The organism is Coleofasciculus sp., from assembly GCF_046565525.1.
In the GTDB taxonomy this organism is placed as follows: domain Bacteria; phylum Cyanobacteriota; class Cyanobacteriia; order Cyanobacteriales; family Coleofasciculaceae; genus Coleofasciculus.
In genome coordinates this window covers 1-49745 of the sequence record NZ_JBKHUP010000064.1, presented here as the reverse complement: position 1 = coordinate 49745, position 49745 = coordinate 1, and the positions used below count along the sequence as shown (strand labels likewise).

The window sequence follows — 49745 nt, the reverse complement described above, 5'->3', positions numbered from 1 at the left end:
GTACGCTTGACGGTTTTACCTCCAAAATCCTTGATCGACTTAGATTAGCACAAAAACTTATATGTTTTAGTGGTATACGCAAAGAAAATACATCGAGACTCACAAACACAGAGAGAGGCTAACTGTCACCCCGATAGATTATTGGCAGGCTCAGGGGTTCGATACCCCTGAGCCTGCCTCGCCTCTCATCCCCACCCACTTTTGGGATGGGGTTTTCCCTGCGAATTTTATAAATTATAACTTTAGACGGACATGATATTACATAGACGAATGACAAACTATCAGGAAACGACTCCGGCGCGGAAAACCCGACCGATGACTTCTTCAATGGGGGGGTCACTAACAGTTAAATCTATCACCTCTAACTCCGCCAAAATCCGAGCCACTGTACTTGTCAGCTTTTCACGCTGCACAAAGAAACGTACAGCTAACCCATCCACGGCTTCTATTTCTGCGTAACCCGATAACTCTTCTTTTGACAAGGGTTGAGCCAGTTCCACTTTCACCTCTCGATAGGGAGCAAAGCGATTGAGTAGTCCTTCTAAGCTGCCATCATAAATCATCTGCCCTTCATAAATTAGTAGCACTCGCTGACACAGTGCCGTAATATCTGCCATGTAGTGACTAGTCAATAAAACCGTTGCTCCCGTGCGCTGGTTGTACTCGCGTAAGAAATTCCGCACCCCTAATTGAGCATTAACATCCAATCCCAATGTGGGTTCATCTAAAAATAAGACTTGGGGTTGATGCAAAAGCGCCGCCAGCAATTCGGCTTTCATGCGTTCTCCGAGGGAGAGTTTCCGCACGGGTTGGGTTAGTTTGGCTTCTAAGGATAACATTTCTGCCAGTTCCCCGACGCGACGTTGAAACTGGTTGTGAGAAATTCCATAAACGGCGGCGTTGATTCTCAGGGAATCCCAGGCGGGTAAGTCCCAAATTAGTTGTTGCTTTTGACCCATGACTAGGGTAATCTGCTGCAAAAAGCTAGATTCTCGCTGAAATGGCACATAACCCGCCACTTTAACCTCACCCCCTGAAGGGTGAACGAGTCCGGTGAGCATTTTCAAGGTTGTGGTTTTACCTGCACCATTGGGACCGAGAAATCCCACCACTTCCCCCATGCCAATTTCAAAGGAAACATTTTGTACTGCAACGATTGAGCGGTACTTACGGCGCAAAAAGTGGTTTAGGGTTCCCTTAATACCAGGTTGTTTGACCGCTACGGGGTAGACTTTGCTCAGATTTTGAGCCACAACAATAGACATAATACTCTAGTCTACTTGAGTGTTGGTGGAGAGCGATCGCGCCTTTTGTAAATAACCCGCCTTAATGCAGTCTGCCACAATTTGCTCGACCAATGCCCAAAGCTGAGGTGTACCGTCTTGCACTGGCGTCATCCGTTGCATTACTTGATCTTGAGTAATACCATAAAGCTGCCAAGTTCCGCCCTGATTCTGTTGATTTAGCAGCAGAGGCTGCAAACGGTCTAGGGCGACGGCAAATTGGGCTGTCGGCGTGGCGGCGGCTTCAAATTCTGCCCAGATTTCTCGCAATGATTGTCCTTGGTCTTCGGGTAACATGCCAAAAATCCGGGTAGCCGCTTTTTCTTCCCGGATAGCTTTATCCTGATTTCCCTGTACGTCATAGCAGAAGGTATCTCCCGCGTCAATTTCAACTAAATCATGCAGGAGTACCATGATTATCGCTCGTCCCAGGTCAACCTGGGAGGGTGCATACTCGGCAAGAATAATCGCCATCAACGCCAAATGCCAAGAATGTTCGGCGCTGTTTTCCGGGCGAGAATCATCAATTAATCGTGTTTGGCGCAGAATCCCTTTGAGTTTGTCAATTTCAAGAATAAATTGAATTTGCTGGCTAAGTCGGCAGTTCATTTGTCATTCGTCATTCGTCATTCGTCATTTGTCATTTAGACAGGGCGGGTTTAGTGACATTAGGGTGGACAAAAAACGATAGTAGTGAAAGTGAGCCCCTACACATACAACTCTTTTCTAGTCATTGATCATTCACCTCCCCCATCTCCCTCAGCTCCCCCTGCTCCCCCTACTCCTGATAACTGATAACTGCTCACTGATAACTGATAACTGATAACTGCTCACTGATAACTGATAACTCCCCCTGCATTATTCCTCCTCTGCTGGATGCTGAATCAACCAATCCTCACCCACTCGAATGGTTAAATCTGATTCAATATCTCCTGTGGAAGAGGCTTCGATGTGACCGAGTTGCAAAATCCTTTTCAATGTCGCTGCGGCGTTCAAATCACCTTGTTGTACAATAATCTGAGTTTCGCGTACCTGATCGGGCCAATCCCTGATGATATAGACATTATAAAAGTCATTTTCCGCCAAATATCGAGCAAGTTTGTGAGCCAATTCCGGGTCATCTGTGGCATTTTGAATAGCAATTCGCAACCGTTGGGGAGAACGGCGGATATCTGAGGAACTCCAGTCAAAGGTTTGCTGAAAATATTGTTGCATGACGCGATCGCGTCCGGCAGAATCCATAATCCAATAGCTGGCGACATATTCCTCTGGATTGCTGAAGCGACCGGGTAAGAGTACCATCTGAAAATCATCTTTGTCTAAATCTAAGCCAAAGCCTACCAACGCCAACATTTCTTCTAAACTGAGATTGGTATCAACATATTGTTGCATCACCCGAATGATTTGGGGTAAACGCGGTAGCACCGTAGGGTTGAGTAACCGTTGACGCAGCGCCTTGAGCAGCGTCTGTTGGCGCTGGACTCGACCAATGTCGCCATAGTCGTCTTGGCGAAATCGAGCAAACTGTTCGGCTTGGTCTCCATTTAAGGTTTGCCACCCCGGTTCTAAATCAATGTACAAATCCTGGGTTACATCCTCATACTGCATCGGATAGGGAACAAACACCTCCACTCCCCCCACCAGGTCTACCAGTTCCCGAAACGCATCCGTAGTCACCCGCACATAGCGATCAACGGGTACATTATTCAGGGTACGGCTCACCACCCGTGCGGCTAACGCTGCACCCCCCTCCACATTGGCATCATTGATTTTGGCAAGTCCTACCCCAGGAAGTTCTACTTGGGTATCCCGAGGAATTGAAAGCATGGTGAGTGAATCTGCTGTTGGATCTAAGCCTAACAACAGCATGGTATCGCTGCGACCACTGAAAACGTCAGGCGAGTTTTTATCATTATCGGGAACCCGGTCAATCCCCATCACTAGGATGTTGACGGGTCTGGCTAAATCATAACGAAATGCTTGTCGCCAGGAATTTTCTTTCGCGCCAGGGATAAAATTTTGCGGCACGATTAAGGGGGACAGGGGTGTAATTAGGGCAACCGTTGCGCCCAAGGTAGCAGAAACTGTAGCGGTTAAGATAAACGCCGCACTCCACAGGAACCAGCGCATATAGCGACCACCATTGGATTTATCCGAATGATCATCGGAATGGGAATCTCCGCCGTCATTATCTGGCGGTGGAGGAGGCGGGGAACCCCCAGTAACATCTTCAGCGACATCAGAGTCGCCGTGCGATCGCGCATAACTTTTTGGATGGGAGACTTGAAAGCCCCAGCTAGTTTGGGAACTATTCGACACGTTTTTTTACCCTCACCACACACCAACTGTTCTCGAATCTTTTGACGTTCACCGAGTCTATTGCTGGATTATAGCGTTAGCCCGCCTCATCCCCATTAATCTTTGGTAAGGAAAAATCTACCGAGGTGGTCACAAGTATTGAGTGTTGACTCTGTATTCCCCCATCTCCCTCATCCTTGTGGGCTAGGATGTAGCAGAGATTTAGAATAGCACGGACGATGAGTCAATCCTTAATCCCCGTAATTTTAGCTGGTGGCAAAGGTGAACGGTTTTGGCCCCTCAGTCGCAAGCATCGACCCAAGCAGTTTTTAAGTTTAGATGGTAGTGGAAAGAGTTTATTACAAACCACGGCTGAACGTCTCAGTCAATTGGCGGGAGATTCAGCCAACGTCTGGGTGATCACATCGGCTCAATTAGCTGACGGGGTGCGAGAACAGTTACCCCAACTCGATCATGAGCATATATTAGCCGAACCTGAAGGGCGAGACACAGCACCTGCTGTGGCTTGGGCAACATTAGAAATTGCGCGTCACTATGGAGAAGATGCGGTGGTCGGCTTTTTTCCAGCAGACCATTGGATTGCAGATCAGCAGGCGTTCCAACAGACGATTGAGGCGGCGACTCAGTTAGCGGCGACTGAAGCGGCGATTGTCACCTTGGGAATTACCCCCAACTACCCCTCTACGGGTTACGGTTATATCGAACAAGGAGAACCCGCCGGAACCTTTAATGACTTACCAGTATATCGGGTGGCTCGATTCACAGAAAAGCCTGACCAAGAAACAGCCGAAAAATTTCTGGCGACGGGGAAATTTAGCTGGAATGGTGGTATGTTTATTTTCCGGGCTGGTGTGGTATTAGCGGAACTTAAAACCTACGCGGCTGATATTATCAATCCGTTGCAACAACAGGGTATTGCTGCTTATTCTAAACTACCTAAAACGAGTATTGACTATGCCTTAATGGAAAAAACCCAACTAACTTATGTTCTCCCGGTTACGTTTGGCTGGGATGACTTGGGAGATTGGAATGCCTTAGAACGGTTGCACAAGGGGGAGGCGGCTAATGTGGAACTGGCAACTCATGTTGGGAAAGATACCCAAGGGGCAATTCTTTATGCTAGTGATCCGGGTGAGGTGATTGTGACGATTGGCTTAGACGATGTGGTGGTTGTGCGGGATGGTGGGGTGACATTAATTGTCAAAAAAGACCGCACTCAGGAGATTAAACAGGTACTGAAAACTCTACAAGCAGATTCCAGGTTTAGCCAATTACTTTGATAGCTCTGCCTAGCCTCGCCTCATCGCCTCGTTCCCAGGCTCTGCCTGGGAATGCCCCCCTGGAGGCTCTGCCTCCCGGAAACTGTTTAATCGCCTGCTTTATAGTAAACCCCATGCAAGAGGAGGCGACTGTAAGTCGCTGCTACACAAACAAAGTCCGCCTGCGCGGACTAGCATTATAAAGGGGGTGGCTAACCCGGATTTGCTATTAATTGGTATTTTCCTGTTGTACAAAGGAAATAGGGCGCACGTCGGTGCGCCCCTACGCTGCTGCAAAGGTTGCTTAATATAAATGAATCTGAGATAAATCACGCAGGAAATAGAAGCGATCGCGATTTGACTCATTATCCCTACTCCGCCCTAAGTAGCCTGTTAGGGGAGAGGACAATTCAATGAGAATATCACGCAATTCGTTCGGCATTAAAGGTTTGGGGGGACTTGAACCCATATACGCGCCATAAATCGCATCAACTCCGGCTTCGTCTAAGCTTGTATTTTCCTGGAAGGATTTAACGGATTGGATAATGTGCGATCGCACGGCGATGTCTTGACGCACTTCTACCAGGTATTGCTCAATTTTATCATCGGCTAACCCATAAGCATCTTGCAAGCAGGCTTTGAGTTTCAGCAAGTCGATAGCACCCTTATGCTGGGCTTGCAATTCCACAAGATGTTGGAGAGTTTCTGGACGAATCACGCTAATCTGATTATTTAAAGTTGTTCGTAAAGCATCTGAGGTTAATTCACCGGCGGCGACAATGAGTTTGATACAAGGATTGTAGTCTTGTTGCAGGTGATTTTTACCAAGTTGAATTAATTGTCCTGGAGTTCTGCTGGGTACTTTTTCACTTTTGGTTGCTTTGCATTCGCCAACGATGGGATAAGGTACATCCGCATAAAAATCAATACCGCCAGCACCGCCAGTTGCTTCGGGATTGAGACTCGCTTTTGGGTCATTTCTAGAGTTGGTAAATCCTAGCTTCAGTAAGCTTTTTCGTACCAGTTTTTCAAAGTGATGACCATCGCTAGAGTTACCGACTTCGGCGATTGTTTTAATCCAAAGGAAATCAGAGTCAAATGTCCCGATTGATTGGCTACTCCAACCTAAGAATTGTTTGATATCTTGGTCGAGTTCTTTAGCCGCTAGATTATTGTTTGATAATGACGCGATCGCACTCTGTAATTCCTCTAATTCTGGATGCTGGGGAGGCTGTCGTTCTTCCATCTGGCGACAGCGCTGTTCAAAGAAGGTTTGACTCAAAACAGGTGTGTCTTGAGTAACGGTTAAAGGTTGGGGGAGAGGAATAAATCGGGGACTCGGATGTACGGGTATTTCAATCGGTTGCGGGAGTCGATAAACCCGCAGGTAAGCTAAAAAAATATGACCCCGTTTTACACGAGTTTCCTCTAATCCGGCTTTTGTCCATACGGTTAAGTGAGATAAGAAATCAAGGGACTCTGAATCATCCAAAACTTGACAACGTTCGCATTTTGCCCAGGCTTTAATTAGAACTGTCTCAGAACCGAGTTCAGCCAGACTTTTTTGGGCGGTGGAGATGAAATTAGAGCGATAATATTGTTCGATAGGCAGAGCGTTACTAGATGTATCTGAGGGATAGAGAGCAAATTGTCGTCCCGGATTGACAAATATTCGAGGAATAGCGGTGATCATTCGCCCTTCGATCAAGGCTTCGATATCCGGGGTAGGTAGACAAAATGCGGTTTGAAGTAAAACCTGCTGGTTCATTTTTATAGCGTTATACGTTCAATTCGATGTTATCTTCTACATCAACAACAGTCTGAGGAACTCTCATTGGTAAATCGTCATCGGTTAGATTATCAGGTTCTTGACCCGACGGATCACTTAAAATTTCTCGAATTAGGGGGTTATCAATGGCTAACCGATTCTGCTTGATAAATTCAAATATTTGCTCCTTGCTGAGTTCGTAACTTTCCCGATTGTCATAGACGAATAGAATAGCGAGAAGTGGAGTTATATCTTTCGCTTGCAAAAGCACCCATTCTCCGCCTTTCTCTTGCAAAAGCTTCCTGACATTATTTTGAGCTAATTTAGCTCCAGAATTAATTTTCTTAGAACGAACTAAGCAACCGCGAGTTAAGTCAAATTTTTTATAGTCAATCAACCGCTTTAAGGCAGCCCCCTGATATTTACCTCCCGATTGCTCAAGAACAGCTACTCCAATTTTTACCTCTTGCTCATTTTCTCTGCCAACGATTTTGAAGTGAATATATCCTTGATCCACACTGCTACATGGGATTTCTTCTACTCTATCAATAGTTACTCCCTCTATTGTTTGCTGGCAGAGAGTTGATAAAGCTAATTCTAAAGCATCAGAAATGTCATTATTGTACTCTTCTGATAATATATCTATATTTCGCTGAATATCATCTAATTGTGTTTGATAACACAGCTCAACGATATTTTTGGTTTCGCCATTTCCTGAAAGCTTAAAGTTTTCTGCACACCACCGAATCACTGCCCTCACCGTAGGTTTTTGCTTGCCAAGCTCCCTTAATTTGTTTTCATCAAATGGATAAATCGGATCAGGTGGTGTTTGTTGATTTTCACTATAGAATTCTTTGAGCCAATAAGAAACAAGTTCAACGACCTTATCTGAGTTTAAATAGTCAAGTTTTAGCGGTTGCATATCTGCCCTTTCACTAGCCAAACGAGCCATGACCGCCTCAGCTTGAGGTAAACTTCTAACTTGATAACTCCAGGTGTCAGCATACATGGCTAGCAAAAAAGCACCCCGTTTAAGAGTGTTATACAAATCCTTGGTTAAACTAGCAATAAGTTGGGCTACGGTAAAGCCATTGTCATCAACATCTACGATATCTAACTCATCAAAGCAAATCACGGGTACTCGATAATCACTGGTGATGTCGAGAATTTGGCGAGCATTATTTAAAGCGTCAGCTTCTCTGTCTTGTTGTTTAGGATTGGGTAGCCCCATTGTCTCAGCTTGTATCTGACTTAACTCGCCACCAGACAGCCAATGAATTGCATATCGAGCATGAGCAGAAGAAAGCGTCCACAAAATTGCTGTTACAATATAAGGATTATCAATATCTGCTTTAATCTGAAGCACAGGATTGGCGAGCATATCAATGGTTTGGTTTGAGTATTTGCTCAACCACTTGGGGAAAATTGCTATATATTGTCGAGGAGTGTAATTCCAGTTTTTGGCTTCATTAATCAAAGCAGTCGCCAGTTCTTGCCACTGCATGACACCTTGGCTACCAAATGCTTTAAGGCTAGTTGCTACATTGTGGTTAAATAGAGTCTTTATCTTATTTAAGTTGTCATATTTATTCATGTATATAAACAACGCATCACTATTAGATTGGTAGTGATGGCGAATCCGACTGATAATATGGCTTTTGCCTAACCCTTTTTCAGCCGTAATCGTAATTCCTATGGTTTGACGTTCCCCGCGACGCACTTTAGCCACCGCATCAAATACAGCATCAGATGCATGAGCATTTATTGAGGGAACATCAGGAAAGCTTTTTCCCCAGATTTGTAGGGGTGTAACAACAGTATGTCCAGCAAAGGGGTTTTTATTTCTGATTAATTCTTCAATGGAAGACATTGAGCTAATCCTTGTTGTGTGAAGTGAATAAGTAGTACACCCAAGATGAGACAGAAAGATTGTAGAATTTATGATGGTAAACGTCGGGCATAGCAGCGCAATCCATCTAGCTCTGTTGTAATCGAATCTTCAATCTTGTCCGGTGCGCTATCTTCTACGCTGCCGCCTTGAAGCTGTAAGATATCGTTAGCCTGCATTTCCAGCATCCAGTCGTTGAACTGGGAACGAGAGACGCGATCGCTGATTGTCCGCCGTATCCGATAAATCGGTACTAAGTCATCCAAGTTATAGTCGCGGTTAAGCTGATCGTAGACATCCAGCGCCACCTGCTTAAACTGATCATAAGACGCGATCGCCTTTGGCGCTGAGCTTTGCTCAATCGCACTCTCCCCAGTCTTCCCGGCTGCAACAGCGCCATCACCAACGCTACCCGCCGATATACCTTGTTCTCGAATCCATTTAAGTAACGCATTCGCGGTTTTCGCGCCAATCTGACTCTCAAACTCAAACGCCTCATTCTTCAACCCCTCTGCTAACATCTGAAGTCCTGTGGGTTCTACAAGAGAGACTTTATACCGAGAAAGCGCGATCGCACCCTTATCTTCTAACTGCTGATAACTATCCTGGTAATGGGCGGCTGTCTCCTTCTTCCGTTTCAGTCGTTTAGTCAATTCACCCCTCTTAACATCCGAACCCCCCAGATCCCACAAGTAAAGCAGTAGGCGGATTTCCTTCGCCTTCGCCTCAACATCGTTCGACATCGTTGTTACCCTATCTATCATGTAAATTAACTTTTGTAAAAATCTCCTCTTGTTATCCTAACCCCATCCTCTAGCCACTTGCCAATGCAGGGGGGATCGGTATATGAGTACAGCCTAATGAACATCCGGATAAATCCCTTCTACTATCTCTCTTGGAACCTTCTGCCTTTGTTCGATCAGATGCTGGGCAAAACGCTTCTAAGTATTTTCGCTTAATCCAAAGACTCAACGGCTCAAATTAATCCTCTTTTAACTTTGTCCCGGATGATTGCCTCCTCTCAATCGCCGCCCATAATCGTAACCTAAGTTAATATTTTCCGGAGAAATGTTAACTTACATATCATTCCCTGGTTTTTCAATTTGAGAGTGCTAAAGTAAAAATATGAAGCAAATAAAGCTTCACCGGACAGATAGAAAAGCAACGTTTAGATTGAAATTAAGAGGTAAAAACGCTGGCGAAATCAACTGATCTGTCTCATCTAAAAACAGCAGCAGCACACCATTTAGACGCTGATATTTCCTAAGATAGTGAATGGGGAGCAAGGCAACTGAAACTTGAATTCAGTGCAACTCCACAGAGAATCATCAAGATGAGGAAATCGCTCAGCTAGTCAATCGGAAGTGCTGCTGTTGTTTTAGCATTTTCAGCCAAGACTAATAGAGAAAACGCTCCAAGTGCATTTCATTTTTGGTAGGGGCGACTCTCTGGCATTAATTAACAATTCTCATCCATTCAATTTGATCGTGTCGCCCTCTGCTTTGTGTGTGCGATCGCTAGAAGGAAAACTATGATCCTAGATTAAATTAAAGGATATCTGAATCGTGAACACAGTAATCTAAATTAACATTTCTTCCCATAAAAGTAAACTTACGTATCATTCCCTTGTCCTTTAAATCAAAAGTGCTAAAGTAGAACTATGAAGCAAATAAAGCTTCACCGGACAGATAGAAAAGCAACGTTTAGATTGAAATCAAGAGGTAAAAACGCTGGCTAAATCAACTGATCTGTCTCATTTAAAAACAGCAGCAGCACACCATTTAGACGCTGATATTTCCTAAGATAGTGAATGGGGAGCAAGGCAACTGAAACTTGAATTCAGTGCAACTCCACAGAGAATCATCAAGATGAGGAAATCGCTCAGCCAGTCAATCGGAAGTGCTGCTGTTGTTTTAGCATTTCCAGCAAAATTAATAAATTTATAGTAGACACATCGATTAGGACAAAGGCATCCTTGTAGAGACGTTGCATGCAACGTCTCTACATAAATGATGTGTCCTAACCGCTATGGCGATTGCTATACTTCAGGTTTTTCTCTCTTATACGAAATCCGGGTTAGCCACCCCCTTTATAAGCTAGTCCGCGCAGGCGGACTTTGTTTGTGTAGCTGCGACTTCTAGTCGCCAGGGCAAAAAAGGGGTTCCAAAGGCGGATTTGGTATAAGAGGTAGAAAACAGCGATCGCACCAGCTTCTTCAATCTTGGCGGAAAACTGTTTCCTGTTTCCTAATTGAGGTTACAACGCTTCATCCAATGCTTCAGCTTCTTCCTCCGAACCGGATAGAGGAACTAACGCCACCGCTGCGATCGCATCCTCCTCATCTAAGCGTTGTACTCGTATCCCTGTCGCCATTCGGGATTGAGGGGAAATGGCATCAATGGCTTGGCGAATAATAATGCCTCGCATCGTCACCACCATCAATTCATCCCCTTCATTCACCACCCGCAACGCAGCGAGTTTATCTTTGCTATGGCGGAACTTAATCGTCACTAATCCCATTCCGGCGCGATTTTGCAGTCGGAATTGAGACACTGGCACTCGCTTGCCTAAACCGCCGGTGGTAACCACCAAAACCCAGGGTCCTTGACCGGCGGTTTCGTGAATCTCTTCCCCATTGAGTTCATCACTGCTGCTGGTATCGTCTTCCCCATTGAGTTCCTCACTGCTGCTGGTATCGTCTTCCCCATTGAGTTCCTCACTGCTGCTGGTATCGTCTTCCATTTCCGCCTCTTCATCGGCTGTAGCAATCAGTCTCTCCACAACTTGAGCCGGGATAATATCCATACTGATCAACTCATCCTTAGAACGCAGCTTCATCGCCTTAACCCCCCGTGTAGCCCGACCCAGGGGACGGAGTTGGTCATGATCGGCTTTAAAATGAATTGCCATGCCCTTACTCGAACCAATGATAATACTATCTTCAGCTCGGCATAGACGCACCCAGCGCAGTTGATCGCCCTCACCTAGAGAAATGGCAATTAAACCATTTGCCCGGATATTACTAAAGGCATCCAACGCCGTTTTTTTGATATACCCTTTGCGGGTTAACATCACCAAATACACATCATCGGTGAACTCACTAACCGGTACAACCGAGGTAATTTTTTCATTGTGGGGAATCGGCAGCATTTGCACGATCGGTACCCCTCTGGCGGTACGAGATGTGGCGGGGATTTGGTAAGCGCGTAGGGAGTAAACCACACCGCGATCGCTAAAGAATAGTAGGGTGTCGTGATCACAGCAACTCAGGAAATGCTCAACCCCGTCATCCTCCTTAATCCGGGCGGCGGCTTTGCCCCGGGTTGCCCGAGCTTGGGCAGCAAAGGAGTGAATGGGCATCCGTTTGATATACCCTTGTTCCGTGACTAAAATTATCGCTTTTTCATTGGCGATTAGGTCAATATCATCTAGTTCCCCTTCCACCTCTTGAATCACCGTGCGGCGAGGTGTACCGTGGGTGGTTTTGATCTGAAGCGCTTCGGTTTCGATAATTTCTAGGATGCGCTGTCGATTCGCCAGAATATCTTGCAGATCCGTAATGCGAACTTGTAACTCTTCATGTTCCGCTTGAATTTTCTGGGCTTCTAATGCTGTCAAGCGTCGCAGTTGCATTTGCAAAATGGCATCAGCTTGAGCTTCAGAAAGTCCAAATTGGTCAATTAATTGACTCTTGGCTATCGCCGTATCGGCAGCTGCCCGAATTACAGCAATTACCGCATCCAAGTTATCCAGGGCAATGAGTAACCCTTGCAACAGATGATCCCGTTCCTCGGCTTTGCGAAGTTCGTATTGGGTGCGCCGGGTAATTGTTTCGATGCGGAACTCGAGGAAGACTTCGAGGAACTGTTTGATGGTCAATAGTTGGGGTTCATTCCCGACTAATGCCAGCATGTTGGCACCAAAATTGCTTTGGATGGGAGTTTGCTTGTAGAGATTATTGAGAACCACACGGGGATAGGCATCCCGTTTCAGTTCAATCACTATCCGCATTCCCCGGCGATCGCTTTCATCCCGAATATCCGAAATGCCTTCAATGCGCTTATCATTAACCAGTTCGGCAATTTTTTCAATCAGTGCCGCTTTATTGGTTTGGTAGGGCAATTCGGTGACAATAATCGCTTCTTTATCAGGGCGTCCCCGGTGTTCTATGGTTTCAACTTGCGCCACACCCCGCATGGTGATTGAGCCGCGCCCGGTGGTGTAGGCGTCTTTGATGCCAGATCTGCCCAGGATTTGACCGCCGGTGGGAAAATCAGGGGCGGGAATATACCGCATCAATTCTTTTTCAGTGATTTCTGGGTTATGGATGAGGGCGACTAAGCCATCCACCAATTCACCCAAATTATGGGGAGGGATATTGGTTGCCATACCAACGGCAATACCCGATGATCCATTCAGGAGTATCTGGGGAACCCGTGCGGGGAGGACGATGGGTTCTTGTTGTGATCCATCGAAGTTATCCAGGAAATCGACGGTTTCTGACTCAATATCCCGGAGGAGGGAGTCTGTGGCTAAGGATTGCAAGCGGCATTCTGTGTAACGCATTGCCGCTGGTGGGTCATTATCCACCGAGCCAAAGTTACCATGTCCGTTAATTAGGGGCGATCGCATGGAGAAATCCTGTGCCATGCGAACTAAGGCATCGTAAACCGCTGTATCGCCGTGGGGGTGATATTTCCCTAAGACTTCACCCACAACACGGGCGCATTTCCGGAAGGGGCGATCTGGGCTGAGTCCCAGTTCATGCATTGCATAGAGAATCCGCCGGTGTACTGGCTTGAGTCCATCCCTCGCATCGGGTAGCGCCCGACCCACGATGACGCTCATGGCATATTCTAGGTATGACCTAGACATTTCGCTGCGAAGATTTGTCGGGACAATCCGCTCCTGGGAGATACTCATAGAACGAAAAACTCCATAAAAATTCAGGATTTAGGCAAAAAAAGCGCAAAAAGTGAGCTAAACCGCTATGTTTAACCCAAATACTTGCTAAAATGTGCTACTTTCTTTTAATATTTTAACACAAGTTTACCCGGACTCGGAGTCAGGGAAAGCCTTATTGGGATAGGGGATAGACGTGTTTTCGGGGGTTCGCGATCGCGTAAAGTCAAGATGAGCAGTTACTCACTACTGACTTATGAGCGGTTTTGAGATAGTTTAGAGTTACGTTAACTCGTATAACTCGTACCCTGTGGCGTACAGGGAGATCTGTACACAAGCCAGCCCGACAGAAACAGGCAGGACTTGTCCATGAGGAATCGGGTCACAGGTAACGGCTGATTGATAGTAGGCGATCGGTTGGGCTTTCTGCCTTGCTAAACGCCCTGTAATTACCCGAAACAAGGAAACAGGAATCATGGAAGTAGCCATTGCTATAATCGCGTTTTGCATCATTGCAACCCTAGTAGCGCCCGGACTGATGTCTCGGAATCTGACAATTGGGTTGCTTGCCTTTGCTGTCTTGTATCTGGTAAGACCCAATCTACTGACCACAGAACAAGCTATTGCGGTTATTGTGTTCGGTATTCTTTTTATGTTAGTTATTCCTGATCTAGCCAAAAAATAGTGAGCATTATAAACATGATTCGTAGGGGCGCACCGACGTGCGCCCATGAATATTTTATATATAATTAAGCAGATTCAACGTGAAGGTAGACTATAAAATTATATTTTATGGCAATTTTTACTTCTGAAAACGCTGATAGACAGCAATTAATTTTGGTCTTTTTGCTTCTACCGTGGAAGAATTTTCCCTCGTAAAAGCTGTTTCACCGACAAATGACACCTCAGTTTGAGCTGGAATAGGAATCCTTATAACAGAATGTCCCTTATATAGTATGGCGTCAATCTTCATTAAAACTTGAGTTTTCAGAGGTTCAGTCAGTTCAGAATTACGCAGCGCACTCACCAATATCTCAACAGTCAGCGTCAGGTTGGGTAAGGTGGGTGAGATTAGGCGATCGCTTCAAGATTCAGGTACATTCAAAACATTTGCTTGTGACAGCAACTTCCGTTCCTCCACCCGCTCAGGACGATTCATCTGTAACAAGCGTACTGTCACCAATTTCAGGCATTAAGCAATACTCACAAGCATGGTTAGCACGTTCATAGACTAAGCGTCTGACTGCCGCAGAAACATAAGTCTTGCTCATCCTTTATATTGCCTTAAGCTTCAGCAATGCCTTCGCCTTAGCTATCCGTACCAAATGTTCAACATATTCATACTGCTGCCACAATCGCTCCTCTTGGGCTGTTAACCCGATTGTCCGATTCTTTTCTAGCAGGTGTTCAATGTGCTGCTGCAACACCGGAGATGGCTTCAGTGCCAAAATTTCCTCTGGAGTTGGCAGATTCGCCAAAAACTCCAAAACGTCTGTCAGTCCAGAAAATCCAGATTGAGCATCCCCATTCCATTCCCGCAACCCTAGTTCTAAAATCTGCGGCAACTGATCTTGCAGTGGACTCAATCGGAGTGCCAACTCATCTGAGACTTCAACGCTAATCTGCATTCTCTGAATTTAAATATTTGCCAAAGTATTCAGCCTCATTTTAACTTATCGCACTAATTGGGTTGGGCAGATTTGGTGTGGCGAACGCTGTTGGCAATTCCGGGTGATGAGTCGGAATTGGTTTGGGTGGGGACAACTTAGGGGTTCTATTTAGGTACGTCTGACAAGTGGGAGATAGTGTCTGAGGTTGAGCATCGCCCGATTACAGCCTTTTGCCCAAAGTCCAATTAACTTTCCAGGATACCAGCAATTGAACATAAACAATTTCCAACAGCATCAACACAGAAATTCCAGCCAGCTCTTGGCGTTTCGGGAATTGTTGACGCTCCCATTAATTGAAAAATAGGCTCCAGTTCAGGATTACCGATGTGTGCTGAACCTATGCGGAGTTCATTTAAACCGACAAGAGGAGCCGTCATTGATTGAGCTTGTGGCTCGTCCAATCCCTTAGCCATCAAAATCTTCTCTAAAAGCTTTATCTGCCTTAGCTTTTTGTCTACTACAAAAATTAACTAATTCCTGGGAATTAATCCCTACATCAATCGGACCCCTATCACCAGGTAAGGAAGCTACTCCCCAGTTCCGCATATGAAAAAATACGCTGTATCCAGGAACTTGCAGATACTTTTGCAGAACCTCTGGACGGAAATATAAATATCCTAACCATCCAATCTCGCTGCTAGAATTTACCAAATAAGTGTTTTTTTGCAAAGCTTGTCTCTTCCCCTCATCATTCACTATAAAGCTTGGCAACTCTGATTCTTGTATCGGTTCTTCTCCAAAAAAATACCAAGGACTACGCTCAAAGTTCGGTCTATCATAAGGTTCGATTATGAAATTCCGGCGCAAAATAGAGCGTCCGCGAAAAGAACTATGCTTAGTGAAATCAGGAGTATGTATATTTGTTGAAATCCAAGTAAGCTCATCAATTTGCTTGTTTTCACTTGGCTCAATCTCAAGCTCCTCTTCTGTTGCTGCATTTGCAAAACGATCAGCAGTTACAGAAATTAGTAACCCCATGCCCAAGGCTGATAAGAAATCACGTAAATAGTCCCGATGAATGATTACCCGAGCTGTAGGATCGTAAGTTTTATGAGAATCCAGGTTAGTCTCAGCAACTAGGATATTATCTATTGGATGGTAATGCTGAGACTGATTTCTTTTGTGCAAAGCATGATAAGTGATAAACTTATGACTTAACTCAACAGAGAAATCCTGACTAACTGGATGCTTAACTAATCGAGCTAAAGCATATAGCTTAATATCTCTATATTGGGAATAGTCTCCAAAGCTAAATTGATCATCGGAGTTCCAGCCTACTTCAAAAGTTAACCTATAAGGCGACGTAATCTTAGTAGCAGCCATCTTGAGCTGCTCGACTGGAACAAGAGCAGAGTGAATCAGCCATTCTTCGCGCCGCCAATCTGGATCTTCAAATTTACTTGATTCATCTCGCCAAAAACTTTCAACAGTTATTGAAGTACCAGCCGTAGGATTGTAAGGAGGCTTTTCCCTGTCTGAATATTTAAACCAATCACGCAGCTTCATAGAAGATAACCTTAAAACTTTAACTTTACCAAACTAAACAATCAATCCCGATTTCTTGTATGAGATGTTAGCAATTCTTCTTTAGTAATCGGGGTTCTTCTCAGCGTATCTAAAGGAATTAAAAACTCCCCGTTTTGAATTTTAATATCTAGGGCATCAATCACAAATCTGACATTCAGGAAACTGGCATCTTCGTAATCATTACCTTCATAGCGTTTGATTTGCTCTTCCGTCAGTCCAGCTAAGTTCGCTAGTTCTTGATGGCTGAGTTTAGCCGCCATACGCGCTTTAATTAAAATTTGCGGTAAATAGTCAAGATCGTCGAGCTTCAGTACGATAGGGCTGTGGCGATCATGGGATGTAAGTCTTTCATATTCAGCGATTTCTGCTTTTAATTTATCGAGATGAGATTGTAATGAACTTCTCATCAGCTCCCAGCCGTCAGGGTCATTTGTTTTCCTGGCTTCATCCCTCTCTGTTGCGGCTATAGATTTTTCAAATTCTCCGATAAGCCCCTGAGTAACTGTATACTCTTTTTCATCTTTAATCATAAGTTACACCTCACTAAATCTATGGCAATAATCCCTTTTTTATTGTACTTTCTATCTTGCTGAAATAATTCAAAAGAATCCATTCCGTAATTGCCGATGGGTTGGTCGGATGGAAAGATTTCACCTCCATATTTAGCTTTCTGTCCAGCACGGTCATAATGATTCAGTAATCGAGGAGCATGAATTCTGAGATAGTCTATATCTACCTCTTCTCTATCCCAACAGGCATCGAAATCCCCTGGGTCTGCTTTGATGGTAACAAAGCTGCCATTGATATACATTGTCCGGCAACCTGCTGCTTTTAGCTGCTCCATTGCCATTTGCAGTCCCCGTATTAAACGCAACCTAAGCGCATTGGTTCCAAATCGTTCTACAAATTCCTCCCATTCGCAAAAATGCACTCCTGGTGGTAGATTGCCGTTTTCGTCGAAGTCTGGAATCACTCCCTTACGCCTGTTCCACAAATTAATTGTCCAGCTTTTGAGCGTACCATTTAAGGTGGAGGCTTAGACCAGGTGCATGGCGGTTTGGCGGGTTCCCCAGATTGTGAATGAGCGTGTGGCTTTCCAGGCGAGCTGGCTCGGATACATAGAATTGTCTCCAATTTCCTAGACAAAGCCAAGGAATTATTCTATACTGATCAATTGTGACCAAATTGCCAGTTGCGCGATCGCGAACTTACTCGATCGCAACTTAGGTCAACAGAAGCTGTGGTCTTGGATTTATCAAGTCAAAACCACCAAGTTGAGGTCTGCTAGTTCTACAGTAGAACTAGAGTGAACTCAGATAAAAAAGCCAGATAGCTCTTGTAGTGGCAGCTTCTGACCTTTGGCACTTGCACTGCGCCTCGTGGGGATACTAAGGAGATAACACCTTAAGTCCCAGCGTTCAAAGGCGACGCGGTTAGTCAGTACTAACCCAAATTTCCACAACTAACCAGGCAAGAATGAACCTCAATCGAGGCAATCCCTGTCGATTAGTCAGGAAGATAACCTGCTGAGGCACTAGCGGATTCACAAGTGAATCCACGCCAAATTTGCCTCGCTGTACCGTCTAGAAAGGAGAAGCCAGTGTCTGTCGGTATCCTCGGCACGAAACTCGGCATGACCCAAGTCTTTGACGAGGAAGGACGCGCCCTTCCTGTCACAGTCGTTCAAGCGGGTCCTTGTCGGGTGACTCAAATCAAAACCAAGCAAACGGATGGCTACATTGCTGTGCAACTGGGCTATCACGAAGTTAAAGAAAAGGCAGTTAATAAGCCAGAAAAGGGGCATTTAGCCAAGTCCGAGGCTCCCCCCTTACGTCACCTGCGTGAATATCGCCTAGATAGCACCGACGAATTCCAACTTGGTCAAGTTGTGAACGTAGAAATATTTAGTGCGGGTCAACTGGTCGATATCTCTGGAAAGACCATTGGTCGTGGTTTTGCTGGCTATCAAAAACGCCATAACTTTAAGCGCGGACCAATGGCGCATGGTTCCAAAAACCACCGCCTACCCGGTTCCACTGGCGCCGGAACAACGCCCGGTCGTACCTTCCCTGGCAAGAAAATGGCAGGTCGTTATGGCGGTAAACGTCAGACCATTCGCAAATTACAGGTGGTGCGCGTAGACGTAGAGCGAAACCTGCTGATTATTAAAGGGGCAGTTCCCGGTAAGCCAGGAGCGCTTTTAAACATTGCACCCACAAATAAAGTCGGGAAATAGTTATTCAGGGTTCATGGCTCATTTTTGATGCCCACCGATGAATCTTGAACAACCAGAATAAAGACTAAGGACTAAAAACTATGGTCGATTGTATAGTACGAAACTGGCAAGGGGAAGAAGTGGGACAAGCAACCCTGGAGCTGAAAGTTGCTAAAGAAGATAGTGCGTCTCACATTGTTCATCGAGCATTAGTTAGACAAATGGCTAATGCTCGTCAAGGAACAGCATCAACGAAAACCCGCGCTGAAGTTAGAGGTGGCGGACGTAAACCGTGGCGGCAAAAAGGCACCGGTCGCGCTCGGGCTGGCTCAAACCGCTCACCCTTGTGGCGAGGCGGGGGCGTCATCTTTGGTCCTAAGCCCAGAGACTATAGCCTGAAGATGAACCGCAAAGAGCGGCGCTTGGCACTGCGAACAGCATTGCAGAGTCGATCTGAGGATCTGATTGTCGTCGAAGATTTTGCCGATCAATTGACCCGTCCTAAAACCAAAGACTTGCTAGAGGCGATCGCGCGTTGGGGAATTGATCCAAATCAAAAAGTCCTGTTAATTCTACCCCAACCGGAACAGCAGGTTTATTTGTCAGCGCGTAATGTACCAAGCCTTAAGCTAATTTATGCAAACAGCTTAAATATCTACGACGTATTAGAAGCGGACAAAATCGTCACCACCAATACAGCCCTTGCCACAATCCAGGAGGTTTACAGTGATTAAATCCAACCCCGGCGAATTGGCAGACATGGTGATTCGCCCAATTGTTACTGAAAAAGCCACGTTGCTCTTAGAAGATAACAAATACGTCTTTGATGTTGTTCCCAAAGCCACTAAACCTGAAATCAAAGCGGCAATAGAAAGCCTTTTTGATGTCAAAGTTACTGGTGTCAACACCTTAATGCCACCTCGCAGAAAGCGTCGCGTCGGCAAATTTGTCGGCTACAAGCCCCAGTACAAACGGGCAATTGTCACCTTAGCTTCTGGAGACTCGATTACGCTGTTCCCAGAAGTATAAAACAAGGTTGACCCAACGCCCTTGCTCAAGGGATCTGGTTTTATGTAGGGGCGGGTTTGATTACTATCGTTTCTTACCTAACCCAGATGTAAGTAAACCCGCCCTGAGCGAGTGAAAGAGTTTTCAATAACGAAAGACAAATAAAGGATAGTTTTATGGGAACTCGTAGTTATAGACCCTACACACCTAGTACCCGCCAGGTGACCATCTCAGACTTTGCTGAGATTACCCGCAGTGAACCCGAAAAATCACTAACTACATCCAATCACCGTCCCAAAGGTCGCAATAATAGGGGCGTGATTACCAGTCGGCGCCGTGGTGGTGGACACAAGCGCCTCTACCGCATCATCGACTTTCACCGGAGCAAGCACAATATTCCGGCTAAAGTAGCAGCCATTGAATATGACCCCAACCGGAATGCCCGGATTGCCCTGCTTTACTATCAGGATGGCGAAAAACGCTATATTCTGCATCCGGCTGGTTTAGAAGTGGGGGCGTCCGTAATTTCTGGACCCGATGCTCCCATTGAAGTTGGCAACGCTTTACCTCTGAGCAATATCCCTCTAGGAACCAGCGTCCATAACGTGGAACTGGTGCCTGGAAAAGGCGGTCAAATCGTCCGCGCGGCTGGAGTTAGCGCCCAAGTCGTCGCCAAAGAAGGGAACTATGTCACCCTGAAGTTACCCTCCACGGAGGTTCGCCTGGTGCGGCGGAACTGCTATGCCACTATTGGCCAGGTCGGGAATAGCGAGGCTCGTAACCTAAGTTTAGGTAAAGCCGGTCGTAGCCGTCGCTTAGGACGCCGTCCCAAAGTGAGAGGAAGTGTCATGAACCCGGTGGATCACCCCCACGGTGGTGGTGAAGGCAGAGCGCCTATTGGTAGATCCGGTCCAGTCACACCATGGGGTAAACCGACTTTGGGAGCTAAAACTCGCAAACCGAAAAAACAAAGTACATCTTTAATTGTCCGCCGTCGGCGCAAATCCTCGAAGCGAGGACGGGGTGGACGTCAGGCTTAACGCTTGCATTCAATTATTGACCATTAACCACGTTTAGATTATGGGTCGTTCTTTAAAAAAAGGTCCATTTATAGCCGACAGTCTTCTGAGTAAGATTGAAGCTTTAAACAGTAAAGGCGAAAAGCAGGTGATTAAAACCTGGTCACGCGCCTCAACCATTTTGCCGCAAATGGTGGGTCACACCATCGCCGTTCATAACGGGAGAACCCATGTGCCGGTTTTTATCAATGAGCAGATGGTGGGGCATAAACTGGGCGAATTTGCCCCAACTCGCACCTTTCGCGGTCATTCCAAGGGCGATCGCCGGGCGCGTTAATCGGTAAAATGCCGTTTGAGGAGTTGGCAGGTTGACTCTCGCTCTTGCCCATTAGAGATCACAAAAACTATGGCGACAATAGATACAACAGCAGAAACCAAAGCGATCGCACGTTATATTCGCATGTCCCCCTTTAAAGTTAGGCGGGTTCTCGATCAGATTCGTGGGCGTTCCTACCGTGAAGCCCTGATTATTCTGGAATTTATGCCTTACCGGGCGTGCGAACCTGTGCTGAAAGTCCTACGATCCGCCGTGGCGAATGCCGAACATAATGCGGGTCTAGATCCGGCAAACTTAGTGATCACCCATGCCTCTGCCGATATGGGACCAAGCTTTAGGCGCTATCGCCCCAGAGCCCAAGGTCGAGCTTATCAGATTCGCAAGCCAACCTGTCATATCACGGTGGCGGTTTCACCTCAAGTTGAGGACTAGTCAATCATCATCAATGATCACGATTGACAACGGACAAATACAAACTAAAGGAAGGATTCGTGGGACAAAAAATTCATCCAATTGGTTTTCGCTTAGGTATCACTCAAGAGCATCGCTCCTGTTGGTTTGCTGATACCAAGCGTTACCCAGAAGTCCTGCAAGAGGACTACATCATCCGACAATACGTCGAAAAGAACCTGAGTAACGCCGGAATTTCTACAATTCGGATCGAACGCAAAGCCGATCAAATTGATTTAGAAGTCCATACAGCTCGACCCGGTGTCGTGGTTGGTCGTGGCGGGAGTGGCATTGAATCCTTGCGTACAGGTCTACAAGACCTTTTGGGGAGTAATCGTCAAATTCGCATCAATGTCATTGAAGTCGCCCGGGTGGATGCCGATGCGGAACTAATTGCTGAGTACATTGCCCAACAGTTAGAACGCCGTGTGTCCTTCCGTCGAGTTGTCCGTCAAGCCATTCAACGGGCGCAACGGGCAGATGTCCAAGGGATCAAAGTGCAAGTCAGTGGTCGCCTAAATGGCGCTGAAATTGCGAGGACGGAGTGGACTCGTGAAGGTCGAGTTCCCTTGCATACCCTACGAGCGGATATTGATTACTCCTACCGTACCGCTAGTACCATCTATGGGATTCTGGGTGTGAAAGTCTGGATTTTCAAAGGTGAAATCATTCCGTCTACAGAAGAAGTCGCCCCACCAGCGACAGCGCAACCCCGTCGCCGCCAACAACGGCGTCGCCAGCAATTTGAAGATCGTTCCAATGAGTAGTTATTTGTCCAAAGTCCAAAGGTGAGGTGACAACGGGCAAACGATAAACAACCACGACTAACTGATAACGGACCAAAATAACTATGTTAAGTCCTAAGCGAACAAAATTCCGCAAACAGCAGCGTGGGCGGATGAGAGGTCAAGCGACTCGCGGTAACTCCCTCAATTTTGGGGATTTTGGATTGCAAGCGATCGAACCTTCCTGGATTACTGCCCGTCAAATTGAAGCCGGTCGTCGAGCGATGACTCGCTACATTCGTCGGGGTGGAAAAATCTGGATTCGAGTATTTCCAGATAAACCTGTGACCATGCGCCCCGCTGAAACTCGTATGGGTTCGGGGAAAGGGTCACCTGAATATTGGGTGGCTGTGGTTAAGCCAGGTCGAGTTTTGTATGAAATCGCTGGTGTGTCCGAACCCCTTGCCCGCGAAGCCATGCGTCTAGCGGCGAACAAATTTCCCATTAAAACGAAGTTCATTACCCGTGAAGGGGAATAAGTAGTATACGTTATGCCTTTGTCCAAAATAGACGACGCCAGAACGTTAAGCGATCAAGAATTAGCGGATGGAATTGTAGTTGCCAAGCGTGAGCTATTTCAACTGCGGTTGCAACAAGCAACCCGCCGCTTAGAAAAACCCCATCAGTTTAAGCATCTGAAACATCGTATTGCTCAGATGATGACGGTGGCGCAAGAACGGCAATTGGCAGCAGTTTCTGAAGAGACAACCCCACCAATGGTGAGCGATTCAGCCCCTGTAGCGACAACCGCTACAGCCACGACTCAACCCCCTCAAGCCGAGGTAGAAGAGTCGGTTAGTGAACCCGAGGCGACTGAAGTCACCCCTGAATCCTCACCATCTGAGTCTGAGGCAAAAGAAGAGGAGTAAACCGCGATGGCAGTTAAAGAACGAGTTGGTTTGGTGGTGAGCAACAAAATGGATAAAACCGTAGTTGTTGCTGTCGAAAATCGATCGCCCCACCCGAAATACGGCAAAATCGTTGTCAATACCAAGCGATACAAGGCACACGATGAAGAAAATCGCTGCCAAGAAGGCGATCGCGTCCGCATTCAAGAAACACGACCTCTGAGTCGCACGAAACGCTGGCAGGTTACGGAAATTCTTAATAGTGCCTCAACTTAAGGAGTGTTGACCCAACGCGACCTCGAGGGAACCGGGTTTTGGGTTTGGAATTCTCTCGAATGCTGGCATACTCGATCGGGGGCACGAGTCCAATCTGGGTCAGGTGAGAAACGATCATAGTGAAAAGAGCCCCTACGTGCCTCACAACTCATAACTCTTAAAGAGTAGAAATCCCATGATTCAACAACAAACGTATTTAAATGTGGCTGATAATAGCGGTGCGCGTAAAGTGATGTGCATCCGCGTTCTCGGTTCTGGAAATCGGCGTTACGGCAGTGTTGGTGACGTGATCATTGCTGTGGTTAAGGATGCGATTCCTAACATGGCAATCAAAAAGTCCGACGTAGTTCGGGCAGTTATTGTCCGCACTCGCAAAGGATTGCGTCGGGAAAGCGGGATGAGTATTCGCTTTGACGATAACGCTGCTGTGATTATTAACGCCGATGGCAATCCTAGAGGAACTCGTGTATTTGGTCCTGTGGCGCGAGAACTGCGGGACAGAAATTACACAAAAATTGTGTCCTTGGCTCCGGAGGTACTCTAATGGCTCAAAAGACAAAAAATGCGCCTGTGCGTTACAAAATGCACATCAAAAAAGGTGACACAGTGCAAGTGATTAGTGGTCACGATAAAGGTAAGGTAGGAGAAATTCTGCAAATATTACCTAAAATTAGCAAGGTGATCGTCAAAGGCGTGAATGTCAAAACCAAACACGTCAAGCCTCAGCAAGAAGGGGAAACGGGTCAAATTGTGACCGTTGAATCTCCGATTCACAGTTCCAATGTCATGCTTTATTCTAATAAGCAAAAGGTGGCAAGTCGGCTCTGTTACACCTTGACTGAGGATGGACGAAAGGTACGAATGCTGAAGAAAACAGGTGAAATTATTGACTAAATTTCTTGGTCAATCGTCTTCTGTGGTAATGACAAAAAGAAAAGGACAAAGGATCAATAAAAATAGCCCCTGACCAAGCCCAGGGAAAGAAGAATAACCCCCATGTCTGACCAATTGAAAACACTCTATCAAGAAACAATTGTTCCCAAACTTAAAGAACAGTTTGGGTATACAAATATCCATCAAGTCCCCCGTGTGATCAAAATAACCGTCAACCGGGGATTAGGAGAGGCATCTCAAAATGCTAAAGCACTCGAATCATCATTGAGTGAACTGGCGACCATTACAGGTCAAAAACCCGTGGTTACCCGTGCCAAAAAAGCGATCGCGGGATTTAAAATCCGCCAAGGAATGCCTGTGGGGATAATGGTAACCCTGCGATCGCAACGGATGTACTCGTTCTTGAATCGCTTAATTAACTTAGCCTTGCCACGAATTCGCGATTTTCGCGGGATCAGCCCCCGCAGTTTCGACGGTCGCGGTAACTATACCTTAGGCATCCGAGAACAACTGATTTTCCCGGAAATAGACTACGACCGTATCGATCAAATTCGTGGCATGGATATTTCAATTATCACAACCGCGAACACCGATGAAGAGGGTCGTGCTTTACTCAAAGAGATGGGAATGCCTTTCCGGGAGAAATAAGCCTGTAAGTATAGGAAGGAAATAATGGCGGCAAACGACACAATTGCAGATATGCTGACCCGCATTCGGAATGCGTGCTTGGTGCGGCATCAAACCACAAATGTCCCAGCAACAAAAATGACACGGGCGATTGCCCATGTCTTAAAAGAAGAAGGCTTTATTGCCGATTTTGAAGAAGCTGGGGAAGGGGTAAAAAAATACATAGTCATTTCGTTGAAATACAAAGGAAAAACTCGCCAACCCATTATCAGAGCGCTGAAAAGGGTGAGTAAACCTGGTCTCAGGGTTTACAAAAACCGCAAGGAATTACCGCGAGTTCTCGGTGGTATTGGAATTGCGATTATTTCCACGTCCAGTGGCATCATGACAGACCGGGAAGCCCGACGACAGGGAATCGGTGGGGAAGTGCTGTGTTACATCTGGTAGCGCTGTTTAAATCAGCCTCTTAAACCTGAAAATTCTTTTGCCTGGTAAGGAGGATAAAATTATGTCGCGTATTGGCAAGCGCCCGATAACAATTCCGAATAAAGTGACCGTGACCATTGACGGTCAACAGGTTACTGTAAAAGGACCCAAAGGAGAACTCCAACGAGTTCTGCCCAAACAAGTCACAGTTGAACAAGAAGGAGAAACAATTGAAGTGCGACGACGGGATGAATCCCGACTTGCCCGTCAGCGCCACGGATTATCTCGCACCCTAGTTGCCAATATGGTAGAAGGGGTTTCCCAAGGTTTTCAGAAGCGTCTAGAAATCCAAGGGGTCGGTTATCGCGCCCAAGTTCAAGGGCGTAACCTGATTCTGAATGTGGGGTACAGTAAACCCGTGGAAATTGTCCCTCCCCAAGACGTGCAGCTAGCGGTTGAAGGGAATACTAACGTAATTGTTAGCGGGATAAATAAAGAAATCGTCGGCAACACAGCGGCTAAAATTCGGGCGGTGCGTCCCCCTGAAGTTTATAAAGGGAAAGGCATTCGCTATGCCGGTGAAATAGTTAGACGTAAAGCTGGTAAAGCAGGTAAGAAGTAACAATGAAACTTACTCGTAAACAATCAGTCCGACGTAGACATCGGCGCGTTCGCCGGACAGTCCAAGGTAGTTCTGAACGTCCTAGATTGGCGGTTTTTCGATCAAATCAGCACATTTATGTGCAGATTATTGACGATGATCAGCAACATACCCTAGTGGCGGCTTCTACTCTAGAACCTGGACTGAAGTCAGAGTTGCAATCAGGTGCCACCTGTGACGCCTCGACTAAAGTGGGTCAGTTAATTGCCCAGCGAGCGCTGGAAAAAGGCATATCTCAGGTTGTTTTTGACCGGGGAGGAAACCTTTATCATGGTCGTGTGAAAGCTTTGGCAGAAGCGGCGCGTGAAGCTGGGTTAGACTTCTAGAATAAGTAGATCAAAATTTAAATTATGGCAAATCGTCGCAAAAGTAGCCGCGCTAAAGAAAAAGAAAGCACCTGGCAAGAACGGGTTATTCAAATCCGTCGAGTTAGCAAGGTGGTTAAAGGCGGTAAAAAATTAAGTTTCCGTGCCATTGTTGTGGTTGGCAACGAGCGCGGTCAAGTGGGCGTTGGTGTGGGCAAAGCCAGTGATGTAATTGGCGCTGTTCGTAAAGGGGTTGTCGATGCCAAAAAGCAAATCATCGATGTTCCCTTAACCAAGTCTAATTCCATTCCTCACCCCTCTAATGGGGCGGCTGTCGGTGCTAAGGTGATGATGCGACCCGCTGCACCCGGTACAGGGGTAATTGCTGGGGGTGCAGTGCGGACGGTTTTGGAATTGGCAGGGGTTCGTAATATTTTAGCCAAGCAATTGGGTTCTAATAATCCCTTGAATAATGCTAGAGCTGCCATTAACGCCCTAGATTCTCTGCGAACTTTTGCCGAAGTGGCTCAAGAACGCGGGGTTGATGTTGAGAAGCTCTATGTCTAAAGGTAGAGTGTTGAGTGTTGAGTTTTAAATGTAGAGACGTGCCATGGCACGTCTGAGTTTTGAGTTTCACGAGCTAGATTATGAGAATCCATACTGTAGCACCCCAAGAAGGTGCAAAGAAACGTCGTCGTCGTGTTGGTCGCGGGATTAGCGCAGGGCAAGGGGCTAGCTGTGGCTTTGGCATGCGGGGTCAAAAGTCGCGATCGGGTCGGGGTACAAGACCGGGCTTTGAAGGGGGTCAGATGCCCTTGTATCGCCGCCTACCCAAGTTAAAACACTTTACGGTAATTAACCCAAAACATTACACTACGATAAATGTAGGTAAGTTAGCATCGCTCCCTGCCAGTACAGAGGTGACTTTACCGTCACTGATGGAAGCGGGTATCGTCACCACTAACGACGGACCGTTGAAAATTCTGGGTGACGGGGAGTTGCATGTATCGCTAAACGTTAAAGCCGCTGCTTTCACGACTGGCGCCCGCCAAAAAATTGAGGCGGCTGGTGGGAGTTGTGAAGTGATTGAGGCGTAACTTTTTAGCGTTGGCGGGTAATGGTGCTGCTAATAGGTTGAGAAAAGTAGAGATACAGTTAGGTCTTGATCTAACCAAGGTCTGTAGGGCGTTTTTGACCGCGCCATCCAGGTTATTGATCTGGAACTCTAATTAAGATACGAAGGGATGCGATTTTAATTGACCCCGAAGTATCCTATTAGAATCCCTGTTTATTTATAACAGGGAGAGGTCAACACTGTGTCATCTGGAGGTATCCCTTTATGGTCGTCAGTCGAGACAAAACTCCAACGGCTCAAGAAACATTTATGCAGATGGCACAAGCTGCCGGTCTTAGAGGTCGGTTGCTTTTGACCATCGGTTTGTTGATCCTAGCCCGGTTTGGTGTATTTTTACCTGTACCGGGAATTGATCGGGAACAACTTTCAACAGCTATCCAAAGTGGAAACGTTCCCATCGCTGGCATTTTAGATTTTTTCTCTGGGGGAGGATTCTCGGCTTTGGGAATTTTTGCCCTGGGAATCTTGCCCTATATTAATGCGTCAATTATCTTACAGTTGCTGACGGCAGCTATCCCCACGCTGGAAAATTTACAGAAGAATGAAGGGGAAGCAGGACGCCGAAAAATTTCTCAGATTACCCGTTATGTTGCCCTGGTTTGGGCAATATTGCAAAGTGTGGGTCTGGCACTATTTGCCAGCCAGTTTGCTACAAATCCGGGAACTCTCTTCTTTGTGGAAACTGTGCTGGCAATTACGGCTGGCTCAATGTTTGTCATGTGGATTTCGGAAGTGATTACCGAACGCGGGATTGGCAATGGTGCATCTTTGTTGATTTTTGTCAATATTGTGGCAGTTCTGCCCCGGACATTAGGTCAAACAATTGAGTTGGCACAGACAGGGGGGCGAGAAATGGCAGGTAAGGTAGTCATTTTGCTCCTGGTTTTCTTGGTGATGATTGTCGGGATTGTCTTCGTTCAGGAGGGAACGCGCCGGATTCCGATTATTTCGGCAAGACGACAAGTTGGGCGTCGCCTCTATCGGGAACGGACGAGCTATCTGCCGCTAAGACTGAACCAAGGTGGGGTAATGCCGATCATCTTTGCCTCAGCGGTTTTGATTCTACCCACTTCCCTAGCTGGCTTTGCTCGCGGTGGTAATAGTGAAGGAGTTTTGGGCTCAATTCTCCAAGCTGTCAATCAGGTGGCAGTATATATCAGTCCGAATGGTCCGACGCCGTGGCTGTATGTACTGGTTTATCTGGTGTTAATTCTCTTTTTCAGCTATTTCTATGCGTCGTTGATCGTGAATCCGGTTGATATGTCGCAGAATTTGAAGAAAATGGGAGCGAGTATTCCGGGAATTCGCCCCGGTAAAGCCACAAGTGACTATGTTGAGCGAGTGCTGAATCGGTTGACGTTTTTGGGTGCAATCTTTCTGGGACTGGTAGCGGTTGTGCCAACGGCTGTAGAAAGTGCCACTGGAGTGACTACGTTTAGAGGGCTGGGGGCTACCTCGTTACTGATTTTGGTCGGTGTGGCAATTGACACGGCAAAACAGGTTCAAACATACGTGATTTCACAGCGTTACGAGGGTATGGTTAAGCAGTAAAATTGCTGCTATGTCATTGGTGACTTTTCCTTTGTTCATTGTTGATTGAACCTAAATTGGGGGGGTACAAGAGAATTCACAGCTAACTTGAGAACCCCCTTGATCCCATCAAATTGACAAAGGACGAATGACATAAGACATAAGACATAAGGCATAAGACAAATAACCAATGACACGATTAGTTTTTTTAGGACCACCAGGGGCAGGAAAAGGAACACAAGCTCAGCTAATTGCTCAGCTTTATCAGATTCCTCACATATCTACGGGGGAGATTCTACGGAGTGCGATCGCGCAATTAACACCACTCGGACAAAAGGCGCAGTCTTATATGGATCGAGGGGAGTTGGTGCCAGATGAATTGATTCTGGATCTAATTCGCGATCGCCTCGATCAACTTGATACTCAAGCGGGTTGGATTTTGGATGGGTTTCCGCGCAATGTCAGCCAAGGGGCTTTTCTGGAAAATCTGCTTCAGGAGCTTGATCAGCGGTGCGATTATGCTATTTATTTGGATGTCCCCGATGAATCAATCCTGAAACGTTTACTCTCACGGGGACGCCAAGATGATAATGAGCAGACGATTCGGCGACGCCTAGAAGTCTACCGCCAACAGACGGCACCGGTGATTGAGTTTTACCGCGATCGCTCAATCTTACGCGAGATTGATGGGGATAGACCTATGGACGAGGTTACGGGCTCTCTCAAGCAGGTGATGTCCTGAAATCTGGAGGAGTTAAGCCCCCAATGCCAAAGCCGGAAAAGGAACCCCGTCTCACTTTTGACGGATGTTCTCCTCTCGCTGAAGTCGTTACTATTTCTAAGGCTTCCATTAATTTGGACAGCTTCCCCAGTTAGGTGGGGAAAACATCTGGACGGGTAAGTGCCGTCACTGCCAGAATGAAACTCCAAAGTAAGCTGCCGGTTTCTAGCTATAAGTAGACACGAGCAATTTCTGACCCTTACTGGCTTAGGTCTTATGTAATGGCAACTCTTCTAGGGAGCCGCTCATGGTGTTTCAACTTTTCTTAACACTAACCAAGCAAAAAAGCCGTTTGAGGGAGGATTTTGATAAAATATGTTAACACTCCCTGGACAAATCTGTATCTGTGTGGAGGGAAACTTAGTGACCCATAGTATTGAGGAACGACAAAATTGGCTAAGCAAGACTTAATTGAAATGGAAGGGACGGTAACCGAATCCTTACCGAACGCCATGTTTCGGGTAGACTTGGACAACGGCTTCAACGTCCTTGCCCATATCTCTGGCAAAATCCGCCGCAACTACATCAAAATCTTACCGGGCGATCGGGTCAAAGTTGAATTGACCCCTTATGACTTGAGCAAAGGTCGAATCACCTACCGCCTTCGCAAAAAATAACAATCGTTATGGCTAATTTCAGCGAAAATTTGACTTTAGCCCAAAAAAATGATATGATAATATGCTTGCGTTGTAACTAAAAAAGCCAATGAAGGTTAGAGCATCAGTCCGCAAAATGTGTGAAAAATGTCGCGTTATTCGACGCCGTGGTCGAGTAATGGTTATTTGTCAAAACCCCAAACATAAGCAACGTCAGGGGTAATCTACAGACTCTATAAGACTTATTTGTAGCACAAAACCAACAAAAGGGAGAAAAATACCGTGGCAAGAATTGCCAGTGTAGACCTACCTCGCGATAAACGAATAGAAATTGGTCTAACCTACATCTACGGAATTGGGCTATCTCGCTCCAAAGAAATTCTCAGTAAAACGGACATTAATCCGGATACCCGAGTCAAGGATTTAAGCGATGCTGAGGTAGCCAGCCTGCGATCAGTGGTAGAGGGCGACTATCAAGTCGAGGGAGACTTAAGGCGCTGGGAATCGATGAATATCAAGCGTCTCGTCGATATTGGCACCTATCGTGGGCGTCGCCATCGCCAAGGCTTACCGGTGCGCGGTCAACGAACCCGCACTAATGCCCGTACCCGTCGTGGTAGACGTATTGCCGTTGCTGGGAAGAAAAAAGCACCGGCGAAGAAGTAACACAATTATTCAGTTCACACCCATCACTAAGATAGCCAAATAAAGCGATATGGCGCGACCAACTAAAAAAACTGGTACAAAAAAGCAGAAACGAAACGTTCCCAACGGAATGGCATTCATCCAGTCTACCTTCAACAATACCATCGTCACTATTTCTGACACTCGAGGCGATGTGGTTTCGTGGGCGTCAGCGGGATCAAGTGGCTTTAAGGGCGCTAAGAAAGGCACCCCCTTTGCGGCTCAAACCGCTGCTGATAATGCCGCCCGCCGAGCCATTGACCAAGGAATGCGGCAAATTGAGGTAATGGTCAGTGGTCCTGGTGCAGGTCGAGAAACGGCTATTCGCGCACTGCAAGGGGCAGGACTAGAAATTACCCTGATTCGGGATGTCACGCCAATTCCTCATAATGGTTGCCGTCCTCCTAAACGACGTCGTGTCTAGGAACGGGAAATCGGGATAGGAAATTGGGTAAGCAAAACCAAGGGTTGAATTCAGTTTGTATCTCAATGAAACCTTCAAGTCGGCTTACCCCTTATCGGTCTAGACTCGACAACAGAATCAAGTGTCAGCATTGAGGAAGTTATGCCGACCAACCACTGATACTTTGCTTATTGCCACTTGTACCAAATTGTGGGTTAGGCGCAACAGAATTTCAAAAGTACTAGCAAGAGTGCTTTTGATGGGGTCCTATGAATTAAAGGAGGGAGGTCACTCCGTGGCGCAGTTTCAGATTGAGTGCGTAGAATCCAAAACACTAAAGAATCAAAGTCAATATAGCAAATTTGTCCTAGAACCTCTCGAACGCGGTCAAGGTACAACAGTTGGCAACGCCCTGAGAAGGGTTCTCCTGTCTAACCTGGAAGGTACAGCGATTACCGCTGTGCGGATTGCTGGAGTCAATCATGAGTTTGCCACCATTGAGGGAATCAGAGAGGATGTTCTAGAAATTCTCCTGAATATGAAGGAAGTCGTCCTCAAAAGCTATACACCTGGACCCCATATTGGTCGAGTCATGATCACTGGACCCTCAACCGTGCGATCGGCTCAGTTTGATTTACCGTCGGACGTAGAATTTGTTGATCCGGGTCAGTATATTGCGACTCTAGCCGACGGAGCCAAACTGGAAATGGAGTTCCGTATCGAAAGAGGAAAAGGATATCGCTCTGTAGAACGGGGTCGTGATGAAACATCCTCGGTTGATTTCCTGCAACTTGACGCCGTATTCATGCCGGTGACCAAGGTTAACTACAGCGTTGAGGATACTCGTGTTGACGGTTCCCTGGAAAAAGACCGTTTAATTTTAGATGTTTGGACCAATGGCAGCGTGTCACCCCAGGAAGCACTGAGTCAAGCCGCTAGCCTTCTTGTGGATTTGTTCAATCCCCTGAAAGATATCGAGCTGAAGCCAGAGCCAGTGGGAGGTCCGGTCGATGAAGATCCAACCAGCCAAATTCCGATTGAAGAACTACAACTGTCGGTGCGGGCGTATAACTGCCTCAAGCGAGCGCAAATTAACTCCGTTGCTGACTTATTAGATTATAGCCAGGAGGATCTCCTAGAAATCAAGAACTTTGGTCAAAAGTCTGCCGAAGAAGTCATAGACGCCTTGCAAAAACGCTTGGGGATTACATTGCCCCATGAAAAATCGGCTAAACCAACTTAAGCATTGAGAATAAATGGCTAATCGTCAACTCGATTAGCCATTGGATTGAGAAATTGTTCATTGTTGTGGGATTGTAGAGGAATAAAAGAAAATGCGTCATCGTCGTCGAGTACCCAAACTGGGAAAACCAGCCGACCAGCGCCGAGCGCTGCTCAGAAGCCTCGCTACGGAGTTGATTCGTCATGGTCGAATCACTACTACCAAAGTACGGGCAAAAGCCGTGCGCTCCCAAGTGGAAAAAATGATTACCTTGGCAAAAGATGGCTCCCTAGCATCTCGCCGTCAAGCCTTGGGTTATATTTACGACAAGCAGTTAGTTCATGCCTTGTTTGAAGGGGTGAATGATCGCTATGGCAATCGTAATGGTGGGTATACTCGCGTACTCAGAACCCTGCGCCGTCGTGGGGATAATGCGGAAATGGCAATTATCGAGCTAGTTTGAACTCAAGTTATGTCCGATCGCGAGGCTAAGCCAACTCAACGCATTGCCCTAGTGATTCAATACCTAGGGACAAAGTTCTATGGTTGGCAACGACAGCCTCACCATCGCACGGTGCAAGGGGACATTGAGCAAGTTCTGTCCACCGTCGAAGGAAAACCTGTAACCTTACACGCTGCAGGGCGTACTGATACAGGCGTTCATGCCGCTGCCCAAGTGGCACATTTTAACAGTACTCGTCCGATTCCCGGTGAGCGATGGATGCCCCTGCTGAATAGCCGACTACCGGAGGATATCCTGATTCGGACATCAGTCCCCGTACCCGCGAATTGGCATGCTCGCTTTTCGGCAATTTGGCGTCGGTATCGGTACAGTATCTATACAGACGCTTGTCCTAACCTTTTTGTGCGACCGTTTAGTTGGCATTACTATCAGGCTCCCTTAGATGAACATCGGATTCAGGAGGCGCTTAATCCGCTAGTGGGCAAACACCACCTGGCAGCATTCCACCGGGCTAACTCCGGACGCAAGCATTCCTGGGTCACAGTTCAGGACACCCAATGTTACCGAAATGGTTCATTTATTCATATTGAAATTCAGGCGGATGGATTTTTATACGGCATGGTGCGGCTACTCGTCGGCATGCTGGTAGAGGTAGGGCGGGGCAAACTTCATCCCCAAGAGTTTACTCAACTGTGGGTGAATCAACAGCGGGAGCAAATCAAATATGCGGCGCCAGCAAAGGGTCTGTGCTTGTTACGAGTGGGTTACCCAAACTCGCCGTTTCCGCCAAAAACTTGGTTTGATACTCAGCCGAAGTTTATGTTGCCGACCCAGATGCCCACTCAATTGTGTTTAGGTTAACTGTTTACGTAATCAAAAAAACTCATGCAAAAAACTTACCTGCCGACTCACGATTCCCTAGAACAAAATTGGTACGTTATTGATGCCGAAGGTCAACGTCTGGGACGATTGGCAACTGGAATTGCCATGATTCTTAGAGGGAAAAATAAGCCGACCTATTCTCCCCACATGGATACGGGGGACTTCGTTATCGTCGTCAATGCCGAGAAAGTCGTCGTTACGGGAAAAAAAAGCAGTCAGAAGCTCTATCGCCGCCACTCCGGTCGTCCAGGCGGGATGAAGACTGAAACCTTTGAGCATTTACAAGGGCGCATACCGGAACGGATTATCGAAAAGGCGGTTAAAGGGATGCTGCCCAAAAATTCCCTAGGTCGCAAACTTTTTACTAAGCTAAAAGTCTATGCGGGTGAAACTCATCCCCATGACGCTCAAAAACCTCAAACCTTAACCATTAACACCATTCCAGGAGAACAAGACTAATGCAAGCAACAGAACCGATGGAAAATCGTGCGGTTTACTGGGGAACCGGTCGCCGTAAATCCTCAGTCGCCCGGGTACGCCTAGTTCCGGGTACGGGTCAACTTATTGTTAATGGTCGTCCCGGCGATGTCTACTTTAATCTCAATCCAGCTTATTTAATGGTGACCAAAGCGCCATTGGAAACTTTGGGTTTAGAGAATGATTACGACATCTTAGTCAATGCTCATGGTGGTGGATTGACGGGACAATCGGATGCCGTTCGCTTAGGCGTGGCGCGGGCGCTTTGTGAACTTGATCCGGACAATCGCTCTCCGTTGAAGAGTGAAGGGTACTTAACTCGCGATCCCCGTGCCAAAGAACGGAAGAAATATGGCTTACATAAAGCCCGCAAAGCTCCCCAATACTCGAAGCGTTAAAATTTGGGTAATACAATAAGGATAAATTGGGGTGAGTTCGCCCCAAACTACAGAATAAAGAAACGCTTGCTCGACTAGAGGACAGTAACAATGCCAAAATCTGATATTCATCCCCAGTGGTATCCAGACGCCAAAGTCTATTGCAACGGAGAAGTTGTGATGACTGTTGGCTCAACCCAGCCGGAACTTCATGTTGATGTGTGGTCGGGGAATCATCCCTTTTTCACGGGAACCCAAAAAATTATTGATACGGAAGGTCGTGTGGAGCGCTTTATGCGGAAATACGGCATGTTAGAAGGGAATGCCTCAGAGCAGCAATCGTCTAAAGAGAAATAGCTAGGTAGGTTGAAGTGTGGAGAGACGTTAGCGAAGCCTAACTCTTAATAGTTAGACTTCGCACTTCAATGCTTATTTGAGCTATTTCAATGGAGCGATCGCTTGAACCATGGCGGAAACTTACCTACTTGATAAATTAAAATCGGTTGAACAAACCTTTCACGAATTAACGCGCCGTTTGGCTGACCCCGATATTGCCACTGATCCGGTGGAAGTGCAACGGGTGGCAAAAGCGCGTTCTTCCTTAGAGGATGTGGTTAACACCTACGAACTCTGGAAAACAGCTCAGGAAGAACTGGTTGGCGCTCGGCAAATCCTCAAGGAAGCCAATGGGGGTGGTGAAATGTATGAAATGGCATCTCTGGAAGTTGAGGAACTGCAAACCAAGCTCAGTCAACTGGAAACGCGCCTAAAAATCTTACTCTTACCTCGTGATCCTAATGATGATAAGAACATCATGTTGGAAATCCGAGCCGGAACTGGGGGCGACGAAGCCAGTATTTGGGCAGGGGATTTAGTCCGAATGTACTCACGCTATGCCGAAACTCAGAACTGGCGGGTGAAGCTATTGAGCGAGTCCACGGCTGATATGGGTGGATTTAAAGAGGCAATTCTGGAAATCCAAGGGGAACAGGTTTACAGCAAGCTGAAGTTTGAAGCCGGCGTTCATCGGGTGCAACGAGTCCCGGTGACGGAAGCGGGGGGACGAGTCCATACCTCAACCGCGACTGTCGCTGTAATGCCAGAAGTGGATGATGTGGAAATTGAGATTGATCCGAAGGATTTGGAGGTTTCCACAGCCCGTTCTGGTGGCGCGGGTGGACAGAATGTGAATAAGGTGGAAACAGCGGTTGATCTGTTCCACAAGCCAACTGGGATTCGCATCTTCTGTACTGAGGAGCGTTCTCAACTGCAAAACAGAGAGCGGGCGTTGCAAATTCTCCGGGCTAAACTGTATGAAATGAAGCTGCGGGAGCAACAGGAAGCTGTCACCTCGATGCGGCGATCGCAGGTGGGTACGGGTTCGCGATCGGAGAAGATTCGCACCTATAACTATAAGGACAATCGCGTTACTGATCATCGCTTGGGTCAAAACTATTCTCTGAATAACTTGCTGGAAGGGGATTTGGAGTCTGTGATTCAATCTTGCATTACCCAAGATCAACAGGAACGTTTAGAAGAGTTGGCAACTTCGGATGAACAAGGGGAATCGCTTTTGGCTTAACTGTTATTGGTCATTTGTCCTTTGTTTTCTGTCAATAACTTAGGATGGTATTTTGGGGTGCAAGCAAGTTACCCCCTTTTTACCACGGCGATTGAAATCGCTGCTAGACAAACAAAGTCCGCCTACGCGGACTGCCTTGAAGCCTTCTGCCTTGAAGCCATCTGTCTTGACAACCATGTTAAATAATAAACTTGAACAACTCACAAGCTTATTTGCTCAAATGGATCGGGCATTGATTGCCTATTCTGGAGGAGTGGATAGCACTTTAGTTGCCAAGATTGCTTATGATGTTTTAGGCGATCGCGCTTTAGCTGTAACCGCCGAATCCCCGTCTCTGTTACCCGAAGAATTGGAAGACGCCCGAATTCAAGCGGCGGTGATTGGCATTCCTCATGAATTGGTGCAAACCGATGAAATGAATAATCCCAATTATACGGCGAATCCGGTTAACCGTTGCTATTTTTGCAAAAGTGAACTTCACGACACACTGAAACCCTTGGCGCTACAACGGGGTTATCCTTATGTCGTGGATGGCGTGAATGCTGATGACTTGGGGGACTATCGCCCTGGGATTCAAGCGGCGCAAGAACGAGGGGCGCGATCGCCTTTAGCGGAAGTGGGCGTAACAAAAGCGGAAGTGCGCCAACTGTCGCAACAGTTAGGGCTTCCGTGGTGGGATAAACCCGCCCAACCTTGTCTAAGTTCTCGCTTTCCTTATGGCGAAGAAATTACAATTGCTAAACTGCAACGGGTAGGGCGGGCGGAAGTTTATTTACGGAAATTAGGGTGGAAAAATTTGCGGGTGCGTTCTCAAGGGGATACTGCACGAATTGAATTGTCGCCGGAACAAATTAAAGAATTTGTTTTGACCACGGATTTACCGACTCTGGTATCAGCGTTTCAAGATTTAGGATTTTTGTATGTAACCCTCGATTTAGAAGGGTATCACAGTGGCAAGTTAAATCGGGTCGTGAATCAAGACGATAAAGTCATAGCGTAGGGGCGGGTTTAGCCACAATTGTAGGGGCGCAAGGCTTTGCGCCCTATTCAATGGTAAGATCTATTCCACCGCCAAGGAGGTTAGGACACATAGGACTCTCCGGAGACGTAAGGTGTGGACAAATCGACTAATACAGCACAATAATTTCCTTACCCTTTAATTAATCCAATTTCATCTATCCCCAAGTTTTTTAGCCCATTCGGTTGGCTTTTTATTAACTCCTCTCCAACGTCTCTTATCCCTTAGTGTATTGGCTCCACTCTTTAACAATAAATGAATAATTTGCCCCCATTTTCACATAATAAAGCGCATCAAAGCCTTCATCCCAACTCGGTAAAACCAGCTTTTTATGCGTTGCTAAAATCCCCGGTACAGGAATCACCTGTTTCCCTTGGCGTTGAGCATTCCGTCGCTTACAATCCTCTACAACCGATTGAAAATAATACCCCACCACACTAAATCTCTTTTCCTTCGCGGGTACAATATAACGCGCCCTATCTTCCGGCGTTGGATTCGTATTATCCACAACAAAACGCTGTTGAGCATCGAGACAGGCTTGAACCAGAATCGCTTCCCGATGTCGAGTTTTGAGCATATCCAAGTTAATCCGGATATGAGTATTATAAAAGCGATCGCGGCAAAATGAAGATTTACCCGACGCCTGAATTCCGATTAAGATAACCGCTTCCATTGTGGTTTTGCTTTATTGCTGCGACAACTCCATAACCCTTAAATTGAAGGGTACTGAAATTTGGGCTGGTAGGCAATGCCCACCCTACGGTCTATCAAGGATTTCGGTGATATAAAATTATTGAGCGTGCCATTGTCTTTAAATTAGGATGAGAGTGACTGCGGTGATTTTTTACGGTGTTGGTGATAATGTCGGTAAACTTCAAGGTTTAATAAACAAGCCATCAGCCAGGTTAATCCCGCCCCTTGTCCGGCTACAATGTCCGTGGGCCAATGAATACCCAAATAAACCCGACTGAAACCAATTAGGACAATCAACCCGATAATTAGGCTGACAATCCACCACCGCCAACGGCGAAAGTGACGGGCGAGTAAATAGCCAATAAAACCATAGATAACCAGTGATAACATGGCATGACCACTGGGGAAACTGGAGGTATTCGGTTCAGCCGTGGTAAGTTGCCAGAGTTGGGGGCGCTGGCGGTCAAATAATTGTTTAATTAACAGGTTTAATCCGGTTCCACCCATAGCCGTAATCGCTAACGCGGTAAAATAAACACGCTGTTGTCGCGCCCAAAATATTGCCCCTAAAATTAGACAAATTAGGGTAACAAATATGGTGCCGCCAATAATCGAAGCACTCCGCATTACCCAATCCAGCAGAGGTGAATGAAGTTGTTTAACCAGCAACATGAGCATTTTGTCAATTGCCTGAGTTTGCTTTTCTAACACCTCGTCAGCAATTCCTAGAAAAACCCAAAGCCCTACAACTGTGAGGATTACTCCTGAAATGGGGAGAATAGAAAGCTTCCAGAACAGAGGCTTGTTGGTTTGCGATCGCCAAATCTGGATGATGGCTTCAATAATGTGGCTTATTTTTTCCTTGAACATCTTTATACTGGCATGACATGGCTAAAATTGTGGAATAGATTTTATAGCTTTAATGGGCGCATGTCGATCCATGGTATAATTCCCAACATGCTTCACTAACGCTACTACGAACTCTTGCGTCAGTTCAAGGACAGCGATCGCAACAAGTCAAAAGCAAGCTCTAAGTAGGGCTTGCTGAATAAGTCTTGCGGTGGGGGTAGGTGTTAGGTTAATGGCGTTAAGTGTTAGGTGGCAATTGGACGGCTGTCATTTGTCATTGGGAAATTAAACTATTAGGAAAAAGTAGCAAAAGGCAGACAGGGCAGAAGGTATTGATTAAACTAGGAATATCCTAATGTTGCCCAACAGGCAAATTAACTTCTGTAAAAACCTCTCAAAGCATAAAAATTAAATCAATATGAATGATTCCCAGGATGCCTTTATATCCTATGGACGGGCAGATAGTAAAAATTTTGCAACAAAACTTTATTCTAGACTCCTAGAACAAGGATTAAAGGTGTGGTTTGATCAGAATGACATTCCTCTGGGTGTAGATTATCAGAAGCAGATTGATGACGGATTGGAAAAGTCAGACAACTTCTTGTTCATCATTGCGCCCCACTCGGTGAACTCGCCCTACTGCGGTTTAGAAATTGAACTAGCGCTGCGCCGCAACAAACGGATTATTCCCCTATTGCATGTGGAGCAAATTACCCAAGAAATCTGGCAACAGCGCAATACAGGGCGCCCGTTGAGTGAGTGGGAAGACTACCAAGCAAAAGGCAAGCACTCCAGCTTTCCTAATATGCATCCGGTAATCAGCAAGATTAACTGGGTTTATATGCGTGAAGGCATTGATGACTTTGAGCAATCCTTCGCCGGATTGTTGGAGATATTTGAACGCGATCGCGACTATGTACATCAGCATACTTCCTTTTTGGCAAAAGCACTGGAATGGGAGCGTCATCAAAAACAGTCTCGCTATCTGCTAGTAGGAGCACAACGGCAAAAAGCCGAAAGTTGGCTCCAATTCAGGTTTAAAGATAAACAACCCCCCTGTGAACCAACGGATCTGCATTGCGAGTTTATTTGTGAAAGTACCAAGAATGCAGAAAACCTGATGACTCAGGTATTTCTCTCTTTTGCTGACACGGATAGAGCGTTCATGCACAAGGTAGCTAGAAGCTTGATGCGAGAAAGGATGACAGTCTGGACAAACACAAAAGATATTAAAAGTGGGGCTGAGTATGGGGAGGTGATTAACCGGAGTATTGAACAGGCAGATAATCTGGTTTTTCTGATGTCAAGAGCTTCCCTGAAATCTGAATACTGCAAGAAGGAACTGACCTATGCAAAGTTGTTGAATAAACGGATTATTCCGCTATCGATTGAGGCGGTTGATTCAGAGCAGATTTTTCCAGAATTGCGTACCATTCAGTATATCAAATGCCCACAAGACCAAGACGAGTCAAACTATCAGGCTGATCTGGCTAAGCTGATTCGGATCTTGCGAGAGGATGCTACCTATTATGAACAGCACAAGTTGTTGCTGGCAAAGGCGTTGAAGTGGGAGGAGCAGAAGCGCAATCCGAGTATTCTGCTGCGAGGCTTTGATCTCCGTCTGACAGAGGCTTGGTTGAAGGGGGCAAAGGTGCGATCGCAACATCCACCGACAGCGTTACAGGAAGAATTCATTGCTGAAAGTCTCAAACAACCCCCAGAAGAGGCTTTAGATGTCTTTATCTCCTACTCTCGTGTCGATTCGGAATTCGCCCGTCAACTCAATAATGGATTGCAAATTCAGAATAAAACAACCTGGTTTGATCAGGAGAGTATTGCCTCTGGCGAAGACTTTGAGCAGGAAATTTTCAAGGGAATTGAACGCTCTAATAATTTTCTGTTCATTATTTCCCCCAGTTCGATCAATTCACTTTACTGCGATCGCGAGGTAGAATACGCCAAGAAACTGAATAAGCGAATTGTGACGGTTCTGTACCGAGAAGTTGACCCGCAAAAGCTGCATCCGGTATTGGCAAGCTTACAGTGGATTGATTTTAACAATCACGGCGGCGACTTTTTTACCAATTTTGGGGAGCTAACTCGCACCCTTGATGCTGATCCAGATTATATCCGTAATCATACGCGCCTCCTGCTCAAGGCAATGGAGTGGGAACGGGAAGGACAGGATGATAGCTTTTTACTGCGGGGTAAAGATTTGAAAGCAGGTGAGGAGTGGTTAGCCCAGTCGGTTAATAAAGAACCCTCACCAACAGAGCTTCAGGCTCAATACTTAAACGCCAGTCAAGAACTTCCTAAACGCAAAGTCAAACCGCGTACTGTGCTAATCACCAGTGTGGCTGTTACCGCGTTAGTTTTCACAGCTCGTTGGTTTGGATGGACACAGGGATTAGAATTGGTAGCTTACGACCATTTGTTAAGGTGGCGTCCTGGTAATGAAGCCCCAGATGATCGGTTTCTGGTTGTTGGTGTAGATGAAGACAGTGTCAACTGGCTCCAGGAAAACTATGAACCATCATGGGGAACCCTTCCCGATCAAGCACTCAATGACTTACTCAAGGTTTTGAATCAGCATCAACCTCGACTGATTGGCTTAGATTTCTTTCGGGATTATGCCGCAAAGGCAGATGTGGCAGCTAGTATGAAGCAAACTCAGAACTTGATGGCGATCTGCAAAAGTAGTGGCAAGGATCGCGGTGAAGCCGTCAGAGGTGTGAACCCGCCACCAGAAGTGCCGATTGAGCGCGTCGGGTTTTCTGATTTGATCCTTGAAGAAGACGGTAATACTGCACGCCGCCAACTCCTGATGCAGCCACCTGACCCAGACTTTTGTAATACACTGGATGCGTTTAGCTTGGTCATGGCGCGTCAATACCTGAAGGCTGAAGGAAAGTCCTACACTTCTCCACTAAAGGAGTCAGGGGAACTTGAGCAGATGCAGTTCGACAATACCGTCATTGGGCGACTAGCTGGAAAGGGAAGTGGTTATCAAAATACAGAGCAACTTGTGGGATACCAGACATTAATTAACTTCCGCGCTCCCAATGGCGATGCTCGCAAATTCGCAGAAGTTGTCAGCCTCAAAGATGTTCTGGACAACCAGATTCCGGCTGAAATGATTCGCGATCGCATTGTGTTGATCGGCTATACCGCGAATACCCTCGTCGGAGCCGATATCAGGAATACCCCCTATGGTGAAATGCCAGGAGTTATTCTACATGGGCAGATGACCAGTCAAATCATCAGTACTGTATTGAATGATCGTCCCCTGATTTGGTGGTGGACAAGTTGGGGCGGAAGTCTCTGGATCTTGGGTTGGTCATTGGTTGGTGGTGTCATTGTTTGGCGGTTCAATCAGGCATCCCACCTGGCAAGTGCTTCCATTGCAGCGCTTATCCTGCTTTCTGTCGCTGGTTATGGGATGCTGGCGTACCGCAGTGGCTGGATTCCCTTGGTTCCTCCTGCGATCGCTCTAGTCATGACCGGTGTAGGTGTCGGATACTTTACTTATCGTTTGCAACACCCTTAATCCCCATTCTGCTTTGGGAATCACCTTTATCGTAGAGACGTTACCTGCAACGTCTCTACCGTTCATTTTATTCAAGAAATCAGAAAAGCGAATTACCTGTAAAAAACTTCTCCGATGTTTTATTCCATTTGTAAAAGTGTCTCTAGGGTTAAGCCGTTATTGCTATTTTTGTTGAATTGTAAATTTTAAAGGGTTTAGAATGTTAAAAAACACAATAAATTTATAAAATAATTGATGGCACTAGAGTATAATTAAAAACAAGTATTTGACTAGGGATTTATTCTAGGCTGACGTCAACGATTATGACGTGATATTTATTGTCGATTAAGATAAACAGGATCATGACTTTTACACTGTCGCCGTTCTATCAAAAAGGACTCACTTGGACACTCGTTGCATTATTGTCGAGTGTGATGGTTTTGACATTCATCTCCAAGGAAGCCCAAGCTCAAGGGTTTGGCAAACCTCCTGGTAGCAGCAAATCGGGTGGAGTGCGTGGAGAATGCTTTGCAGCGGATCGGGAAAGACCTTTAATTGCTTTAGTTGATGGCAGTGAACTGGTTCTCACCACTCAAACCCATCCCACCTTCCTCTTTTACGTCCCTTATAGTTACCGGACTCAAGAGGGTGAGAATTACGGCGTTACCACCGCAGAATTTGAGTTGCTTGATGAACAGGAAAACTCAGTATTAAAACATCAAAAAATAGTCGTTTCCTTACCCGAAAACCCAGGACTTGTAAAGATTGCCCTACCCCATACTGAAACCGTACTGGAGCCTGACAAGGAATATTTTTGGATTTTCCGGATTATTTGTGATATAAACGATAACACTGCCAATCCAAGTGTTTCGGGCTGGATCAAACGAGTAAGTATGGGTTCCAGTGAAAATGTTTGGTTTGATCGCCTCGAACAACTTGCCCAATCTCCTACGCATCATTTAGAGCAATGGAGGCAACTTCTGAGAGAGGTTGATCCTGAGCTTCAAGACTTGGCTCAGGCTCCAGTTATTGAATTAAAGCCTGAAGCCTCTGGAATCAGGAGACAAGACGACAACGGCTGTGATTATAACCAGCTCCCGACTAGAACATACGGTGCCCAATAGCGGGGATGAGTGTAGAGTCTATCGGGGTGGTTCAACAGGGCTAGCTGTGCCTTACGCAATGCCTCAGCTCGGGTAAAATTAGGTTTACCCAGATACTGATACAGCGTTCGGGTAAACTCTACACTAGGCTGATCCGCTAGACTCCACAATCCCGCGATCGCACTTCTTGCACCAGCCTTTACCGCTGTACCCGCAATCCCCAAGACGGCGCGATCATTCCCGGTTGCTGTGCGACAGGCACTCAGGATAAGCAAATCAACCGCCTTGGTGCCTCGGAGAGTGCTGAACATCTCATTGAGTTGGTTTAGTGTGATCTTATTGTCTGCTGTCAATATATAAGTATCGTTTGGATCAGCACCAAATTGACCGTGGGTTGCTAAATGTACGACTTGGAAATTCTCCTGATTTAACGTTTTGTTGAATTTATCTTCAGTAAACTCCTCATCTCGGATAAAGTTAACCGATACTCCTGCTTTCTTAATCTCATCGAGTTCAGGATTGACGGAAGGTAGTTTGGCATACTGCTCAAATCTTTTTGGTGGATTGGTTAAACCGGCTGCCAGTACCTTCATGTTGGCACGGTTTAGGGGAGTAGGATCGCGTACTTCTAATCCTAAAACCAGCACCACAGAATAATTCTCCACCAAGAATTGATCACCATCATAGAGTGCGGACATGGGAATTGTCCGCAGGGAATCATCTAGGATAAAGATGAGGGTTTTAACCTCACTATCCTCAAGGCGATCGCGAAAGGGTTTAATCAGCCAGTCATACACTTTTTTTCCACTCTCCCTGACAGCTCTGAATTTATACTCATCCCACAAGTTATTCTGGAACTCATCCAAAGTTTCCTCAATCCTGTTCCGGGAATCTCTGACGGAAGTATATTGGTACAATTTTTCTTGATCCGGCAGTTTGAGAATAATTTCTAGGCGATCATCAAGGATAATCGGGTAAATTACTGCCGCTTTCTGACCTTTTTCAGCTTCCCGATTCACCACACGATCGAGTTCTAATTTGACATCCTCGCAGGCTTGCTGGAAGTAGTTTTGTAGCTCTGCCACCTGCAGGGAATCTAAGACTTCACGCGCTTTTTTGAGTTTGTCTTGCTTGGAATCTTTTGGTTTGTCCAGGCTTAGCTTGAGTGATTCCTGTTTTTCCAGGGTTGATGCTGTTTCGTTCGCCGAAGATTCTAGCAGCAAATCCACGAGTTCGCGATAGACGGGTTTAACACGTTCCCGGAAGGAAAACTGTGTATCGGAATTTGCCCCAACGAGATCCGAACGTACTGATTTTAGGGCTTCGTAGGCTTGCCAATAAGCCGCGATCGCCTCCTCAATCTTGCCCTGTTCTTTAAAGATACGTCCAAGTCGCCATGCTGTCTGATAGGAAATCTCGGAGGCGTTAATAGATTGGGATAAATTCAGGGCTTGTCGGGTCAAGTTTTGCGCGGCGGATAATTGTTGGGTACGTTGATATAGCTGTCCCTGCTCCTCTAGAACTAGGGCTAGCGATCGCACATCTTGGAGACGTTCGGCTTCCTGACGAGCCGCAACCATAATTTGGTTAATTTCTTCGGCATCCTGATTCGTTGACGAGCCACTTGACTCTGCTCCCACGCCACATTTCCCAGACTTAAATTAGCTGAGGCAATAGCGACTGGTGATTGCAGTTTTTGGGCAAGTTTGAGGCTTTCCTGTAATACTTCTCTGGCAGCAGCAACACAGTCTGAGTTAGGCCGAGAATTCTCTGAAGTACAGGTTAATCTGCCAATCCCCCGGAGAGCCTCGCCTAAACTTCGCAGGTTCTCAGCTTGAGTGAGAGAGGGAGCATCAGGTTGTTGAGAGTTGAGGGTGTGTTGTAAGTTCTCTAAAAGTAAACGTGCCTGACGGTATAATCCCAACGCCTGTAATGCTTGTGCTTGATTAATCTGGCTGCGAGTGGCGCGGTTATATTTCTCTAACTGTGTGTATAAGTGGGTTGCCTGTTCCCAGGAATCAACAGCTTGGGCAGCTTTTCCCTCTGCCAGTTGGAGACTTCCTTGTACATCCAAGGCTTGCGCCCAAATCACCGATCTCTCTGGCGTCTCTTTGGGAGATTGTTTAAGTAATGTAAAAGCTTGGGCGATCGCTTGATTTGCCTTTTCCCACATTCCCAACTGTTGATAACTTAAGGCAAGGTTACTGAGAATAACGGCTTGCCCGATGGTATCTTCTTGGTTCTGATAACCTTGGAGTGCTTGTTCTAATAACTGGGAGGCTTCCGAAAATCGCGAGCCTTCGTACAGGGTTTTTGCTTGTTGCTCCAGACTCTCCCCTGAGGTTTGATTCCCCTTAGCGCTGCTTAAAAATGGGGGAATTGGTTCATCAGTTTCTGGTAACGAAGATGAAGGGATTGGGGGGTTTTGTCTTGCTGTACTATGGGGGATTGAACCTGTCGCGATCGCGGGCAATCCTACGATACAAAACCATGCGGATAAACCGACGATTAAAAGGTAGTTAACTGAACCCTTCAATAATTTGGAAGTAAGACTCAAACATCTCCACGTTATTCTGCCAAACTTTAAAAGGGTGTGTAAATAATAGAAAAATAAATGCCGTTTTCTTGCCATGTGTCACCTCTGTCATCAATTGATACCAACGGAATGCCAAAATCTAAACGAGCGGTGAGATTATCTCCCATCTGCCACAGCAAACCCAATCCCGTACTCACCAACGTATCGGGAATGTCACAATTTTCCGGTTCATCACCGTTGTTCCAGGCTGTACCGACATCAATAAACGGTACGATTTGCAGCAATCCTTGGACTTCGGATACCCGGAGAATGGGCAGACGCACTTCTGCCGAAGCCAGAATTCCATTATCTTTGAGTAAATAATCTTGTCGATAGCCTCGCACACTTTCTTGTCCACCGATGCCAAACTGTTCTAATCCCAGTAGCCGACTCTCGGAGAGTTGTACATCGGTTCTCAGCAGCAGAAGAGTGTCCCGTGCGAGTAGACGCGCCCATTGTCCCTGCCCGCGCCATGCCAAGAAGCGACTATCGGGTTCGCCATTATCGTTTATTGTGGCGTCGAAAACATCTAATCCCAGACTAAACTGAGAGCGAAATGCGAGAACCTCTTGGCTACTACGCTTTGTCCATTCTTGAGAAAATCGCAGCGCTGAGACACGGGTGCGCCCCTCTTCATCCGCACCAGGAGCGAGGGGAAATGCACCAATATCATCAATACCCAGGAAACTCTGGCTGCGTTGATGGGAGAATGTGAGTTTTAGGGCTAGTTCTTGGCTGGGGGTTTGGATCAAGGGATGACGGAATCCGAGTTCGTAGTAGCGATATTTAGAGGAAATATCTAGGACATCAAAGGGATTCTCAGTCACGTCACTATCGGTTATACCAAAGGCTAGGGTGACTCGGCTATTGTCAGGACTAACGGGTAGGGAGTAGCTCAAATTCCCACCGTTACTGCCTTCTGTATTGGTATAGCTAAGGCTGATGGCATCGCCAAAACCCAGGAGGTTTGCCTCGTTGAGGATGATCTGACGTTGGAGACTGCCGACAGTAGGCGATCGCGAATTATTTAATTCTAGATTGGTGCTAAAGGTGTCCGCTTCCGTCACCTCGACTTGCAGGATATTGGTACCAGGGCGCGTACCTACCTGCAAATCAGCAGACAAGCTGTCAATTAATGGGTCAAGTTGCAGCAGTTGCAATTTCTCCAGTAAGCTATTCACATTTAAGGGTTGAGTCTGGGCGAGTGCCAGCCGACTGCTGATGTAGCTGGGTCTTAATCGTTGGGTTCCTGTAACGTTAATTTGCTGTAAACTTCCTTCTACTAGCTTAATCGTGACAATGGCTGAGTCTGGGTTGGAGATTTTTTGTTCAGGAAGAATCGCTCCAGAGGTGGTGTAACCCTGCTCAACATAGAGTTGGGTGAGTTCTGAGCGGGCTTGGAGGAGTTCGGCAAAGGAAATCCGACGACCGATATAATCTTTGAGGGTTTCTGCTAGTTCTGCATCGCTGAAGATGGTATTGCCTTCAAACTTAAACTGTTCAACGATGAGTGTGGCGGGTGCTTCCTCTGGGATAGAGTCTGGGGGTGGTATGTCTTGGGTGGGGGGTGAGAGGAGTTGATCATCGGGGGGTAGTGTTGGTAAAGGTTGCTGTTCTGGCAGAGGTTCCAGGGATGGAGGTGGCTGCTCCCGTGGCACTTGTGCAATGGATATCGCAGGTGTTGGTTTCTGCTTGGGTAAAGTGGCATCTACTCCATTTTGACTCACTTCAAGTTCCTGAGCGTACAGTAGTTTGGGGGTCAGACTGAAGCAGATTAGGGTTAAACTGAGCCAGCAGGACTTGTAGAGGTATCGAAAGAGCACAAAGAACTGTAGCTGCATTAGAGGCAAGCAGAAAGAATGAGGGAAGAAGAATGAAAGGGGATTAATTTTTGACCCAGTAACCTGACTTTTGCGAGACTTACGCAGCGTCTCTATATGTAGATGTAGGGCGGGCAATGCCCCTCTTACCACTTTAAATCTGTCTTAAGGTAGATGCTTATTTTTGAGGCTTATGTAGATGTGTCTAATATAACCTGACTTTTCTATGACAAGCTGCAATAATCCCTAACGGCGATCGCCAACGGGTGAACAGAACTGAGGGGAAACTCCGGACTGATCAGGGGTGGCGGTAGACACTTGGGCGGCGAGAATCAGTTCCCCATTGGCATTCATGAACATACCTTGAGCTTCGACGAGGGTGTCTGGGGAATCGGTGGCAAGGGGTTCATCGGGAATGTCGGCGCGGCTGACATTGCCCAGATCACGAGTAACCCAGTCTGGCGAAAGGGTTCCAGGAGTTTGCAGGTCATCTGGTTCAGGAGGAAGTCCACCGCGTCCCGTAACCACAAATTCACTTTGACGGTTGGCTGTTGTTCCACCCGTTGCTCCACAGCCTGTGGCAATTTGATCCCTAGGATCGATAACCTCAATCGGCAGTTCACTCAGTCCTTGGCTGGGGTCAATCAGCAGGGTGTTGATTTCGATAGTGCCTTCAAGACCAATATCAGAACCCGCACTGATTTGACTAGGAGGGTTATTGATAATGTTCATCAAGGCATCCCGCGTAGTTACCCGATTTTCGGGTTTAAGTCCTAAGATCCGGTTGGTATTAATTGTAATCACACCACCTCGACCACCGAAAGCATTAGCGACGATGTTACTGTTTTCTGAGGGAACTGCGATGACAAAGCCATCTTCCGCATTAATAGTGATTCTGCCACCATTACCTGGTGTTGTTTCCGTTCCCGCTGAAGTAGAAATCTTACTTTGGTTGCGTAGTAGCAGCAAATCCGTTGCCGTGATGGAGATATCGCCCCCATCACCACCGATGGTTTTGGCAGAAATTTCGGCTTGATTGTTCAAGGTGACGCGGTTAGCGTCGAGTGTGATATCTCCTGCATTTCCTTTGACTTGATTGTTAACATCCAATCTTGCGCCATTGGTTAAGGAGAGTGAACCAGCTTCAATCTCGATTGAGCCAGCAGTGCCCTGTCCGTTTTGTTCCACACTGCTCAAGATGCCGCTATGGTCAAAAGAAGCATCACCTGAAACATTGATACTCACGTTACCCGCATTTCCCCGTGCAAGCTGATTATTCTCCGTTGCTCTTCCTACCTGGGTTTGCACGGAAGCGTTATTGGTTAAAAAAAGTGAGCCAGCTTTAATTTCGACTAATCCACCATTGCCTATTCCTCCAGGTTCCACACTGCTGAAGATACGGCTACTGTCAAAAGAAACAGCACCTGAAACATTGATACTCACGTTACCCGCATTTCCCTGTGCAAGCTGATTACTATTCCTTTGTCTTCCTACCTGGGTTTGCACGGAAGCGTTATTGGTTAAAAAAAGTGAGCCAGCTTTAATTTCGACTAATCCACCAT

The 49745-nt window shown here is 46.5% G+C and carries 54 protein-coding genes and 2 pseudogenes; 36 read left to right on the top strand and 20 right to left on the bottom strand.

Annotation, left to right across the window (positions count from 1 at the left end; genetic code table 11):
* Positions 1-281: 281 nt before the first annotated feature.
* The 3 genes from ACLGGO_RS22055 to ACLGGO_RS22045 form a co-directional block, all read right to left on the bottom strand.
* The gene (locus ACLGGO_RS22055; RefSeq protein WP_446420914.1) at positions 282-1265 is read right to left on the bottom strand and encodes an ABC transporter ATP-binding protein; all 984 of its coding nucleotides are present in this window, start codon (positions 1263-1265) and stop codon (positions 282-284) included.
* A gap of 6 nt (positions 1266-1271) precedes the next feature.
* On the bottom strand, positions 1272-1892 hold the full coding sequence (locus ACLGGO_RS22050; RefSeq protein ID WP_446420913.1) for an HD domain-containing protein: 621 nt from the start codon (positions 1890-1892) through the stop codon (positions 1272-1274).
* Between the two features lie 249 nt (positions 1893-2141).
* Entirely contained in the window at positions 2142-3602 is a 1461-nt protein-coding gene (locus tag ACLGGO_RS22045; protein ID WP_446420912.1) for an LCP family protein, read from the bottom strand.
* Positions 3603-3820: 218 nt separating this feature from the next.
* On the opposite strand from ACLGGO_RS22045, the gene ACLGGO_RS22040 reads away from it, so the two are divergent.
* Positions 3821-4882, top strand: coding sequence for a mannose-1-phosphate guanylyltransferase (locus ACLGGO_RS22040; RefSeq protein ID WP_446420911.1), 1062 nt, complete (start codon positions 3821-3823; stop codon positions 4880-4882).
* Between the two features lie 283 nt (positions 4883-5165).
* Here ACLGGO_RS22040 and ACLGGO_RS22035 read toward each other — a convergent pair whose 3' ends face one another.
* The 5 genes from ACLGGO_RS22035 to ACLGGO_RS22015 all read right to left on the bottom strand — a co-directional run bounded on the left by ACLGGO_RS22035 (position 5166) and on the right by ACLGGO_RS22015 (position 13896).
* Positions 5166-6629 (bottom strand): DUF1802 family protein, encoded by a 1464-nt coding sequence (locus ACLGGO_RS22035; protein ID WP_446420910.1) that lies wholly within the window; start codon positions 6627-6629, stop codon positions 5166-5168.
* Between the two features lie 10 nt (positions 6630-6639).
* Positions 6640-8499 carry a hypothetical protein gene (locus tag ACLGGO_RS22030; protein ID WP_446420909.1) on the bottom strand — a complete coding sequence of 620 codons (1860 nt, stop codon included), beginning with the start codon at positions 8497-8499 and terminating at the stop codon, positions 6640-6642.
* Positions 8500-8567: 68 nt separating this feature from the next.
* The gene (locus ACLGGO_RS22025; RefSeq protein WP_446420908.1) at positions 8568-9260 is read right to left on the bottom strand and encodes a hypothetical protein; all 693 of its coding nucleotides are present in this window, start codon (positions 9258-9260) and stop codon (positions 8568-8570) included.
* 1513 nt (positions 9261-10773) lie between these two features.
* Positions 10774-13440, bottom strand: a complete 2667-nt coding sequence (gyrA, locus tag ACLGGO_RS22020; protein ID WP_446420907.1) for a DNA gyrase subunit A — start codon at positions 13438-13440, stop codon at positions 10774-10776.
* 261 nt (positions 13441-13701) lie between these two features.
* Positions 13702-13896 (bottom strand): hypothetical protein, encoded by a 195-nt coding sequence (locus tag ACLGGO_RS22015; RefSeq protein ID WP_446420906.1) that lies wholly within the window; start codon positions 13894-13896, stop codon positions 13702-13704.
* Here ACLGGO_RS22015 and ACLGGO_RS22010 point away from each other — a divergent pair.
* Positions 13895-14104, top strand: coding sequence for a hypothetical protein (locus tag ACLGGO_RS22010; protein WP_446361748.1), 210 nt, complete (start codon positions 13895-13897; stop codon positions 14102-14104). The two genes, ACLGGO_RS22015 and ACLGGO_RS22010, sit on opposite strands and share 2 nt — an antisense overlap.
* 460 nt (positions 14105-14564) lie before the next feature.
* Here the strand turns inward: ACLGGO_RS22010 and ACLGGO_RS22005 are convergent, their stop codons facing one another.
* The 6 genes from ACLGGO_RS22005 to ACLGGO_RS21980 all read right to left on the bottom strand — a co-directional run bounded on the left by ACLGGO_RS22005 (position 14565) and on the right by ACLGGO_RS21980 (position 17589).
* Positions 14565-14690: a hypothetical protein gene (locus tag ACLGGO_RS22005; RefSeq protein ID WP_446420905.1), complete on the bottom strand. Its 126-nt coding sequence runs from the start codon at positions 14688-14690 to the stop codon at positions 14565-14567.
* Between the two features lie 3 nt (positions 14691-14693).
* Positions 14694-15047, bottom strand: a complete 354-nt coding sequence (locus ACLGGO_RS22000) for a hypothetical protein (RefSeq protein ID WP_446336547.1) — start codon at positions 15045-15047, stop codon at positions 14694-14696.
* A gap of 227 nt (positions 15048-15274) precedes the next feature.
* Positions 15275-15502 carry a hypothetical protein gene (locus ACLGGO_RS21995; RefSeq protein WP_446420904.1) on the bottom strand — a complete coding sequence of 76 codons (228 nt, stop codon included), beginning with the start codon at positions 15500-15502 and terminating at the stop codon, positions 15275-15277.
* Positions 15495-16595, bottom strand: a complete 1101-nt coding sequence (locus ACLGGO_RS21990) for a hypothetical protein (RefSeq protein ID WP_446420903.1) — start codon at positions 16593-16595, stop codon at positions 15495-15497. Before ACLGGO_RS21990 ends, ACLGGO_RS21995 begins: the two co-directional genes overlap by 8 nt.
* Positions 16596-16636: 41 nt before the next feature.
* Positions 16637-17146: a helix-turn-helix domain-containing protein gene (locus ACLGGO_RS21985; RefSeq protein WP_446420902.1), complete on the bottom strand. Its 510-nt coding sequence runs from the start codon at positions 17144-17146 to the stop codon at positions 16637-16639.
* Positions 17143-17589, bottom strand: coding sequence for a DUF6932 family protein (locus ACLGGO_RS21980; protein WP_446420901.1), 447 nt, complete (start codon positions 17587-17589; stop codon positions 17143-17145). Before ACLGGO_RS21980 ends, ACLGGO_RS21985 begins: the two co-directional genes overlap by 4 nt.
* 627 nt (positions 17590-18216) lie before the next feature.
* Here ACLGGO_RS21980 and rplC point away from each other — a divergent pair.
* From rplC to larE, 32 genes and pseudogenes are all read left to right on the top strand, one after another.
* Positions 18217-18852, top strand: a complete 636-nt coding sequence (gene rplC, locus ACLGGO_RS21975; RefSeq protein ID WP_446420915.1) for a 50S ribosomal protein L3 — start codon at positions 18217-18219, stop codon at positions 18850-18852.
* Positions 18853-18932: 80 nt separating this feature from the next.
* On the top strand, positions 18933-19565 hold the full coding sequence (rplD, locus tag ACLGGO_RS21970) for a 50S ribosomal protein L4 (RefSeq protein ID WP_446420900.1): 633 nt from the start codon (positions 18933-18935) through the stop codon (positions 19563-19565).
* Positions 19558-19860: a 50S ribosomal protein L23 gene (locus ACLGGO_RS21965; protein WP_446336549.1), complete on the top strand. Its 303-nt coding sequence runs from the start codon at positions 19558-19560 to the stop codon at positions 19858-19860. Before rplD ends, ACLGGO_RS21965 begins: the two co-directional genes overlap by 8 nt.
* A gap of 155 nt (positions 19861-20015) precedes the next feature.
* Complete coding sequence (rplB, locus tag ACLGGO_RS21960) at positions 20016-20879, top strand: 50S ribosomal protein L2 (protein WP_446336550.1); 864 nt, start codon at positions 20016-20018, stop codon at positions 20877-20879.
* A gap of 40 nt (positions 20880-20919) precedes the next feature.
* On the top strand, positions 20920-21195 hold the full coding sequence (gene rpsS / locus ACLGGO_RS21955) for a 30S ribosomal protein S19 (protein ID WP_446336551.1): 276 nt from the start codon (positions 20920-20922) through the stop codon (positions 21193-21195).
* A gap of 69 nt (positions 21196-21264) precedes the next feature.
* A complete protein-coding gene (gene rplV / locus ACLGGO_RS21950) occupies positions 21265-21627 on the top strand; it encodes a 50S ribosomal protein L22 (RefSeq protein WP_446336552.1) in 363 nt (120 codons plus the stop codon).
* A 59-nt stretch (positions 21628-21686) separates the two neighbouring features.
* Entirely contained in the window at positions 21687-22412 is a 726-nt protein-coding gene (rpsC, locus tag ACLGGO_RS21945) for a 30S ribosomal protein S3 (RefSeq protein WP_446336581.1), read from the top strand.
* A gap of 83 nt (positions 22413-22495) precedes the next feature.
* Complete coding sequence (gene rplP, locus ACLGGO_RS21940; protein ID WP_446336553.1) at positions 22496-22909, top strand: 50S ribosomal protein L16; 414 nt, start codon at positions 22496-22498, stop codon at positions 22907-22909.
* A gap of 12 nt (positions 22910-22921) precedes the next feature.
* Positions 22922-23146 (top strand): annotated as a pseudogene (rpmC, locus tag ACLGGO_RS21935) (50S ribosomal protein L29); the annotation flags it as partial.
* Between the two features lie 159 nt (positions 23147-23305).
* Positions 23306-23554, top strand: coding sequence for a 30S ribosomal protein S17 (rpsQ, locus tag ACLGGO_RS21930; RefSeq protein ID WP_446336555.1), 249 nt, complete (start codon positions 23306-23308; stop codon positions 23552-23554).
* 175 nt (positions 23555-23729) lie between these two features.
* Positions 23730-24098, top strand: coding sequence for a 50S ribosomal protein L14 (gene rplN, locus ACLGGO_RS21925; protein ID WP_446336556.1), 369 nt, complete (start codon positions 23730-23732; stop codon positions 24096-24098).
* Positions 24098-24448: a 50S ribosomal protein L24 gene (gene rplX / locus ACLGGO_RS21920; RefSeq protein ID WP_446336557.1), complete on the top strand. Its 351-nt coding sequence runs from the start codon at positions 24098-24100 to the stop codon at positions 24446-24448. Before rplN ends, rplX begins: the two co-directional genes overlap by 1 nt.
* 102 nt (positions 24449-24550) lie before the next feature.
* On the top strand, positions 24551-25096 hold the full coding sequence (rplE, locus tag ACLGGO_RS21915) for a 50S ribosomal protein L5 (RefSeq protein WP_446336558.1): 546 nt from the start codon (positions 24551-24553) through the stop codon (positions 25094-25096).
* Positions 25097-25120: 24 nt separating this feature from the next.
* Positions 25121-25522: a 30S ribosomal protein S8 gene (rpsH, locus tag ACLGGO_RS21910; protein WP_446336559.1), complete on the top strand. Its 402-nt coding sequence runs from the start codon at positions 25121-25123 to the stop codon at positions 25520-25522.
* A 61-nt stretch (positions 25523-25583) separates the two neighbouring features.
* The gene (rplF, locus tag ACLGGO_RS21905) at positions 25584-26123 is read left to right on the top strand and encodes a 50S ribosomal protein L6 (protein WP_446420899.1); all 540 of its coding nucleotides are present in this window, start codon (positions 25584-25586) and stop codon (positions 26121-26123) included.
* Between the two features lie 2 nt (positions 26124-26125).
* The gene (gene rplR, locus ACLGGO_RS21900) at positions 26126-26488 is read left to right on the top strand and encodes a 50S ribosomal protein L18 (RefSeq protein WP_446336561.1); all 363 of its coding nucleotides are present in this window, start codon (positions 26126-26128) and stop codon (positions 26486-26488) included.
* A gap of 24 nt (positions 26489-26512) precedes the next feature.
* Entirely contained in the window at positions 26513-27034 is a 522-nt protein-coding gene (rpsE, locus tag ACLGGO_RS21895) for a 30S ribosomal protein S5 (RefSeq protein WP_446336562.1), read from the top strand.
* An 80-nt stretch (positions 27035-27114) separates the two neighbouring features.
* Positions 27115-27564 (top strand): 50S ribosomal protein L15, encoded by a 450-nt coding sequence (rplO, locus tag ACLGGO_RS21890; RefSeq protein WP_446336563.1) that lies wholly within the window; start codon positions 27115-27117, stop codon positions 27562-27564.
* 242 nt (positions 27565-27806) lie between these two features.
* Positions 27807-29153 (top strand): preprotein translocase subunit SecY, encoded by a 1347-nt coding sequence (gene secY / locus ACLGGO_RS21885; RefSeq protein WP_446336564.1) that lies wholly within the window; start codon positions 27807-27809, stop codon positions 29151-29153.
* 169 nt (positions 29154-29322) lie between these two features.
* Complete coding sequence (locus ACLGGO_RS21880) at positions 29323-29874, top strand: adenylate kinase (RefSeq protein WP_446420898.1); 552 nt, start codon at positions 29323-29325, stop codon at positions 29872-29874.
* A gap of 431 nt (positions 29875-30305) precedes the next feature.
* The gene (gene infA, locus ACLGGO_RS21875; RefSeq protein WP_006100613.1) at positions 30306-30530 is read left to right on the top strand and encodes a translation initiation factor IF-1; all 225 of its coding nucleotides are present in this window, start codon (positions 30306-30308) and stop codon (positions 30528-30530) included.
* An 88-nt stretch (positions 30531-30618) separates the two neighbouring features.
* Positions 30619-30732 (top strand): 50S ribosomal protein L36, encoded by a 114-nt coding sequence (gene rpmJ / locus ACLGGO_RS21870; RefSeq protein WP_015186054.1) that lies wholly within the window; start codon positions 30619-30621, stop codon positions 30730-30732.
* A gap of 59 nt (positions 30733-30791) precedes the next feature.
* Positions 30792-31175 (top strand): 30S ribosomal protein S13, encoded by a 384-nt coding sequence (gene rpsM, locus ACLGGO_RS21865; protein ID WP_446336566.1) that lies wholly within the window; start codon positions 30792-30794, stop codon positions 31173-31175.
* Positions 31176-31224: 49 nt separating this feature from the next.
* Positions 31225-31617: a 30S ribosomal protein S11 gene (gene rpsK / locus ACLGGO_RS21860; RefSeq protein ID WP_446336567.1), complete on the top strand. Its 393-nt coding sequence runs from the start codon at positions 31225-31227 to the stop codon at positions 31615-31617.
* Positions 31618-31891: 274 nt separating this feature from the next.
* On the top strand, positions 31892-32839 hold the full coding sequence (locus ACLGGO_RS21855) for a DNA-directed RNA polymerase subunit alpha (protein WP_446361717.1): 948 nt from the start codon (positions 31892-31894) through the stop codon (positions 32837-32839).
* Positions 32840-32930: 91 nt separating this feature from the next.
* A complete protein-coding gene (rplQ, locus tag ACLGGO_RS21850) occupies positions 32931-33281 on the top strand; it encodes a 50S ribosomal protein L17 (RefSeq protein ID WP_446336569.1) in 351 nt (116 codons plus the stop codon).
* A 9-nt stretch (positions 33282-33290) separates the two neighbouring features.
* Complete coding sequence (gene truA, locus ACLGGO_RS21845) at positions 33291-34142, top strand: tRNA pseudouridine(38-40) synthase TruA (protein ID WP_446420897.1); 852 nt, start codon at positions 33291-33293, stop codon at positions 34140-34142.
* A 24-nt stretch (positions 34143-34166) separates the two neighbouring features.
* Positions 34167-34622, top strand: coding sequence for a 50S ribosomal protein L13 (gene rplM, locus ACLGGO_RS21840; RefSeq protein ID WP_446336571.1), 456 nt, complete (start codon positions 34167-34169; stop codon positions 34620-34622).
* A complete protein-coding gene (gene rpsI / locus ACLGGO_RS21835; RefSeq protein ID WP_446336572.1) occupies positions 34622-35038 on the top strand; it encodes a 30S ribosomal protein S9 in 417 nt (138 codons plus the stop codon). Before rplM ends, rpsI begins: the two co-directional genes overlap by 1 nt.
* A 90-nt stretch (positions 35039-35128) precedes the next feature.
* Positions 35129-35374, top strand: a complete 246-nt coding sequence (rpmE, locus tag ACLGGO_RS21830) for a 50S ribosomal protein L31 (RefSeq protein ID WP_446336573.1) — start codon at positions 35129-35131, stop codon at positions 35372-35374.
* A gap of 109 nt (positions 35375-35483) precedes the next feature.
* Complete coding sequence (gene prfA, locus ACLGGO_RS21825; RefSeq protein WP_446420896.1) at positions 35484-36599, top strand: peptide chain release factor 1; 1116 nt, start codon at positions 35484-35486, stop codon at positions 36597-36599.
* Between the two features lie 175 nt (positions 36600-36774).
* The gene (larE, locus tag ACLGGO_RS21820) at positions 36775-37599 is read left to right on the top strand and encodes an ATP-dependent sacrificial sulfur transferase LarE (protein ID WP_446336575.1); all 825 of its coding nucleotides are present in this window, start codon (positions 36775-36777) and stop codon (positions 37597-37599) included.
* 235 nt (positions 37600-37834) lie between these two features.
* Here the strand turns inward: larE and ACLGGO_RS21815 are convergent, their stop codons facing one another.
* Positions 37835-38290, bottom strand: coding sequence for an AAA family ATPase (locus ACLGGO_RS21815; protein ID WP_446336576.1), 456 nt, complete (start codon positions 38288-38290; stop codon positions 37835-37837).
* 143 nt (positions 38291-38433) lie between these two features.
* Positions 38434-39180 (bottom strand): phosphatase PAP2 family protein, encoded by a 747-nt coding sequence (locus tag ACLGGO_RS21810; RefSeq protein WP_446336577.1) that lies wholly within the window; start codon positions 39178-39180, stop codon positions 38434-38436.
* Between the two features lie 397 nt (positions 39181-39577).
* Between ACLGGO_RS21810 and ACLGGO_RS21805 the strand changes: the two genes are divergently transcribed.
* Positions 39578-42706, top strand: a complete 3129-nt coding sequence (locus ACLGGO_RS21805; RefSeq protein ID WP_446420895.1) for a TIR domain-containing protein — start codon at positions 39578-39580, stop codon at positions 42704-42706.
* A gap of 341 nt (positions 42707-43047) precedes the next feature.
* Positions 43048-43809, top strand: coding sequence for a DUF928 domain-containing protein (locus tag ACLGGO_RS21800; RefSeq protein WP_446420894.1), 762 nt, complete (start codon positions 43048-43050; stop codon positions 43807-43809).
* Here the strand turns inward: ACLGGO_RS21800 and ACLGGO_RS21795 are convergent.
* The 4 genes and pseudogenes from ACLGGO_RS21795 to ACLGGO_RS21780 form a co-directional block, all read right to left on the bottom strand.
* On the bottom strand, positions 43770-45428 hold the full coding sequence (locus ACLGGO_RS21795; protein WP_446420893.1) for a CHAT domain-containing protein: 1659 nt from the start codon (positions 45426-45428) through the stop codon (positions 43770-43772). The two genes, ACLGGO_RS21800 and ACLGGO_RS21795, sit on opposite strands and share 40 nt — an antisense overlap.
* The gene (locus ACLGGO_RS21790; RefSeq protein WP_446420892.1) at positions 45317-46345 is read right to left on the bottom strand and encodes a hypothetical protein; all 1029 of its coding nucleotides are present in this window, start codon (positions 46343-46345) and stop codon (positions 45317-45319) included. Before ACLGGO_RS21790 ends, ACLGGO_RS21795 begins: the two co-directional genes overlap by 112 nt.
* A gap of 26 nt (positions 46346-46371) precedes the next feature.
* Positions 46372-48090, bottom strand: a complete 1719-nt coding sequence (locus ACLGGO_RS21785; RefSeq protein WP_446420891.1) for a ShlB/FhaC/HecB family hemolysin secretion/activation protein — start codon at positions 48088-48090, stop codon at positions 46372-46374.
* 339 nt (positions 48091-48429) lie between these two features.
* Positions 48430-49745, bottom strand: a pseudogene (locus ACLGGO_RS21780) (hypothetical protein); the annotation flags it as partial.

What these genes read in the sequence shown, in the direction of transcription:
- rplR (WP_446336561.1), top strand. Translation starts at nt 26,126, where the DNA reads ATGAAACTTACTCGTAAACAATCAGTCCGACGTAGACATCGGCGCGTT.
- ACLGGO_RS21805 (WP_446420895.1), top strand. Translation starts at nt 39,578, where the DNA reads ATGAATGATTCCCAGGATGCCTTTATATCCTATGGACGGGCAGATAGT.
- ACLGGO_RS22015 (WP_446420906.1), bottom strand. Translation starts at nt 13,896, where the DNA reads ATGATTCCTGTTTCCTTGTTTCGGGTAATTACAGGGCGTTTAGCAAGG.
- rplF (WP_446420899.1), top strand. Translation starts at nt 25,584, where the DNA reads ATGTCGCGTATTGGCAAGCGCCCGATAACAATTCCGAATAAAGTGACC.
- ACLGGO_RS21985 (WP_446420902.1), bottom strand. Translation starts at nt 17,146, where the DNA reads ATGATTAAAGATGAAAAAGAGTATACAGTTACTCAGGGGCTTATCGGA.
- ACLGGO_RS22050 (WP_446420913.1), bottom strand. Translation starts at nt 1,892, where the DNA reads ATGAACTGCCGACTTAGCCAGCAAATTCAATTTATTCTTGAAATTGAC.
- rplV (WP_446336552.1), top strand. Translation starts at nt 21,265, where the DNA reads ATGGCGACAATAGATACAACAGCAGAAACCAAAGCGATCGCACGTTAT.
- rpmE (WP_446336573.1), top strand. Translation starts at nt 35,129, where the DNA reads ATGCCAAAATCTGATATTCATCCCCAGTGGTATCCAGACGCCAAAGTC.
- secY (WP_446336564.1), top strand. Translation starts at nt 27,807, where the DNA reads ATGGTCGTCAGTCGAGACAAAACTCCAACGGCTCAAGAAACATTTATG.
- rpsQ (WP_446336555.1), top strand. Translation starts at nt 23,306, where the DNA reads ATGGCAGTTAAAGAACGAGTTGGTTTGGTGGTGAGCAACAAAATGGAT.
- rplE (WP_446336558.1), top strand. Translation starts at nt 24,551, where the DNA reads ATGTCTGACCAATTGAAAACACTCTATCAAGAAACAATTGTTCCCAAA.
- ACLGGO_RS22025 (WP_446420908.1), bottom strand. Translation starts at nt 9,260, where the DNA reads ATGTCGAACGATGTTGAGGCGAAGGCGAAGGAAATCCGCCTACTGCTT.
- ACLGGO_RS22030 (WP_446420909.1), bottom strand. Translation starts at nt 8,499, where the DNA reads ATGTCTTCCATTGAAGAATTAATCAGAAATAAAAACCCCTTTGCTGGA.
- ACLGGO_RS21990 (WP_446420903.1), bottom strand. Translation starts at nt 16,595, where the DNA reads ATGAAGCTGCGTGATTGGTTTAAATATTCAGACAGGGAAAAGCCTCCT.
- ACLGGO_RS22000 (WP_446336547.1), bottom strand. Translation starts at nt 15,047, where the DNA reads ATGCAGATTAGCGTTGAAGTCTCAGATGAGTTGGCACTCCGATTGAGT.
- rpsI (WP_446336572.1), top strand. Translation starts at nt 34,622, where the DNA reads ATGCAAGCAACAGAACCGATGGAAAATCGTGCGGTTTACTGGGGAACC.
- ACLGGO_RS21810 (WP_446336577.1), bottom strand. Translation starts at nt 39,180, where the DNA reads ATGTTCAAGGAAAAAATAAGCCACATTATTGAAGCCATCATCCAGATT.
- rpsS (WP_446336551.1), top strand. Translation starts at nt 20,920, where the DNA reads ATGGGTCGTTCTTTAAAAAAAGGTCCATTTATAGCCGACAGTCTTCTG.
- ACLGGO_RS21995 (WP_446420904.1), bottom strand. Translation starts at nt 15,502, where the DNA reads ATGGCTAAGGGATTGGACGAGCCACAAGCTCAATCAATGACGGCTCCT.
- rpsH (WP_446336559.1), top strand. Translation starts at nt 25,121, where the DNA reads ATGGCGGCAAACGACACAATTGCAGATATGCTGACCCGCATTCGGAAT.
- ACLGGO_RS21815 (WP_446336576.1), bottom strand. Translation starts at nt 38,290, where the DNA reads ATGGAAGCGGTTATCTTAATCGGAATTCAGGCGTCGGGTAAATCTTCA.
- rpmJ (WP_015186054.1), top strand. Translation starts at nt 30,619, where the DNA reads ATGAAGGTTAGAGCATCAGTCCGCAAAATGTGTGAAAAATGTCGCGTT.
- ACLGGO_RS22055 (WP_446420914.1), bottom strand. Translation starts at nt 1,265, where the DNA reads ATGTCTATTGTTGTGGCTCAAAATCTGAGCAAAGTCTACCCCGTAGCG.
- rplO (WP_446336563.1), top strand. Translation starts at nt 27,115, where the DNA reads ATGAGAATCCATACTGTAGCACCCCAAGAAGGTGCAAAGAAACGTCGT.
- rplD (WP_446420900.1), top strand. Translation starts at nt 18,933, where the DNA reads ATGGTCGATTGTATAGTACGAAACTGGCAAGGGGAAGAAGTGGGACAA.
- rplB (WP_446336550.1), top strand. Translation starts at nt 20,016, where the DNA reads ATGGGAACTCGTAGTTATAGACCCTACACACCTAGTACCCGCCAGGTG.
- prfA (WP_446420896.1), top strand. Translation starts at nt 35,484, where the DNA reads ATGGCGGAAACTTACCTACTTGATAAATTAAAATCGGTTGAACAAACC.
- larE (WP_446336575.1), top strand. Translation starts at nt 36,775, where the DNA reads ATGTTAAATAATAAACTTGAACAACTCACAAGCTTATTTGCTCAAATG.
- gyrA (WP_446420907.1), bottom strand. Translation starts at nt 13,440, where the DNA reads ATGAGTATCTCCCAGGAGCGGATTGTCCCGACAAATCTTCGCAGCGAA.
- rplM (WP_446336571.1), top strand. Translation starts at nt 34,167, where the DNA reads ATGCAAAAAACTTACCTGCCGACTCACGATTCCCTAGAACAAAATTGG.
- ACLGGO_RS22040 (WP_446420911.1), top strand. Translation starts at nt 3,821, where the DNA reads ATGAGTCAATCCTTAATCCCCGTAATTTTAGCTGGTGGCAAAGGTGAA.
- ACLGGO_RS22035 (WP_446420910.1), bottom strand. Translation starts at nt 6,629, where the DNA reads ATGAACCAGCAGGTTTTACTTCAAACCGCATTTTGTCTACCTACCCCG.
- rplX (WP_446336557.1), top strand. Translation starts at nt 24,098, where the DNA reads ATGGCTCAAAAGACAAAAAATGCGCCTGTGCGTTACAAAATGCACATC.
- ACLGGO_RS21880 (WP_446420898.1), top strand. Translation starts at nt 29,323, where the DNA reads ATGACACGATTAGTTTTTTTAGGACCACCAGGGGCAGGAAAAGGAACA.
- rpsE (WP_446336562.1), top strand. Translation starts at nt 26,513, where the DNA reads ATGGCAAATCGTCGCAAAAGTAGCCGCGCTAAAGAAAAAGAAAGCACC.
- truA (WP_446420897.1), top strand. Translation starts at nt 33,291, where the DNA reads ATGTCCGATCGCGAGGCTAAGCCAACTCAACGCATTGCCCTAGTGATT.
- rplP (WP_446336553.1), top strand. Translation starts at nt 22,496, where the DNA reads ATGTTAAGTCCTAAGCGAACAAAATTCCGCAAACAGCAGCGTGGGCGG.
- ACLGGO_RS22005 (WP_446420905.1), bottom strand. Translation starts at nt 14,690, where the DNA reads ATGAGCAAGACTTATGTTTCTGCGGCAGTCAGACGCTTAGTCTATGAA.
- ACLGGO_RS22010 (WP_446361748.1), top strand. Translation starts at nt 13,895, where the DNA reads ATGGAAGTAGCCATTGCTATAATCGCGTTTTGCATCATTGCAACCCTA.
- rplN (WP_446336556.1), top strand. Translation starts at nt 23,730, where the DNA reads ATGATTCAACAACAAACGTATTTAAATGTGGCTGATAATAGCGGTGCG.
- ACLGGO_RS21800 (WP_446420894.1), top strand. Translation starts at nt 43,048, where the DNA reads ATGACTTTTACACTGTCGCCGTTCTATCAAAAAGGACTCACTTGGACA.
- rplQ (WP_446336569.1), top strand. Translation starts at nt 32,931, where the DNA reads ATGCGTCATCGTCGTCGAGTACCCAAACTGGGAAAACCAGCCGACCAG.
- rpsK (WP_446336567.1), top strand. Translation starts at nt 31,225, where the DNA reads ATGGCGCGACCAACTAAAAAAACTGGTACAAAAAAGCAGAAACGAAAC.